Source organism: Kitasatospora sp. NPDC056138, from assembly GCF_042264695.1.
In the GTDB taxonomy this organism is placed as follows: Bacteria; Actinomycetota; Actinomycetes; order Streptomycetales; family Streptomycetaceae; genus Kitasatospora.
In genome coordinates this window covers 1-49,993 of sequence record NZ_JBHJVK010000060.1, presented here as the reverse complement: position 1 = coordinate 49,993, position 49,993 = coordinate 1, and the positions used below count along the sequence as shown (strand labels likewise).

The 49,993-nt window shown below is 70.8% G+C and carries 38 protein-coding genes, 2 tRNA genes, 2 pseudogenes and 1 riboswitch; of the genes and pseudogenes, 10 read left to right on the top strand and 32 right to left on the bottom strand.

Translation table 11 applies throughout. The annotated features are described in order from the left end of the window. Positions 1-102 precede the first annotated feature (102 nt). The 6 genes from clpX to ACFC1R_RS29290 form a co-directional block, all read right to left on the bottom strand. The gene (gene clpX / locus ACFC1R_RS29315) at positions 103-1,392 is read right to left on the bottom strand and encodes an ATP-dependent Clp protease ATP-binding subunit ClpX (protein WP_045306048.1); all 1,290 of its coding nucleotides are present in this window, start codon (positions 1,390-1,392) and stop codon (positions 103-105) included. Positions 1,393-1,686: 294 nt separating this feature from the next. Next, a complete protein-coding gene (locus ACFC1R_RS29310) occupies positions 1,687-2,364 on the bottom strand; it encodes an ATP-dependent Clp protease proteolytic subunit (RefSeq protein ID WP_045306047.1) in 678 nt (225 codons plus the stop codon). Between the two features lie 53 nt (positions 2,365-2,417). After that, complete coding sequence (locus ACFC1R_RS29305; protein ID WP_375943657.1) at positions 2,418-3,035, bottom strand: ATP-dependent Clp protease proteolytic subunit; 618 nt, start codon at positions 3,033-3,035, stop codon at positions 2,418-2,420. Between the two features lie 249 nt (positions 3,036-3,284). After that, complete coding sequence (gene tig / locus ACFC1R_RS29300; RefSeq protein WP_375943652.1) at positions 3,285-4,652, bottom strand: trigger factor; 1,368 nt, start codon at positions 4,650-4,652, stop codon at positions 3,285-3,287. A 226-nt stretch (positions 4,653-4,878) separates the two neighbouring features. Further along, entirely contained in the window at positions 4,879-6,357 is a 1,479-nt protein-coding gene (locus tag ACFC1R_RS29295) for an MDR family MFS transporter (protein ID WP_375943650.1), read from the bottom strand. A gap of 152 nt (positions 6,358-6,509) precedes the next feature. Continuing rightward, positions 6,510-6,583: transfer RNA gene (locus tag ACFC1R_RS29290), tRNA-Pro, on the bottom strand. Between the two features lie 175 nt (positions 6,584-6,758). Here ACFC1R_RS29290 and ACFC1R_RS29285 point away from each other — a divergent pair. Continuing rightward, positions 6,759-6,829 (top strand) — tRNA-Gly (locus tag ACFC1R_RS29285). Between the two features lie 288 nt (positions 6,830-7,117). Here the strand turns inward: ACFC1R_RS29285 and ACFC1R_RS29280 are convergent. Continuing rightward, positions 7,118-7,501, bottom strand: a pseudogene (locus ACFC1R_RS29280) (M23 family metallopeptidase); the annotation flags it as partial. Positions 7,502-7,650: 149 nt separating this feature from the next. Continuing rightward, positions 7,651-7,806, bottom strand: a riboswitch (cyclic di-AMP (ydaO/yuaA leader). Between the two features lie 413 nt (positions 7,807-8,219). On the opposite strand from ACFC1R_RS29280, the gene ACFC1R_RS29275 reads away from it, so the two are divergent. Continuing rightward, positions 8,220-8,999: a DUF6348 family protein gene (locus ACFC1R_RS29275; protein WP_375943648.1), complete on the top strand. Its 780-nt coding sequence runs from the start codon at positions 8,220-8,222 to the stop codon at positions 8,997-8,999. A gap of 19 nt (positions 9,000-9,018) precedes the next feature. Here ACFC1R_RS29275 and ACFC1R_RS29270 read toward each other — a convergent pair whose 3' ends face one another. Both ACFC1R_RS29270 and ACFC1R_RS29265 read right to left on the bottom strand, forming a co-directional pair. Beyond that, positions 9,019-9,213, bottom strand: coding sequence for a hypothetical protein (locus ACFC1R_RS29270; protein ID WP_045306043.1), 195 nt, complete (start codon positions 9,211-9,213; stop codon positions 9,019-9,021). Between the two features lie 434 nt (positions 9,214-9,647). Continuing rightward, positions 9,648-10,883 carry a PP2C family protein-serine/threonine phosphatase gene (locus tag ACFC1R_RS29265; protein ID WP_375943646.1) on the bottom strand — a complete coding sequence of 412 codons (1,236 nt, stop codon included), beginning with the start codon at positions 10,881-10,883 and terminating at the stop codon, positions 9,648-9,650. Positions 10,884-11,189: 306 nt separating this feature from the next. On the opposite strand from ACFC1R_RS29265, the pseudogene ACFC1R_RS29260 reads away from it, so the two are divergent. Then, positions 11,190-11,492 (top strand): annotated as a pseudogene (locus ACFC1R_RS29260) (sterol carrier protein domain-containing protein); the annotation flags it as partial. Positions 11,493-11,523: 31 nt separating this feature from the next. Here the strand turns inward: ACFC1R_RS29260 and ACFC1R_RS29255 are convergent. After that, positions 11,524-12,009 carry a ribose-5-phosphate isomerase gene (locus tag ACFC1R_RS29255; RefSeq protein WP_375943644.1) on the bottom strand — a complete coding sequence of 162 codons (486 nt, stop codon included), beginning with the start codon at positions 12,007-12,009 and terminating at the stop codon, positions 11,524-11,526. A 285-nt stretch (positions 12,010-12,294) separates the two neighbouring features. Further along, positions 12,295-12,894, bottom strand: coding sequence for a biotin transporter BioY (locus ACFC1R_RS29250; protein WP_375943642.1), 600 nt, complete (start codon positions 12,892-12,894; stop codon positions 12,295-12,297). A 296-nt stretch (positions 12,895-13,190) separates the two neighbouring features. Between ACFC1R_RS29250 and ACFC1R_RS29245 the strand changes: the two genes are divergently transcribed. Continuing rightward, positions 13,191-14,594 (top strand): amino acid permease, encoded by a 1,404-nt coding sequence (locus ACFC1R_RS29245; RefSeq protein WP_375943640.1) that lies wholly within the window; start codon positions 13,191-13,193, stop codon positions 14,592-14,594. A 70-nt stretch (positions 14,595-14,664) separates the two neighbouring features. Here the strand turns inward: ACFC1R_RS29245 and ACFC1R_RS29240 are convergent, their stop codons facing one another. After that, positions 14,665-15,300 (bottom strand): DsbA family protein, encoded by a 636-nt coding sequence (locus tag ACFC1R_RS29240; protein ID WP_375943638.1) that lies wholly within the window; start codon positions 15,298-15,300, stop codon positions 14,665-14,667. Between the two features lie 342 nt (positions 15,301-15,642). Here ACFC1R_RS29240 and pepN point away from each other — a divergent pair, with 342 nt between their 5' ends. Next, the gene (gene pepN / locus ACFC1R_RS29235) at positions 15,643-18,204 is read left to right on the top strand and encodes an aminopeptidase N (RefSeq protein WP_375943636.1); all 2,562 of its coding nucleotides are present in this window, start codon (positions 15,643-15,645) and stop codon (positions 18,202-18,204) included. Positions 18,205-18,300: 96 nt separating this feature from the next. Here the strand turns inward: pepN and ACFC1R_RS29230 are convergent, their stop codons facing one another. From ACFC1R_RS29230 to acnA, 4 genes are all read right to left on the bottom strand, one after another. Continuing rightward, on the bottom strand, positions 18,301-19,251 hold the full coding sequence (locus ACFC1R_RS29230) for a carbohydrate ABC transporter permease (RefSeq protein ID WP_375943634.1): 951 nt from the start codon (positions 19,249-19,251) through the stop codon (positions 18,301-18,303). A gap of 13 nt (positions 19,252-19,264) precedes the next feature. Continuing rightward, positions 19,265-20,197: a carbohydrate ABC transporter permease gene (locus ACFC1R_RS29225; RefSeq protein ID WP_375943632.1), complete on the bottom strand. Its 933-nt coding sequence runs from the start codon at positions 20,195-20,197 to the stop codon at positions 19,265-19,267. 82 nt (positions 20,198-20,279) lie between these two features. Next, entirely contained in the window at positions 20,280-21,686 is a 1,407-nt protein-coding gene (ngcE, locus tag ACFC1R_RS29220) for an N-acetylglucosamine/diacetylchitobiose ABC transporter substrate-binding protein (protein WP_375943631.1), read from the bottom strand. A gap of 413 nt (positions 21,687-22,099) precedes the next feature. Continuing rightward, the gene (acnA, locus tag ACFC1R_RS29215; RefSeq protein ID WP_375943629.1) at positions 22,100-24,745 is read right to left on the bottom strand and encodes an aconitate hydratase AcnA; all 2,646 of its coding nucleotides are present in this window, start codon (positions 24,743-24,745) and stop codon (positions 22,100-22,102) included. A gap of 542 nt (positions 24,746-25,287) precedes the next feature. On the opposite strand from acnA, the gene ACFC1R_RS29210 reads away from it, so the two are divergent. Both ACFC1R_RS29210 and ACFC1R_RS29205 read left to right on the top strand, forming a co-directional pair. Next, positions 25,288-25,692: a type II toxin-antitoxin system VapC family toxin gene (locus ACFC1R_RS29210; RefSeq protein WP_375943627.1), complete on the top strand. Its 405-nt coding sequence runs from the start codon at positions 25,288-25,290 to the stop codon at positions 25,690-25,692. A gap of 309 nt (positions 25,693-26,001) precedes the next feature. Next, positions 26,002-26,532, top strand: coding sequence for a superoxide dismutase family protein (locus ACFC1R_RS29205; RefSeq protein ID WP_375943625.1), 531 nt, complete (start codon positions 26,002-26,004; stop codon positions 26,530-26,532). A gap of 15 nt (positions 26,533-26,547) precedes the next feature. Here the strand turns inward: ACFC1R_RS29205 and argF are convergent, their stop codons facing one another. From argF to ACFC1R_RS29190, 3 genes are all read right to left on the bottom strand, one after another. Continuing rightward, a complete protein-coding gene (gene argF, locus ACFC1R_RS29200; RefSeq protein ID WP_375943623.1) occupies positions 26,548-27,549 on the bottom strand; it encodes an ornithine carbamoyltransferase in 1,002 nt (333 codons plus the stop codon). Between the two features lie 184 nt (positions 27,550-27,733). Beyond that, the gene (locus ACFC1R_RS29195; protein ID WP_375943621.1) at positions 27,734-30,361 is read right to left on the bottom strand and encodes a polynucleotide kinase-phosphatase; all 2,628 of its coding nucleotides are present in this window, start codon (positions 30,359-30,361) and stop codon (positions 27,734-27,736) included. Next, complete coding sequence (locus ACFC1R_RS29190; protein WP_375943619.1) at positions 30,358-32,001, bottom strand: 3' terminal RNA ribose 2'-O-methyltransferase Hen1; 1,644 nt, start codon at positions 31,999-32,001, stop codon at positions 30,358-30,360. Before ACFC1R_RS29190 ends, ACFC1R_RS29195 begins: the two co-directional genes overlap by 4 nt. Before the next feature lie 125 nt (positions 32,002-32,126). Between ACFC1R_RS29190 and dapD the strand changes: the two genes are divergently transcribed. Continuing rightward, a complete protein-coding gene (gene dapD / locus ACFC1R_RS29185; protein WP_375943617.1) occupies positions 32,127-33,116 on the top strand; it encodes a 2,3,4,5-tetrahydropyridine-2,6-dicarboxylate N-succinyltransferase in 990 nt (329 codons plus the stop codon). 226 nt (positions 33,117-33,342) lie between these two features. Here the strand turns inward: dapD and ACFC1R_RS29180 are convergent, their stop codons facing one another. From ACFC1R_RS29180 to ACFC1R_RS29140, 9 genes are all read right to left on the bottom strand, one after another. Continuing rightward, entirely contained in the window at positions 33,343-34,470 is a 1,128-nt protein-coding gene (locus tag ACFC1R_RS29180; RefSeq protein ID WP_375943616.1) for a DUF6099 family protein, read from the bottom strand. A 318-nt stretch (positions 34,471-34,788) separates the two neighbouring features. Further along, a complete protein-coding gene (locus ACFC1R_RS29175; RefSeq protein ID WP_375943615.1) occupies positions 34,789-35,169 on the bottom strand; it encodes a nucleotide pyrophosphohydrolase in 381 nt (126 codons plus the stop codon). 10 nt (positions 35,170-35,179) lie between these two features. Further along, complete coding sequence (locus ACFC1R_RS29170; RefSeq protein WP_375943613.1) at positions 35,180-36,622, bottom strand: AAA family ATPase; 1,443 nt, start codon at positions 36,620-36,622, stop codon at positions 35,180-35,182. A gap of 179 nt (positions 36,623-36,801) precedes the next feature. Next, positions 36,802-37,620 carry a putative RNA methyltransferase gene (locus tag ACFC1R_RS29165; RefSeq protein WP_375943612.1) on the bottom strand — a complete coding sequence of 273 codons (819 nt, stop codon included), beginning with the start codon at positions 37,618-37,620 and terminating at the stop codon, positions 36,802-36,804. 182 nt (positions 37,621-37,802) lie between these two features. Continuing rightward, on the bottom strand, positions 37,803-38,234 hold the full coding sequence (locus ACFC1R_RS29160; protein ID WP_375943610.1) for a fic family toxin-antitoxin system, toxin component: 432 nt from the start codon (positions 38,232-38,234) through the stop codon (positions 37,803-37,805). Then, the gene (locus ACFC1R_RS29155) at positions 38,231-38,461 is read right to left on the bottom strand and encodes a toxin-antitoxin system HicB family antitoxin (protein WP_045304440.1); all 231 of its coding nucleotides are present in this window, start codon (positions 38,459-38,461) and stop codon (positions 38,231-38,233) included. The genes ACFC1R_RS29160 and ACFC1R_RS29155 overlap by 4 nt, the downstream gene beginning before the upstream one ends. A gap of 339 nt (positions 38,462-38,800) precedes the next feature. Then, positions 38,801-39,364: a hypothetical protein gene (locus tag ACFC1R_RS29150; protein WP_375943609.1), complete on the bottom strand. Its 564-nt coding sequence runs from the start codon at positions 39,362-39,364 to the stop codon at positions 38,801-38,803. Between the two features lie 214 nt (positions 39,365-39,578). After that, a complete protein-coding gene (locus ACFC1R_RS29145) occupies positions 39,579-40,874 on the bottom strand; it encodes a class I SAM-dependent RNA methyltransferase (RefSeq protein WP_375943655.1) in 1,296 nt (431 codons plus the stop codon). A 362-nt stretch (positions 40,875-41,236) separates the two neighbouring features. Continuing rightward, the gene (locus ACFC1R_RS29140) at positions 41,237-43,291 is read right to left on the bottom strand and encodes an APC family permease (RefSeq protein WP_375943607.1); all 2,055 of its coding nucleotides are present in this window, start codon (positions 43,289-43,291) and stop codon (positions 41,237-41,239) included. A gap of 245 nt (positions 43,292-43,536) precedes the next feature. Here ACFC1R_RS29140 and ACFC1R_RS29135 point away from each other — a divergent pair, with 245 nt between their 5' ends. Both ACFC1R_RS29135 and ACFC1R_RS29130 read left to right on the top strand, forming a co-directional pair. Next, positions 43,537-44,205: a potassium channel family protein gene (locus tag ACFC1R_RS29135; protein ID WP_375943605.1), complete on the top strand. Its 669-nt coding sequence runs from the start codon at positions 43,537-43,539 to the stop codon at positions 44,203-44,205. After that, complete coding sequence (locus tag ACFC1R_RS29130) at positions 44,205-44,876, top strand: potassium channel family protein (RefSeq protein WP_375943603.1); 672 nt, start codon at positions 44,205-44,207, stop codon at positions 44,874-44,876. The genes ACFC1R_RS29135 and ACFC1R_RS29130 overlap by 1 nt, the downstream gene beginning before the upstream one ends. Before the next feature lie 57 nt (positions 44,877-44,933). Here the strand turns inward: ACFC1R_RS29130 and ACFC1R_RS29125 are convergent, their stop codons facing one another. Genes ACFC1R_RS29125 through ACFC1R_RS29110 form a run of 4 tightly spaced genes read right to left on the bottom strand, consistent with a single transcriptional unit; the run spans position 44,934 to position 49,524 of the window. Beyond that, positions 44,934-45,800: a DUF3159 domain-containing protein gene (locus tag ACFC1R_RS29125; RefSeq protein ID WP_375943601.1), complete on the bottom strand. Its 867-nt coding sequence runs from the start codon at positions 45,798-45,800 to the stop codon at positions 44,934-44,936. Positions 45,801-45,802: 2 nt separating this feature from the next. Further along, positions 45,803-46,207, bottom strand: a complete 405-nt coding sequence (locus ACFC1R_RS29120) for an OB-fold nucleic acid binding domain-containing protein (RefSeq protein WP_375943599.1) — start codon at positions 46,205-46,207, stop codon at positions 45,803-45,805. A 51-nt stretch (positions 46,208-46,258) separates the two neighbouring features. Further along, positions 46,259-46,939, bottom strand: coding sequence for a response regulator (locus tag ACFC1R_RS29115; RefSeq protein ID WP_045304445.1), 681 nt, complete (start codon positions 46,937-46,939; stop codon positions 46,259-46,261). Further along, on the bottom strand, positions 46,936-49,524 hold the full coding sequence (locus ACFC1R_RS29110; protein ID WP_375943597.1) for an ATP-binding protein: 2,589 nt from the start codon (positions 49,522-49,524) through the stop codon (positions 46,936-46,938). The genes ACFC1R_RS29115 and ACFC1R_RS29110 overlap by 4 nt, the downstream gene beginning before the upstream one ends. Between the last annotated feature and the right edge of the window lie 469 nt (positions 49,525-49,993).

Sequence of the window (49,993 nt, the reverse complement as noted above, 5' to 3'; positions counted from 1 at the left end):
GGTGCCGGGGAACGGCGCGACACCGGTGAGGTCACTAAGTGACACCCCGACAGCGACGGGGCCCCGCCGACCAACTCGGCGGGGCCCCTTCGCTGTCGGGTCTCAGGCGCTCTTGTCGCGACGCTCGCGCTTGATCATGTCGCGCGGGACCAGGGTCGGGATGGCGTGCTTGGAGACCACGTCCCCGGTGACGACCACGCGGGCGACGTCCTGACGCGAGGGCACCTCGTACATCACGGACATCAGCACCTCCTCCATGATCGCCCGCAGGCCGCGCGCGCCGGTGCCGCGCAGGATCGCCTGGTCGGCGATGGCCTCCAGCGCGTCCCGGGTGAACTCCAGCTCCACACCGTCCAGTTCGAAGAGCTTGCGGTACTGCTTGACCAGCGCGTTCTTCGGCTCGGTGAGGATCTGCAGCAGCGCCTCGCGGTCCAGGTTGTGCACGCTGGTGATCACGGGCAGGCGGCCGATGAACTCCGGGATCATCCCGAACTTCACCAGGTCCTCCGGCATCACCTGACGGAAGTGGTCGCTGGCGTCCTGCTCCCGCTTGGACCGGATGTTGGCACCGAAGCCGATGCCCTTGGCACCCGCGCGGCCCTCGATGATCCGCTCCAGACCGGCGAACGCACCGCCCACGATGAACAGCACGTTGGTGGTGTCGATCTGGATGAACTCCTGGTGCGGGTGCTTGCGTCCGCCCTGCGGGGGCACCGAGGCGGTGGTGCCCTCCAGGATCTTCAGCAGCGCCTGCTGGACGCCCTCACCGGAGACGTCGCGGGTGATCGACGGGTTCTCGCTCTTGCGGGCGACCTTGTCGATCTCGTCGATGTAGATGATCCCCGTCTCGGCCTTCTTGACGTCGTAGTCGGCCGCCTGGATCAGCTTCAGCAGGATGTTCTCGACGTCCTCGCCGACGTAGCCCGCCTCGGTGAGCGCGGTGGCGTCCGCGATCGCGAACGGCACGTTGAGCATCCGGGCCAGGGTCTGCGCGAGCAGCGTCTTGCCGGAGCCGGTCGGGCCGAGCAGCAGGATGTTGGACTTGGCCAGCTCGATCGCGTCCTCGCGGCCGTTCCCGCCGCTGCGGCCGGCCTCGCCCGCCTGGACCCGCTTGTAGTGGTTGTAGACCGCGACGGACAGCGCCTTCTTCGCCAGGTCCTGGCCGACCACGTACTGATCGAGGAACTCGTAGATCTCGCGCGGCTTCGGGAGCTCCTCGAAGCGCACCTCGGAGCTCTCCGCGAGCTCCTCCTCGATGATCTCGTTGCACAGGTCGATGCACTCGTCGCAGATGTACACGCCTGGCCCGGCGATCAGCTTCTTCACCTGCTTCTGCGACTTGCCGCAGAACGAGCACTTGAGCAGGTCGCCACCGTCTCCGATGCGTGCCACGAGGTGCTTCCCCTTCGCCAGGGGCCCCGCGGGGGTCCGGGGCCTGGTGCTGTGGACCGGCTGCGCCGTCGGCGGTCGGTCTCGCTATCCGACGGTACTCTGCTGAGCCGGTGAATCCGCCGACTTCGACTGCTCTGCCCTACGCCCTGGGCGAATTGATACCGAACAGATGCCGTCTCGCGGGCATGAGGCCCGCAACTGATTGTGCCGGGCCCACCGGCCCGGAAGGAACGGAACGGGGCGGGGCGTACATCACGTGAGTCATGGTGTACGCCCCGCCCCGGGCTGCCGAGGTCAGTCGGTCAGCGAGGTCTTGCGGGTCGAGATGATCTGGTCGATCAGCCCGTACTCCAGCGCCTCCTCGGCCGTCAGGATCTTGTCGCGCTCGATGTCGTCCCGGACCTGCGCGATGTCCTTGTTGGAGTGCTTGGCCAGCATCTCCTCCAGCTGCTCGCGCATCCGGAAGATCTCCTTCGCCTGGATCTCCAGGTCGGACACCTGGCCGCGGCCGGTCTCGGTGTACGGCTGGTGGATCAGGATCCGGGCGTTCGGCAGCGCCATCCGCTTGCCGGGCGTACCGGCCGCCAGCAGCACCGCGGCGGCGGAGGCTGCCTGGCCCATGCAGACCGTGGTGATGTCCGGCTTCACGTACTGCATCGTGTCGTAGATCGCCGTCAGCGCGGTGAAGGAGCCGCCCGGCGAGTTGATGTACATCTGGATCTCGCGGTCCGGGTCCATCGACTCCAGGCAGAGCAGCTGGGCCATGATGTCGTTGGCCGAGACGTCGTCTACCTGCGAGCCGAGGAAGATGATGCGCTCCTCGAACAGCTTGGCGTACGGGTCGTACTCGCGGATGCCCTGCGAGGTGCGCTCGACGAAGCGCGGGACGATGTAGCGGCCCTCTGCCCGCGGGGCAGTGGACTCCGAGCGGGCTCCGTAGAACTCGCCGCGGGGCGTCAGGGGGGTGTTCATGGGATTCTTGGCCTCCGAGTGCGTACGGGACGAGGTGGGGGTGCGGGCGGCGCTCAGGCGCCGGTGCCGCCGCCGCCGGGGACGTCCGCGGCGCTGTGCATGATCTTGTCGATCAGGCCGTACTCCATGGCCTCCTCCGGGGTGAACCAGCGGTCGCGGTCGGAGTCCGCGGTGACGCGCTCGAAGGTCTGGCCGCTGTGGTGGGCGATCAGCTCGGACATCCGCTTCTTGGTGCGGAGCAGCTGCTCGGCCTGGATCTTGATGTCGGTGGCCGAACCGCCGAGGCCGGCGGAGGGCTGGTGCATCAGGATGTTGGCGTTCGGCAGCGAGAAACGCTTGCCGGGGGTGCCGGCGGTGAGCAGGAACTGGCCCATCGAGGCCGCCATGCCCATCGCGATCGTCACCACGTCGTTCTTGATGTACTGCATGGTGTCGTAGATCGCCATGCCCGCGGTGATCGAGCCGCCCGGGGAGTTGATGTAAAGGAAGATGTCCTTGTCCGGGTCGGCGGCCAGGAGCAGCAGCTGGGCGGTGATCTTGTTGGCGATCTCGTCGTCGACCTGCTGGCCGAGGAAGATGATGCGCTCGTTGAGCAGCCGGTTGTAGACCTGGTCCCCCAGGCCGCCGAGCACGTCACCAGCGGCGGCGTGCGGCGCCATGAGGCCAGGCATCTGCATCTGCGGGAACGTCACTTAGCCACCTGCTCAGTCGAATTGGACGGCCGCACCGGGCCGTCGCGGTGTCGCACAGCTATGGGATTTCACTGTGTGAATGTCGCTGTCTAAGGACCCTAACGCGCAGGCCGGGCCTCGGAATCCCCCACGCAGAACTGTTCGCTGTGAGCGCAGGGTCAGCAATCGGAAACAGTGAGCCCGGGCACCATTCGGCACCCGGGCTCACCATCAGGAACTACTGAGGACTCAGGCCTCGGTGGCGGCCTCGGCCGACTCCTCGGTCTCGTCCTCGGCGTCGTCGAAGGAGACGACCTCGCCGTTGGTGTCCTTGACGGTGGCGGCCTCGACCACGGCGGCCAACGCCTTGCCGCGGGCGACCTCGCCGACCAGCAGCGGCACCTGGCCACCCTGGACGACCTGCTGGGCGAACTGGTCCGGGGTCAGGCCCGAACCGGCGGCACGGCGGATCAGGTGCTCGGTGAGCTCCTCCTGGTTGACGCCGAGCTCCTCCTTCGCCACGATCTCGTCGAGCACGAACTGGGTCTTGATGCCCTTCTTCGCCTGCTCCTCGGTCTCGGCCTGGAACTCCTCCAGGGTCTTGCCCTGGGTGGCGAGGTAGGTCTCCAGGTTCAGACCCATGGGCTCCAGCTGGTGGTGCTCCAGGTTGTGGCGACGGGTCTCGATCTCGTCCTTGAGGAGCTTCTCCGGGTACTCCATCTCGACCAGCTTCAGCAGCTCGTCCAGGACGCGCTCCTGGGCCTGGGTGGCCTGGTCGAACTCACGCATGCGCTCCAGGCGCTTGCGGGAGTCGTCCTTCAGCTCGTCCAGGGTGTCGAACTCGCTCGCCAGCTGGGCGAACTCGTCGTCCAGCTCGGGGAGCTCCTTCTCCTGGACCGCGGTCACGGTGACGGTGACCTCGGAGCTCTTGCCGGCCTGGGTGCCGCCCTTGAGCTCGGTGGTGAAGGTCTTGGACTCACCGGCGGACAGGCCGACGACGGCCTCGTCGATGCCGTCCAGCAGGCGGCCGGAGCCGATCTCGTAGCTCACGCCGGTGGCGGTGCCGTCCTCGGGGACCTCACCGTCGACCTTGGCCTCCAGGTCGACGATCACGACGTCGCCCTCGGCGGCGGCGCGCTCGACGTCCTTGACCGAGGAGAAGCGCTCGCGCAGCTGCTCCAGGGACTTCTCGACGTCGGCGTCCTCGACCACGATCGGGTCGACGGTGACCTCGATGGCGGCGAAGTCCGGCAGGGTGATCTCCGGGCGGACATCGACCTCGGCGGTGAACTTCAGGTCGCCGCCATCGGCGATCTTCTCGACACCCTCGATGTCGGTGATCTCGGGCTGCCCGAGGACCTCGATCTTGCCCTCGTCGACGGCCTGCGTGTAGAAGCGCGGCAGGGCGTCGTTGACGGCCTCCTCCAGCACGGCGGCACGACCGAAGCGCTGGTCGATAACCTTGGCCGGGATCTTGCCCTTACGGAAGCCCGGGACCGTGACCTGCTGGTTGATCTTCTTGTACGCCGCGTCGAGGCTGGGCTTGAGCTCCTCGAAGGGCACCTCGACGGTGAGTCGAACCCGGGTCGGGTTCAGAGTCTCGACGGCGCTCTTCACGGTTGGGTCTCCTAAGGGCTTGCGGTCAGGTTGTCTCCGCCCGTCCGGCTGATCCGGTGCGGGCGAGACGGGCGATGGGCGGTTGGGGCTGCATCTCCCGTACGTGGTGGACGGTGAGCTTGACTCCTCGCCCTCAGGCGGTCGACCTGGGCGTATGCACAGGCACTACCGGCCAGCGGCCCATCCTACCGGTACCACGAAAGGCGGACGCCAGGCCCGCCCGCGATCAGTGTGCCGCCGCCTGTTCGGCTCCGGTCCGGGGTTCGGCCGCCACGACCGGGCGCATGGTGGCCACAGCGTCCGAATCCCGGACGAACAGTGCCGTCACGGCCGCCACCAGGGCCAGTGCGGCGGCCACCAGGAAGGCGGCGTGGTACGCGGCGAGGTTCGCCGTGGGCGTACCTCCGGACGTGGTGGTGACGGTGCCGATCGCGGTCAACACGGTGCCGAGCACGGCCACCCCGAGCGCCGAACCGAGCTGGCGCTGGGCGTTGTAGAGGGTCGAGGCGCCGCCGGTGGAGCGGGCCGGGACGGTGGCGAAGGCGGCGGTCTGCGAGGGCATGAAGACGTGCGCCATGGCGAACCCGGTGACGAACAGCAGGGCCCGGACCGCCCAGAGGTCGCTGTCCGGGCCGATGGTCGCCATCAGCGCGAGGCAGAGCGCGACCACGGTCGCCCCGACGGCGAGCAGTCTGCGCGGACCCACCCTCGGGTAGAGCCGGCCGGCCACCTGGGAGGCGATCATCACGCCGATCGCCTCGGGGAAGACCATCAGCCCGCTGTGCAGCGCGTCCATCCCGAGCGCGTCCTGCATCAGCAGGGGGAAGAGGTAGAGCATGCCGAGGAAGGCGGCACCGGAGAAGAGCGAGAGCAGGTTGGCGGTCCGGAAGATCCGGTCGCGGAACAGCCGCAGGTCCAGCATCGGCTCGGGGCGCCGGAGTTCGACCACCACCAGGGCCACCAGGGCGACCGCGCCCAGCAGGGCCGAGGCCAGGATGCCGGCACTCCCCCAACCCCGGTCGGCCCCCTCGGAGAGCGCGTACATCACCAGGCCGAGGCCGAGCCCGGCGAGCAGGAACCCGGCCGGGTCGAAGCGGTGGGCGGCGTCCGAGCGGTAGTCGGGCAGGAACAGCAGGCCGAAGAGCAGGGCCAGCACGCCGATCGGGACGTTGACGATGAAGACCCAGTGCCAGGACCGGCTGTCCACCAGCCAGCCGCCGAGCACCGGCCCGAGCGCGGGCGCCACCGCGGTCGGCAGCATCAGCACCCGGGTGGCCCGCATCCGCTCCTCCTGCGGGAAGGCCCGGAACAGCATGGTCATCCCGACCGGGGTGAGCAGGCCGCCGGCCGACCCCTGGAAGATCCGATAGGCCGTCAGCCGGTCGAGGCTGCCCGCGGTTCCGCAGAGCAGCGAGGCGAGCGTGAACAGGGCGAGCGCGGCCAGGAAGACCCGGCGGGTGCCGAACCGGTCGCCCAGCCAGCCGGAGAGCGGGACGAACACGGCGAGGCTCACCAGGTAGCCGACGTTGACCACGCCGACCGAGGCCGGATCCACGTCGAACTGCCGCCCGATCGACGGCAGCGCCACGTTGACGATCGTGGTGTCCATGATCGACATGAAGAGTGCGGCGACGAAGACCGCGCCGACGGCGACCTTCGGATCGAGCCCCCTCCGGCGGGCGGCGGGCTGGTCGGCGGCTGTCATCTGGTTCTCGCTGTCCTCGGGGCGTGGGTGTGCACTGACCGAAACACTTGGTGAACGATCAACATTCCAGGTTGCCCGAACCGCCTCCGGAACGCCAGGAGTCCCGGGAAAGCCAACAGGGCCCCGCCCTCAGACGAGACCCTGCCGCACTGTCGGGGTGACCGGATTCGAACCGACGGCCTTCCGCTCCCAAAGCGGACGCGCTACCAAACTGCGCCACACCCCGTGGTGCCGAGAGGAAGCGTACACGTCGGCCGGTCCGCCCTCGCCGCTATATCGCGAGGCCGTCGGACATGCCCGGAACCGAAAGCAGTGTGCAAGCAACCGACCGAACCAGGTAGGCTGACCCCGTCCTCGTGACCGACAGGTGCTCGGGGGCGTCGTGTGCGCAGTTCCGGCATGCGGGTGTAGCTCAATGGTAGAGCCCCAGTCTTCCAAACTGGTCACGCGAGTTCGATTCTCGTCACCCGCTCAAACCAATCGGGGCCCCTGCCCCCCGGATTGACCGTCGGCCAGGGGCCCGAAGTCGTCTGTGCCGGCGTCAGGTCGGCGCCGGCCCGCGCGGCCGGATCCGCCCGAAGGCCGGGCCGGCGGCAGCGCACGGGCCCACTCCCCAGGGGCCCGGACGGCCCGCTCCTGCCACCGCGACGTCCTGCAGCCGGTCCGCCCCACCCCTCCCCCGCCGCGACGGGGAGCGCTGCGGCGGGACCGCGGTGGCACGCGGCGCACGGCAGCGGGGCGGGATGTGACCGGGGGTGCGTCAGACCCGGACGCCGTGGGCGGCGAGGTAGCTCACCGGGTTGATGTCGGAGCCGTACGCCGGGCCGGTGCGGACCTCGAAGTGCAGGTGCGGGCCGGTGACGTTGCCGGTGGCGCCGGAGCGGCCGATCTGCTGGCCGGTCCCCACGGACTGCCCGGTCTTCACGGTGATCGCCGAGAGGTGGGCGTACTCGGAGTACTTGCCGTCGGTGTGCCTGATCACGACCTGGTTGCCGTACGAGCCGCCCCAGCCGGTGGCGACCACGGTGCCGGTGGTGACCGCCTTGACGGTGGTGCCGGTGGCGACCAGGAAGTCCACCCCGGTGTGGTAGCCGCTGGCCCATGCGGAACCGGCCGCGTGGTACGGGGTGCCGAGGTGCGGGTTGGCCACCGGAGAGGTGTAGGCCGGGGCGGCCTGGGCGGTCACCACGGTGGCGGGCAGCGCGAGAGCGGCACCGGTCACACCGGCGACGACCGCGAGGCGGGCGAATCGGGGCAGGCGGGAACGACGGTTGTCCTGTGCGGACATGGGGGGAGTCCTCTCCGACGCCTGCGAGGTGAGCTGTCGGGTTCGGGCAGGGAGTAGCCCGGCCGCACGGATGCGGCTTCACCCCTAGCCGTCCCGGATCTCCGGGCTCGGCGACTTACCTGTGGGTCCCCCGCTCCTGCCGTGCACTGCGCTGAAGTGCAGCCCCCGGGCAGCGGCAGGACTCGGCGTTCCACCCGGCGGGCCGACCCGGACGGTGGCCGGGCTGGGTGAGTAGAAAAACCGATCCGACGTACACAGAGCAAGCCCGTCTCAGTCCGGACATAAGGAAGACATAAAGACATCGGGGCCCGAGGTCACTCTCCGGCCAGGGCGGACTGCTCTGTGCAGCCCCCGCCGTCACGATCGGCCGGACAGATTGGTACAGATGGTCACGAATCACACCGTCTGCACGCATTCGGGCACGCTCCGGCACCCCCGGAAGAATCCCCGGTGACCTCCGTCACCCCGCCCGCACCCGGCGTAACTGACGGTCCGTTTCCCGCCGGGGCCCGCGGCCGATAATCTCGCCTCGCGTTCGACTTACCGATCATTTATTCGAGCTAGGAGCCCGCCCGTGCGTCCGCAGGACCGAATGGCCGTCATCCAGCGCAGCGTGGTCCGCGAAATGGCGCAGTTCGGCGTGGAGTTCACGGTGGACGGCGAGGTGGTCCGGGGTCCGGGGACCACGGCGGTGGCCGTCCGTGAGCACCCGGGGGACGGCGGGAGCGGTCACGTGGACCTCGGCTTCGTCCTCGACCTCGGCCGCGCGGACGCCCCGGTGGTCTGGGACTGCGCGGCAGGACTCGGCAAGACCGAGGAGGAGAAGCTCGACAACGCCGTGAAGATGTGGGCCACCACCACCGCCTCCACCGTGGTGGAGCTGCTGGAGCACCGGGGTGAGCACGGCGACCACTACCGGCCCGCCGAGCTGGCCGGCTGGCAGGCGATCCAGGGCCCGGCGGCGGTCTTCGGCTTCGGCAACGAGCAGTTGGCCGGCTGGCTGGCCGACCACCAACCGCTGCCGGCCCTCGCCGAGGCGCTCCGCCCCGAGCTCACCGGTCCGCAGCTGAACGGCGTGAAGCTGTTCCTCGGCGGACGGGCCGGGGACGACATCGCCGAGGTCCGGGTGAACGGAGAGGTCTCGGAGGCCGCCTCGGCCGCGCTGCACGCCCTGGACTGGCCGCGCGGCGAGCGGTTCTGCTGGGCGCGCCTGTTCGTCCTGCTGGTCGCCGAGGGCGGAGTGCAACCCGCACCCGTACGCCCCGCGCCGGAACCCGTGCTCCGCACGGTCACCGCCCCCCGGCGGGGACTGCTGGGGCGGGTCAGGCGGGCCCTGCGGTCCGCCCGGCGGTAGGCCGGTCCCCGACGACGGGTCAGCCGGAGAAGGACTGAAGGCTCTTGGCCACCGAGGACAGGAAGTTCCTGATCGGCTCCGCCGCCGTCGACGCACTGAGCATGAATCCGAAAAGCGCCGAGATGACCGCGTGGCTGGTCTTCAACTGCTTGTTGCGGATGAAAATGAAGACGAGGGCACCGAACAGCACCAGTGCGGAGACGGAGAGCACCACCCGGACTCACTTCCTTACTTCGTTGCGGGGCTTCATCGGGAAGCCCTGTGGCGATGCCGGAGCCCGGCCTGTCAGGCGGGGCACGGGCCGCCGAACGGCGCCGACCGAGAGCCGCATGCAGACGCCCCCAACCCCCGAGTACCGATACCGACCAGCCCCGCCCCGACTCAGTGTGGTCGGTCGTGCGGACTGCGTAAAGGCATAGCCGAAAGCCGGGTTCGAAGTTCCTGGCATGTGAGACGAATTTCCGCCGACCGAGACGATAGCCGAGAGGTTCTGACGGGATGTCGGCAGGGGCACGGTGACCGGCCCGGTCAGTGGTGATCGATCGGTCGGGCACCGGCCCGGGCACCGCGTCGACGGGCCGTCAGGATTGGCCGAAGATCGGCTGCCGGACTTGACACACATGTCCGGTGTTCGAATTCACCACCGGTTCACCGCCGCCAGAGCAGCAGCACCGCCCGGTCGTCGTTGACGTCCTTGGCGACCGTCTCGATCAACCGCACCGCCGCGCCCCGGCTGCCGCTCTGCAGCAGCGCCCCGGCGACCAGCCGGTCGGCCTCGCCCATCAGCCGGTCCATGCCCTCGGAGAGGTCGCGCCCCGGCACCTCGACCATGCCGTCGGTGCAGAGCATCAGCAGGTCGCCCCGGTTCAGCCGGCCGCGCGCACCCTCGAACTTGGCGCCGTCGTAGATCCCGAGCAGCGGGCCCTCGGCCGCCTCCTGGACCTCCCAGCGCCCGGCCCCCGACAGCCGCTGCATCCCGGGCAGGTGCCCGGCGGAGAGCAGTTCGTACTCTCCGGTGTCCAGGTCCAGCACCAGGTGGACGGCGGTGGCGAAGCCCTCCTCCCAGTCCTGCCGCAGCAGGTAGCCGTTGGCCGCGGGCAGGAACTCGTGCGCGGGGAGCGAGCCGAGCAGGCCGCCGAACGCCCCGGACAGCAGCAGGGCGCGCGAGCCCGCGTCCATGCCCTTGCCGGAGACGTCAGCCAGGACGCACTCCAGCACCCGTCGGCCGGGCCCGGTCCTGGCGGCCACCACGAAGTCGCCGGAGAAGGACTGGCCACCGGCCGGGCGCAGCGCCATGTCCGCGTACCAGCCGTCGGGCAGCGCCGGGACCTGGCTCTGCACCCTCAGCCGTTCGCGAAGGTCGAAGAGCATGGTGCCGCCGCCGCGCCAGGGCACGCCGACCCGGCTGCGGAACTGGGCCAGCAGCAGCCCGGCCACCCCGACCGCGCCGACCACCAGGGCGGCACCCGGGGTGACGCCGAAGACGTAGCTCTCGGGGTGCTCGCTGGCCACCCGCTCACCGGTGTGGATCACCGACTCGGTGGACAGGCCCAGCGCGGCGGCCGCGTACAGCAGCACCAGGGTGCCGGGGCGCAGCAGCAGGGCGCCGGCGAGGATCGGCAGGACCAGGGCGGTGGGCGGTACCCAGGCCGGGAACCAGACGTTGAGCAGGACGAGCAGCGGGACCATCGCCAGGAACGCGCCGAAGGCGAGCCAGTCGGAGGCGTCACCGCGGAAGTAGTCCACCCCGGTTCGGCGCAGCCTTCGCCGGGCCCGGTACAGCCTGGTGCGCAGCCGGGCCGTCCAGGGGTCCGCAGCCGCCGTCGCGGTGGGCCCCTTCGCAGTCGTCTGGGGCGGTGGTGCGCCCGGCGTGCTGCCAGCCATGGGCTCCGACCTTATCCACCGTCCGGGGCGGCGTCGATGGGTGTGCCGGGTCGGACGGGTTGTGCCGGGCCCCTCCCGGCACGTTTCGGCCGCCGGTCCGGCCGCCCACCCAGCCTGCATCACAAGGCAGTTGGGGACATGACGGGAAATCGGTCGCCCAGCAAAACCGGATGATGACTGTGGGAAGTATGACTCCGGATCTTGCGTCTGATTCCGCTCATTACGCTCAGACCGCCCGGACCGTCCGCACCCTGCCCCCGAGGAGTGGGACGCCTGGCACCGGGCCCTGGAGGTCGCGTTCAGCTGCGCGAGTACGCGGCGCCGGTGGAGGTGGTGCTGGAGGTGGCGGACGAGTTCTGTCCGTGGAACACCGGCCGCTGGAGGCTGCGGGCCGGCGGGCCCGGCAAGGAGGCGACCTGTCGGCCGACCACAGCGGCGGCCGATCTGGCGCTGACGGTCCGCGAGTTGGGCTCGGCGCACCTCGGCGGGGTGACGCCGGCGGCGCTCGGCGCGGCCGGGCGGGTCACCGAACTGCGCGAGGGCGCGCCGGCGGAGGCTTCCGGGGCGTTCGTCTCGGATGTCGCGCCCTGGCTGCCGCACGGGTTCTGACGGCCCGTGCGGCAGCTCGCGTCGGAGGGGGTCAGCCCTGCGGGTGGTGGGCCGGGATCGGGGGGAGCTCGCCGGTGGTCTCGTACTCGCTCAGCATGGCGATCCGGCGGGTGTGGCGCGGCTCGCCGCTGTACGGGGTGTTGAGGAAGACCTCGACGAAGCGGGTCGACTCCTCCACCGTGTGCATCCGGCCGCCGATGCTGATCACGTTGGCGTTGTTGTGCTCGCGGCCGAGCGAGGCGGTCTGCTCGCTCCAGGCGAGCGCGGCGCGAACGCCCTTCACCTTGTTGGCGGCGATCGCCTCACCGTTGCCCGAGCCGCCGATCACGATGCCCAGCGCCTCGGGGTCGGCGGCGGTGCGCTCGGCGGCGCGCAGGCAGAACGGCGGGTAGTCGTCCTCGGCGTCGTAGATGTGCGGCCCGCAGTCGATCGGCTCGTGGCCGTTCTCCTTCAGCCACTGGACGAGGTGGTTCTTGAGGTCGTATCCGGCATGGTCGGAACCCAGGTACACGCGCATGCGTATGAGTGTGGCATGCGGGGGGCCGGGCGACCGTTCAGGGGCGCGCCCGCGCGCAACGGGGCAGCGCCCCGGGGTGCGCGGGCCGCGCGAACGCCCCCGCCCGGGCGGCGCGGGGCGCAACCCGCCACGGACCTCCGGGCGCCGAGACGTGCGAACAGCCGGGGCGCGCGAACAGCCGGGCACCCCGGCGAGGGCCGGTCGCGCGGCTACCCGCGCCCGGCCGGCGTCCCCGGCCCAACCGGGAGCAGGCTCAGTCGGGAACAGCCCCAGCCGGGAGCAGCCTCAGCCGCGGCGGCCGAGGAGCTTCCAGGTCAGGGGCAGCGCGCCCATCGCGAGCAGGACCTTGAGACCGTCCCCGACCAGGTAGGGGTAGAGACCCAGGTCGGCCGCCTTGGCCAGCGGAACGTGCAGCGCGACGGCCAGGTACGGGACGCCGACCGCGTAGATGGCCAGGTTGCCCAGCACCATCGCCACCGCCGTGCGCGGCAGGCTGCGGTCCGCCCCACGCCGGGCGAACGCGCCGGTGAGGGCCGCCGCGAGGACGAAGCCGATGGCGTAACCGAGGCTCGGCATCGCGAAGCCCGAGCTGCCCTCGGCGAACCACGGCATCCCGGCCATGCCCGCCAGCAGGTAGAGACCGAGTGAGGCGACGCCCCGGCGGGTGCCGAGGGCGGTGCCGACCAGGAGTGCGGCGAAGGTCTGGCCGGTGACCGGCACGGGCGAGCCGGGGACGGAGACGGAGAACTGGGCCGCGAGGCCGGTCAGTGCGGCACCCCCGGCGACCAGGGCCAGCTCGCGCACCTGGCCGCCGAGCCGGGTGGTCGCTCGCGGAAGGTGGTCGGCGAGGACCGTGGCGGGTGCGGGCGTGGCGGCAGTGGCCATGGGGCAGGTCTCCAGTTCTGGCACGACGTGGTCGTTCGTGGACGCTCGTGAACAGTTGTGAACCTATGCGCTGCGGCGCCTGCGAAGGGCATCGACCTCGACAAAGCGTCCACCCCCCACCTTGTCGGTTTCCGTTCTGTCCGACTTCCACAGTGTCATTTGAGTAGAAATTCAGTTACTTTCGGTCACTCTGATGTCCGGAATCCGGTCCTTGCGTACGAATTCTTGGCATGACCATCGGGCGTACCGAATAGTGGACTGACTGCTCCGCCATCCGTACAGTCTGGATCTCGTCTATGCCGACCCCCACCACCCAGCCGTTGCTGGAGTCTGCCGAGCAGGCTCCCGGCTCCGAGGGCCAGCAGCTCTCCCACGGCCTCAAGCAGCGCCACCTGTCGATGATCGCGCTCGGCGGAGTGATCGGCGCCGGCCTGTTCGTCGGCTCCGGTGCCGGCATCGCCGCCGCCGGTCCGTCCATCGTGCTGGCCTTCGCCGCCTCCGGGCTGCTGGTCATGCTGGTCATGCGCATGCTCGGTGAGATGTCCGCGGCCCGCCCGGCCAGCGGCTCCTTCTCCGTGCACGCCGAGCGGGAGATCGGCCCCTGGGCCGGCCTGACCGTCGGCTGGATGTTCTGGACCATGCTCTGCGTCGGCGTGGCCGCCGAGGCGATCGGCGCCTCGCACGTGATGAGCAGCTGGTTCCCGGGCGTACCGCTCTGGGTCTGGGTGGCCGTCTTCATGAGCTTCTTCTGCGCCACCAACCTGGCGGCCGTGAAGAACTTCGGCGAGTTCGAGTTCTGGTTCGCGGCGATCAAGATCACTGCAATCTCCGCGTTCCTGGTGATCTGCGTGCTGGCCGTCCTCGGTCTGCTGCCCGGCACCTCCTCCCCCGGCGGCGCCAACCTCACCGGCCACGGCGGCTTCTTCCCGCACGGTTCCACCGGTCTGATCACCGGCCTGCTGACCTCGGTCTTCGCCTACGGCGGTCTGGAGACCGTGACCATCGCGGCAGCCGAGTCCGAGGACCCCCGGCGCAGCGTGGCCTCCGCGGTGCGCACCGCGATGTGGCGGATCGCCCTGTTCTACGTCGGCTCGATGGCCGTGATCGTCACCCTGGTGCCGTGGAACGACGCCGCGGTGACCAAGGACGGCCCGTACGTCGCGGTGCTGAACAGCCTCGGCATCCCCGGCGCCGGCCAGCTGATGAACGTGGTGGTGCTGATCGCCCTGCTGTCGGCGATGAACGCCAACATCTACGGCTCCTCCCGGATGGCGTTCTCGCTGGTCCAGCGCGGCCAGGGCCCCAAGGCGCTGGCCCGGGTGACCGGCGGGGTGCCGCGGCCGGCCGTGCTGGCCTCCTCCGCCTTCGGCTTCCTCGCGGTGCTGCTGAGCTACTGGTGGCCGACCACCGTCTTCGCCTGGCTGCTCAACATGGTCGGCGCCGCCGTCCTGGTGGTCTGGGCCTTCATCGCGGTGGCCCAGCTGCGGATGCGCCGCCGGCTGGAGCGTGAGGCGCCCGAGCAGCTCACCGTCCGGATGTGGCTCTTCCCGTACCTGACCTGGGTGGCACTGGCCGCGATCATCGCGGTGCTGGCCCTGATGACGGCGGACGCCGACAACCGGATCCAGCTGTACTTCACCGCCGGCCTGGCCGTGGTGCTCTCGGTGCTCGGCTGGCTGAAGCAGCGCCGCACCGCCTGACGCCCGACGACACGGCGAGGGGCCCGGTACTCCGGTACCGGGCCCCTCGCCGTGTCCGCTGACGCTCCGGTCACTCGAAGGAGGGAGCGGCCGTGCGGGTGCGCTTGATCTCGTAGAAGCCCGGGGTGGAGGCGACCAGGATGGTGCCGTCCCAGAGCCGGGCGGCGGCCTCGCCGCGCGGGATCGGGGTGACCACCGGGCCGAAGAAGGCGACCCGCTCGCCGTCGGCGCCGTCCACCGCGATCACCGGGGTGCCGACGTCCTCGCCGACCAGCGAGATGCCCTCCTGGTGCGAGGCGCGCAGCTCGGCGTCGAACGCGTCGCTGTCGGCCGCGTCGGCCAGCTCGACCGGCAGACCCGCCGCCACCAGCGCGGCCTCGATGGTCGAGCGCTCGTTGGGCAGGCCCTGGTTGTGGAAGCGGGTGCCGAGCTCGGTGTAGAGCGGGCCGAGCACCTTGTCACCGTGCGCCTGGGCGGCGGCGATCAGTACCCGGACCGGACGCCAGGCGTTGGCCAGGTTCTGCTTGTACTTCTCCGGCAGGTCCTCGCGGTTCTCGTTGAGGACGGCCAGGCTCATCACGTGCCAACGGGTGTCCACCGGGCGCAGCTTCTCGACTTCCAGCATCCAGCGGGAGGTCATCCAGGCCCAGGGGCAGATCGGGTCGAACCAGAAGTCGGCGATCTTGCGGGAGTCTGCGGTGGTCACTGGCCTACGTCCTTACACAGTCGACAGCGAAGTGCTCTTGCTCGTGTCAGGTCGCAACACCGCCACCCCTGAGCTGATTCCGTGTGACCTGTGCAATGGCACGGCGTGGACTGCGTGAAAGGATGCCCAGCAAGTACGACCGTCCGGCACACGGGGGCGGGTGCAGGAGCGGGTCGAGGGCCGAGTCCGGGCGGTGGCGACGAGGGAGTGGCAGCGGAGCTGCGGCGACTGAGGAGAAGCCGTCCGAGCGACCGCCGTCGGCACGCGACTCCGCCCCCGTGCGCCGGCCGGGCCAAGACCTCCCAGCACCCAGCGTGCGAGCCGGACAAAGGAGTACCGCCCGTGCCGGGCAAGAACCTGAGCCGCGAGGAAGCCCAGCAGCGGGCCGCCATCCTCAGCGTGGACAGCTACCGGGTCCACCTCGACGTGACCTCCGCCGTGGACCCGGCGGCCGCCACCTTCAGCTCCACCACGACGATCGCCTTCCGCAGCTCCGCCCCGGGCGCCTCCACCTTCGTGGACCTGCTGGCCCCCGCCGTACGGTCGGTGACCCTGAACGGCCACGCCCTGGACCCGGCCGCGGTCTTCGACGGCGTCCGGATCACCCTCGCCGGGCTGGCCGAGCAGAACCTCCTGGTGGTCGAGGCGGACTGCGCGTACAGCCGGACCGGCGAGGGCATGCACCGCTTCGTGGACCCGGTGGACGGCGAGACGTACCTCTACACCCACTACGAACCGGCCGACGCCCGCCGGGTGTTCGCCACCTTCGAACAACCGGACCTGAAGGCGCCGTTCGGCTTCACGGTGACCGCGCCGGCCGCCTGGGACGTCTACAACAACGCGGTGCACGAGGACGTCACCGCCGAGGGCGACACCCGCGTCTGGCAGTTCGCGGCCACCAGGCCGATCTCCACCTACCTCACCGCCGTGGTGGCCGGCCCGTACCACGTCGAGCGCGACCACTACCGCCGCGAACTCGCCGACGGCAGCACGCTGGAGATCCCGCTCGCCGCGACCTGCCGCAGGTCGCTGGCGCCGTACTTCGACGCGGACGAGATCTTCACCGTCACCAAGCAGGGCCTGGACTACTTCCACCAGGAGTTCGACTTCCCGTACCCCTTCGGGAAGTACGACCAGTGCTTCGTGCCCGAGTACAACATCGGCGCGATGGAGAACCCCGGCTGCGTCACCTTCCGCGAGGACTTCGTCTTCCGCTCGAAGGTCACCGAGGCCTCGTACGAGGGCCGGGCCAACGTCATCCTGCACGAGATGGCGCACATGTGGTTCGGCGACCTGGTCACCATGAAGTGGTGGGACGACCTCTGGCTGAAGGAGTCCTTCGCCGACTTCATGGGCTCCTTCTCGCAGATCGAGGCCACCAAGTACCAGTCCGCCTGGATCACCTTCGCCAACCGGCGCAAGGCATGGGCGTACCGGCAGGACCAGTTCCCCACCACGCACCCGATCACCGCGGACATCCGCGACCTCGAAGACGCCAAGCTGAACTTCGACGGGATCACCTACGCCAAGGGCGCCTCGGTGCTCAAGCAGCTGGTCGCCTACGTCGGCCGGGACGCCTTCTTCGAGGGCGTCCGCCAGTACTTCAAGCGGCACGCCTACGGCAACACCGTGCTCGGCGACCTGCTCGGCGCGCTGGAGCAGACCAGCGGACGCGACCTGACGGCCTGGTCGGAGTCCTGGCTGCAGACCGCGGGCGTCAACTCGCTCACCCCGCAGATCACCACCGACGCCGAGGGCCGGATCACCGAGTTCGCCGTGGTCCAGGACGGCGCGACGGCCCGCCCGCACCGGATCGCGATCGGCTGCTACGACCGCGACACCGTCGGCGGGCTGGTCCGTACCCACCGGGTCGAGCTGGACGTCCACGGCACCCGCACCGTCGTCCCCGAGCTCGCCGGACTGCCCAGGCCCGCGCTGGTGCTGCTGAACGACGACGACCTGACGTACTGCAAGGTCCGCTTCGACGGCCACTCGCTGGAGACCCTCCGCTCCGGCCTCGGCGAGATCGCCGACGGCCTCGCCCGGGCGCTGGCCTGGTCGGCCGTCTGGAACCTCACCCGGGACGGGCTGATGCCGGCCCGCGACTACCTGGCGCTGGTGCTGCGCTTCGCCGGTCAGGAGTCGGACATCGGCGTGCTGCAGTCGCTGCACCAGCAGGTCAAGGCCGCGCTGGACGTGTACGCCGACCCGGCCTGGCGCTCCGAGGGCGCGCGACTGCTGGCCGACTGCGCACTGCGCGAGCTGCGCGCCGCCGCGCCGGGCAGCGACCACCAGCTGGCCTGGGCCCGCTTCCTCGCGCAGACCGCCCGCGAGCAGGAGCAGTTCCAGCTGCTGCGCGGCCTGCTCGCCGGGACCGCCAGGATCGACGGCCTCGACGTGGACCAGGACCTGCGCTGGCTGTTCTGGCTGGCCCTGGCCTCCTCCGGCGAGGCGGGCACCGAGGAGCTCGACGCCGAGCTGGCCGCCGACAACACCGCCAGCGGCAGGCAGAACCTGACCGAGTGCCTGGCCGCACTGCCGACCGCCGAGGCCAAGGCCGCCGCCTGGTCGGCCGTGATCGACTCCGACGAGCTGCCCAACGCCCTGGTGGAGGCCCAGATCACGGGCTTCAACCAGCCGGGGCAGCGCGAGCTGACGGCCGGCTACGCCGAGCGCTACTTCGCGCTGCTGGAGGACATCTGGTCCGAGCGCAGCATCGAGATCGCGATGCGGATCGTCGGTGGGTTCTTCCCCCGCTACCAGATCAGCGAGCAGACGCTGGCCGCCGCCGAGGCCTGGCTGGCCGAGCACTCTTCGGCCGCCCCCGCCCTGCGCCGCCTGGTGCTGGAGTGCCACGACGACCTGGCCCGTGCCCTGCGCGCCCAGTCCTGCGACCGGAGCTGACCGGCCGACAGCCGGGCGGCACCCCTGTGGTGCCGCCCGGCTGTGGTGTCCCGGCCGCGCTGTCCCCGCTCCGGCGGCCCGGTCGAGCCGGGGCGCCTACTTGAGCGTGGCCGAGGTGAGTCCCGACTGCACCTGGCGCTGGAAGGACAGGTACACCACCAGCACTGGCAGCATCGCGATCGTCATACCGGCGAACAGCGCCGGTGCGTCGCTCTTGTAGCCCGACTGCAGGGCCAGGTTGACCAGGCCCTGGGCGAGCATCGAGTGGTCCGCCTCGCCCGCCGAGGTGGGCTGCATCAGGGTGACCGGCAGGATGTACTGGTTCCACTGGCCGAGCACGTTGAAGATGCCGACGCTGATCAGCCCCGGCTTGGCCAGGGGCACCATGACCTGGAAGAACGCCCGGGTGTGCGAACAGCCGTCCAGCATCGCGGCCTCGTGGACGGCGGTCGGCAGGGTCCGGAAGAAGGAGTGCAGGAAGAACACGGTGAACGGCAGCGAGTACGCGACGTACACCAGGATCAGGCCCAGGTAGCTGTTCAGCCCGAGCAGCGGGGAGATCTCGCCGAGGTTCCTGACCATGAAGAACAGCGGGACCAGCGCCAGGTAGACCGGGAACATCGCGCCGGCCACGAAGAAGAAGTAGATCAGCCGGTTGCCCTTGAACTCGTACCGGGCGAGCACGTAGGCGGCCATCGCGCCGAGCAGCATGGTCAGGGTGAGCGAACCGGCCAGCACGATCAGGGTGTTGGCGAAGAAGCCGCCGATGTGGCCCTTGGTCCAGGCGGTGCCGAAGGCCTTGAGGCTCCAGTGGCTCGGCCAGCTCCAGGCGCTGCCGTTGATCTGGGCGTCGGTCTTGAAGGAGCCGAGCACGACCCAGAGCAGCGGGAAGACGATCAGTACGGCCCAGAGGGCGAGGAAGCCGTGCGAGAAGACGTTCAGCACTCCCCCGCTGTCGGCGAAGCGCTCCGTCCGGCTGACGGGCCTGCTGCCCCTGGCCCGTTCGGGGGCCGTGGCGGGGGCGGTCTTTTCGATGCTGGTACTCATGCCGGGGCCCCGCTCAGTACTCGATCCGCTCGCGCCGGGTGACCCGCAGCGAGACGACGGACAGGATGAGGGTGAAGAAGAAGATCACGACACCCATCGCGCAGGCGTAGCCGGCCTCGCCGAAGGCGAGGAAGTTGCGCATCAGATACGTGGACATCAGCTCGCTGTGGTGGTCCGGGCCACCGCCGTAGGTGCGTCCCGGGGTCATGCTGGCGACCAGTGCGAAGGCGTCCATCGCCACGATCGCGAGGTAGACCCAGGCGGTCTGCACGGTCTCCCAGAGCAGCGGCAGGGTGATCCTGAAGAAGGTCTGCCCCCGCTTGGCCCCGTCCAGCAGGGCGGCCTCGTAGATGTCCTTGGGGATCGACTGCATCGCTGCGGAGAACAGCACCAGGTAGAAGCCGACGCCGCTCCAGACCAGCACCCCGAGGATGCACCAGAGCACCAGGTCGGGGTCGGAGAGCCAGGCCACCGGGTTCTGCGCGTCCGCCAGGCCGAGCTTGATCAGGATGCCGTTGGCCAGTCCGCTGCCGTCCGTGCGGTAGACCGCCTGCCAGAGCACGGCGAGGATGGCGATCGAGAGCACCTGGGGGAAGAAGAACACCACCTTGTAGAACCCGGCCCCGCGCACTCCCTGCACACCACCCGTACCGCCCCTGCCGCCGACGTTGAGCATGAAGGCGAAGAAGAGCGCGATCAGGATCGTCACGATCGGCAGCACGGCGAGCAGGAAGACGTTGTGCCACAGTGCGCCGAGGAAGACGTCGTCGCCGAGGAGCTTGCCGTAGTTGTCGAGTCCGACGAAGTTCATCTGCTGGCTCTGACCCGACCAGTCGGTCAGGGAGTACCCGAAGGTCTGCAGGTAGGGCCAGAGCACCAGGCCCACGTACAGCACGATCGGTAGAAAGAGGAACCCCACGATGAAGGGGTACTTGCCGTGACGCATCGCCACATCTCCTGTCCGTCAGACACGGGCACGCCGGGGGCCGCCGGTGCCGGGCCGCCGGCGCACTCGTCCGCTCCGCCGGTCAGGCGGTCTTGTTCTTGGTCGCCGACTCCTTGGCACGCTTGATCCACTCGTCCGGACCGATGCGCTTGGCCATCAGCTCGCCCGAGGCGTTCTGCAGGTCCTCGTCGAACTTGCTGGCGGTGTTCGGGTACTGGTAGTTGAACGTGTTGGCGCCGGCGGCCTTCAGTGCCACCACGGTGGACTGCGTGCCGGGGCGCAGCTTGACCTCCGGGCCGACCCCGTCCTTGAGGCAGGTCAGGCTGTTGGCGACCTCGGCGAACTTTCCGGAGGCCTCCTTGGTCAGCATCATCCGCAGGAACTCCAGGCCGCCGGAGACGTTCTTGGCCTGGCGCGGCACGATGAACGGCTCACCCGCGCCCGCGCGGATCGCCTCGAACGGCAGCCGGTCACCGGGCAGCGACGGCATCGGCAGGAAGGTCATTCCGAAGTCGGCCGGAGTGGAGGGCAGTTGCTCGTTCTCCAGCCAGGACCCGGAGGGGATGAAGGCCGCCTTGTACTGGTTCCAGGCGGTCTGCGCCTCGATGTGGGTCATGCCGTTGGTGCCAGGGAGCAGGAAGTCCTTGTCGACGACCTGGTAGAAGGAGTCGATGGCGGTCTTGACCGCCGGGTCGTCCCAGGCGGTCGGGTCGAGGGTGTCGATCCGCTTCATCAGGTCGAGACCGCCCTGCTTGGCGATCATGTCCAGCATGGCGACGTTGATGTAGTACGGGTACTTGCCCTGGTGGGCCAGCGGCGCGATGCCGGCGGCCTTGATCTGGCCGCAGAGCGTGATGAAGTCGGCCCAGGTCTTCGGCGCCGTCCAGCCGTGGTCCTTGAAGAGCTTGGCGGAGTACCAGAGGCCGAAGACGGTGTAGACGTAGGAGAGGTTGTAGACCTTGCCCTTGATGGTGCCCGAGTCGATGGTGCCGGGCATCAGCACGTCCCGGACCTTCTTGGACGGGTCGTCGAGGTACGGGGCGTCGAGCAGCGGCTGGAGGTCGGTCAGCTGGTTGGAGTCGACCAGCACGTCCAGCTTGATCTGCTTGTTGCCGGAGTCGTCGATGACGTCCGGCGGGCTGCCCGCGTTGAAGCGGGGCTGGAGCTTGCCGGTGACGTCCTTGTCGGCCTGCTGGTTGATCTTCGCGTCGGGATAGGTCTTGGCGTAGATGGCCGCGAACGCCTTGAGGTACTCGCTGCCGAAGCCGCCGTCGAAGATGAAGGCCTCGAGGCCCGCCTTGCCGTCCACGCCGAACGGGTTCTTGGCGTCGGCCAGGTCGTAACCGCCGCTCTTCGCGCCCTTGGTGTCGCTGCCGCCGGTGCCGCCGGCACAGGCGGCGAGCAGCGGGCTTCCGGCGGCCGCGAGCACGGCGATACCGGCGGCGCGCTTGAAGATGTCACGGCGGTTGTACTCGGTTGCAGAGCCCATGAGTGCCCTAACCCCTCGTCTCCAGAAGATGCGGTCAGGTTATGACGGATCGTCAATTCCCGCTGTCGGGGCGCGCCCAGCGGCGAAAGTGCCGGTCAGGGGCGGTTGCTTCGATGCGCAAAGGTATAGTCCACTGTTCATCTGGCGGCAATAGTCCGACCGCCCGATGTGACCCCTGACGACCAAAGCGTTGTCGGCGGTGCAGCATGTGCAATTCGCAGGGAACCTGCACATGTGCAACGACGCCCCGCCGACACCGGAGAAGGTAGCGCGTTCGTGCGCGTTTGAACATAGAAACGCGCAGCTTCGAGCAGCACTGCATCAAACTGTGATCGGGGGACGTCTCCGGAAAGCACAAGAGGCCGGTACCCACTCCGAGGAGTGAGTACCGGCCTCTGCCGGATCTACTGGGTTCAGCCGATCAGGCTGCGCAGCACGTACTGCAGGATGCCGCCGTTGCGGTAGTAGTCCGCCTCACCGGGGGTGTCGATGCGGACGACCGCGTCGAACTCCTTGTCACCGGCCTTGACCTTCACGGTCTTCGGGGTGCGGCCCTCGTTCAGCTCGGTCACGCCGGTGATGGAGAAGGTCTCCTCGCCGGTCAGGCCGAGGGAGTCGGCGTCCTGCCCCTCGGGGAACTGCAGCGGCAGCACGCCCATGCCGATCAGGTTCGAGCGGTGGATGCGCTCGTACGACTCGGCGATGACGGCCTTGACGCCCAGCAGCGCGGTGCCCTTGGCGGCCCAGTCACGGGACGAACCGGAGCCGTACTCCTTGCCGGCCAGGACGACCAGCGGGATGCCCGCGGTCTGGTAGTTCTGCGAGGCGTCGTAGATGAACGACACCGGCGCGTCGGCCTGGGTGAAGTCGCGGGTGTAGCCGCCCTCGGTGCCCGGCGCGATCTGGTTGCGCAGACGGATGTTGGCGAAGGTGCCGCGGATCATCACCTCGTGGTTGCCACGGCGGGAACCGTACGAGTTGAAGTCGCGCTTCTCCACACCGTTGGCGGTCAGGTACTGCGCCGCCGGGGTGCCCGGCTTGATGTTGCCGGCCGGGGAGATGTGGTCGGTGGTGACCGAGTCGCCCAGCTTGGCCAGGACGCGGGCGCCGGCGATGTCGGTCACCGGGCTCGGGGTCTTGGCCATGCCCTCGAAGTACGGGGGCTTGCGGACGTAGGTGGACTCGGCGTCCCACTCGAAGGTGTTGCCGGTGGGCACCGGCAGCGACTGCCAGCGGTGGTCGCCCGCGAAGACGTCCTGGTAGCCCTTGTCGAACATGTCCTGGTCGATAGAGGCGGCCACCACGTCGGCGACCTCCTTCTCCGACGGCCAGATGTCGGCGAGGAAGACGTCGTTACCGTCGGCGTCCTTGCCCAGGGCGTCACGGGTGATGTCGACGTTCATGTTGCCGGCGAGGGCGTAGGCGACCACCAGCGGCGGGGAGGCCAGGTAGTTCATCTTGACGTCCGGGTTGATCCGGCCCTCGAAGTTGCGGTTGCCGGAGAGCACCGAGACGACGGCCAGGTCGGACGCGTTGACGGCGGCCGAGACCTCCTCGGGCAGCGGGCCCGAGTTGCCGATGCAGGTGACGCAGCCGTAGCCGACCAGGTTGAAGCCCAGCTTCTCCATGTAGGGGAGAACGCCGGCCTTCTCGTAGTAGTCCATGACGACCTTGGACCCGGGGGCCAGGGTGGTCTTGACCCACGGCTTGACCGTGAGGCCCTTCTCCACGGCCTTCTTCGCCAGCAGGGCGGCGCCCAGCATGACGGAGGGGTTGGAGGTGTTGGTGCAGGAGGTGATCGAGGCGATCACGACCGCGCCGTTGTCGATCTCGTAGGTCGAGCCGTCGGGGGCGGTCACCGCGGTCGGCTTGGAGGCCTCGGCCGAGTAGGTCGGCAGCGCCTCGGCGAACTTGGTCGCGGCCTCGGCCAGGATCACGCGGTCCTGCGGGCGCTTCGGGCCGGAGATCGACGGGACGACGGTGGAGACGTCCAGCTCCAGGTACTCGGAGTAGACCGGCTCGACCGACGGGTCGTGCCAGAGGCCCTGCTCCTTGGCGTACGCCTCGACCAGGGCGAGCTGCTGCTCGTCACGGCCGGTGAGCTTGAGGTAGTTGATCGTCTCGGCGTCGATCGGGAAGATCGCACAGGTCGAGCCGAACTCCGGCGACATGTTGCCGATGGTGGCGCGGTTCGCCAGCGGGATGGCGGTGACGCCCTCGCCGTAGAACTCGACGAACTTGCCGACCACACCGTGCTTACGCAGCATCTCGGTGATGGTGAGCACCAGGTCGGTGGCGGTGGTGCCGGCCGGCAGCTGGCCGTTGAGCTTGAAGCCGACCACGCGCGGGATCAGCATGGAGACCGGCTGGCCGAGCATCGCGGCCTCGGCCTCGATGCCGCCGACGCCCCAGCCCAGCACGCCGAGGCCGTTGACCATGGTGGTGTGCGAGTCGGTGCCGACGCAGGTGTCGGGGTAGGCCTGGCCGCCCCGAACCATGACGGTGCGCGCCAGGTGCTCGATGTTGACCTGGTGCACGATGCCGGTGCCCGGCGGGACGACCTTGAACTCGTCGAACGCGGTCTGGCCCCAGCGCAGGAACTGGTAACGCTCCTTGTTGCGGCCGTACTCGATCTCGACGTTCTGGACGAAGGCGTCCGGGGTGCCGAACTTGTCGGCGATGACGGAGTGGTCGATGACCAGCTCGGCCGGGGCCAGCGGGTTGATCTTGGCCGGGTCGCCGCCCAGCTCCTTGACGGCCTCACGCATGGTCGCGAGGTCGACCACGCACGGCACGCCGGTGAAGTCCTGCATGATCACGCGGGCCGGGGTGAACTGGATCTCCTGGCTCGGCTGGGCGTTCGCGTCCCAGTTGCCGAGCGCACGGATGTGGTCGGCGGTGATGTTCGCGCCGTCCTCGGTGCGGAGCAGGTTCTCCAGCAGCACCTTGAGGCTGTACGGCAGCCGCTCGGAACCCTCGACGGCGGAGAGCTTGAAGATCTCGTACGACTCGTCGCCCACCTGCAGCGAGCTGCGGGCGTCGAAGCTGTTCGCGGACACGACTGACTCCTTCTAGGTGCTTCGTGTGTGCGTGGGGCCGGGCCCCTCCTGCCCATCCGGCAATGAGGTAAGGTAAGCCTTAGCTAACTCACCGTCGCGAGCATGGGCGGCCTGCGCCTCTCGGCAAGTATCTTGACGTCAAGATAGACCATAGTGCTGAGTTATCTCGATGTCGAGATAAACCATAGTGCATGGGCGCGCGAGTCCGACGTTCAGGCATGCCCTTCACCGCGATCTGACGACACCACCGCGGCATGTCTCCAAAACTTCCCTCACCACCCCCGTGACGCAAGTCCTGGACACGTGCGTCAGCGCACCGGCGGCGGCGGGCGGTCCCGGGGCGGTCGGACCCGCCGGGTGCGGGCCGGGACGGCCGCTCCGCCGACGGTACGGGGGCGCGGGTACGGGTGCTGCCGACGGGGCCGGGTGCCGCCGACGGGGCCGGTCGCGGGTCCGGCTACGGTGAGCCGAGCCGGTCCGTCACCGCCGACCGCCACCGTCCGCACCGCCACCACCGCCACCACCGCCCAGGGAGCCCGCCCGTGATTGTCGTCGATGCCTCCGCACTGGTGCTGGCCCTGGCCGACGAGGGCGTGCGAGGCGAGGCGGCGCGGGCCGAACTTGCGGCGGACGGCGAATGGGCCGCCCCCGAGCACGTGGTGATCGAGGTCATGCAGTCCCTGCGAGGGCTGTACCTCGCCCGCGAACTCGACGCACAACGGGTGAGTGAACTGGCCGCCGAGCTGCCCGGACTGGCGATCCGCAAGGTGGAGGTCGCTCCCCTGCTCGGGCGGATCTGGGAGCTGAAGGACAACCTGACGCCGGACGACGCCGCCTATGTGGCAGTGGCGGAGCAGCTGGGGGTCCCGCTGGTGACGGCCGACCTGCGGCTGATGCGGGCCAGCGGGCCGCGCTGCGAGATCCGCGGCATCGCCCCGGCACGCTGACCCCGGGCGGTCGCGCCGAACTTGAACGGTCGCGCCGACCCTGAGCGGTCGCACTGGCCTGGGCGGGCGCGCGGGCCGCAGGCGTCCGACCGGCCGCGCGCTGTCGGGTGTGTGCGGGCCGTGGGGATCCGGCACGTCTCCCGGTTCCCGGCGCCACTGGGGCATGCCGGTGAGGGGCTGCCCAGCGAGCCGCTCGTACGGGTGACCCTGCGGCACGGCGGCGGGTCGAGGTGCGGCCCGGACCGCGACCGTGGTCGGTGTCCGTTGCCACGGCCCCGGCCGTGCCCCACCCGGAGGTCCGACCGCACCATGCCCGCCCTGCTCGCCGCTTCCCTGATCCCGCTCGCCCTGCCGCGCTCGGTCCTGCCGCCCGCGACGGTGGTGGACGCCGACTTCGACCCGGCCACCGCGTTCGTACCGCCGACGGCGATCAGCCACGCGCCGGACCTCGTCCCGTACGGCGCGCACGTCCATGTGACGGTGGTACGCGCACCGGACAGGACCACGGTGCGGGTGGAACTGTCGGGGGTCGCGGCATCGCACGAGTTCCCGGCCCATGTCCACACCGGCAGGTGCGGGGCCGACCCGGCACTCTCCGGCCCGCACTACCAGCACCTGGTGGATCCGGTGCAGCCGTCCACCGACCTGGCCTACGCCAACGACCGCAACGAGCTGCGGATGACGGTCCGCACCGACCGGTCGGGCAACGGCTCGGCGAGCGCCACCGTCGGCTGGGCTCCCCGGGCGGGCGAGGCGAAGTCGATCGTCCTCCATGCGGGCACCCCGGCCGGCCCGCACGCCGCGAGCGACCGGGCGGCCTGCGTGAACGTCGGCTTCTGACGGACCGGGGGTACGTCAGGACCCCAGGGTGGCGACCAGGACGGCCTTGATGGTGTGCAGCCGGTTCTCCGCCTGGTCGAAGACGATGGAGTACTGGGACTCGAACACCTCGTCGGTCACCTCCAGCTCGGACATCCCGGTGGCCTCGTGCATCTGCCGCCCGACCTCCGTACCCAGGTCATGGAAGGCCGGGAGGCAGTGCAGGAACTTCACCGCCGGGTTGCCGGTCGCCCGGATCGTCTCCATCGAGACCTGGTAGGGCTTCAGCAGCGCGATCCGCTCGGCCCAGACCTCCTTGGACTCACCCATCGAGACCCACACGTCGGTGTAGAGGAAGTCGGCACCGGCCACCCCGGCCGCGACGTCCTCCGTCAGGGTGATCCGGGCTCCGGTGGACTCGGCGAGCCCCCGGGCGGCCTTCTGCACCTCCTCGGCGGGCCAGAGCTGCCGGGGGGCGACGATCCGGATGTCCATCCCCAGCAGGGCACCGGTGACCAGCAGTGAGTTGCCCATGTTGGAGCGGGCGTCGCCGAGGTAGACCAGGGCGACCTCCTCCAGCGGCTTGGCCGTGTGCTCCTGGACGGTCAGCACGTCCGCCAGCATCTGCGTGGGGTGCCACTCGTCGGTGAGCCCGTTCCACACCGGGACACCCGCGTACTCGGCCAGCTCCTCGACGATCTCCTGGCCGTGGCCCCGGTACTCGATGCCGTCGAACATCCGGCCGAGCACCCGGGCGGTGTCCCTGATCGACTCCTTGTGGCCGATCTGCGAGCCCGACGGGTCGAGGTAGGTGGTGCTGGCGCCCTGGTCGTGGGCCGCAACCTCGAAGGCGCAGCGGGTACGGGTCGAGGTCTTCTCGAAGATCAGCGCGATGTTCTTGCCGCGCAGCCGCTGCTGCTCCGTCCCCGCGTACTTGGCGGCCTTGAGCTGCGCGGAGAGGTCGAGCAGGAAGCGGAACTCCTTCGGGGAGAAGTCGAGCTCCTTGAGGAAGTGCCGGTTCCGGAGGTTGAAGGCCATGCCGGGCTCCTGAAGTGACGGGGACACTGAGACGGGAAGTGTATACGACGTCACGAATTTCTATGCAGTATCCAGGAGGCGGGAGGCCGGAAGGCCAGCCCTGCCCGACCGCCTCACCCGGCCGCCTCCACACGGCCGGGCAGGAGGTACCGGGCAGGGCGACCGTGCAGGGCTGCCCGAAGCGTCACAGCCGCGGGTCGACCGGCTCCGACTCCAGGGCCAGGACGGCGAACACCGGCTCGTGCACCCGCCACAGCGGCTCGCCCGCCGCCAGCCGGTCCAGCGCTTCCAGGCCGAGCGCGTACTCGCGCAGGGCGAGCGAGCGCTTGTGGCCGAGCGAGCGCTGCCGCAGCCGGTCCAGGTACTGGGTGTAGTCCGGACCGTAGATGATCCGCAGGTACTCCCGGCCGCGGACCTTGATGCCCGGCTGGACCAGCCCGCCCGGACGGCCCTCGCCCGTCTCGCGACGGACGCAGGACGCGAGCGGCTTGACCACCATGCCCTCGCCACCAGCCGCCGTCAGCCCCTCCCACCAGGCAACGCCCGCGGCGATCGACTCCTCGTCCGAGGTGTCGACCACCAGGCGGCCGGTGCCCTGCAGGATCGGCGCCTGCGGGTCGTCCGCCGCGACCAGGCGGTCGATCCGGGCGAGGTGCTCGTCGTGCGGACGCACGGCGAGGTTGGCCCCCTCGGCGGCCAGCACCTGGAAGGGCGCGAGCCGGATCCCGGACAGGCCCTCGGTCGGCCAGCAGTAACGGCGGTAGGCGGCGGTGAAGGCTTCCGCGTCCACCGCGCGCTGCCGCTGCCGGTCGGCCAGTTCGCCGAGCGCCAGCCCACGGCCGGCCCCCTGCTCCAGCGCTGCCAGGACCGGCGGCAGCACCGCACCCGCCGCCGCGCCGACGGCCGCGTACTGACGGCGCAGCAGCTCGGCGGCCTTGAGCGACCAGGGCATCAGCTCGGCGTCGAGCAGCAGCCAGTCACTTGCCAGCTCCTCGAACAGCCCGGCCCGCTCGGCTGCCGCGCGGACCCGCTCCAGCACCGCACCGGTCAGCTCCTCGTCGCTCAGGAAGGCCCGCCCGGTCCTGGTCCAGATCGCACCCCGCCCCTCGACACCGAACCGCTTCTCCAGCGCGGCAGCGTCCCGGGCGACTAGGACCACCGCACGGGATCCCATGTGCTTCTCCTCGCAGACCACCTGCCGCACCCCGTCGTGGCGGTAGGCGAAGAACGCCTCCTCCGGGTGCTCCAGGAAGCCCTCGCGGCGCGAGGTGGCGCTGGGCGCCATGGTCGGCGGCAGGTAGGCGAGCAGCCTGGGGTCGAGCGCGAAACGGCTCATCACCTCCAGCGCCGCCGCAGCGTTCTCCTCCCGCACCGCGACCCGGCCGTGGTGTGCGGTCTCCACCACCCGACGGCCGGCCACATCGGCCAGGTCGAGCGGTCGGCCCTCGCGGGCGCCGGGAGCGTCACTGTGCATCGGACGGACCGGGGCGTACCACTCCTGCTCGGCCGGGACACTGACCAGCTCGCGCTCCGGGTAGCGGAGCGCGGTGAGGCTGCCGCCGAAGACACAGCCGGTGTCCAGGCAGATGGTGTTGTTGAGGAAGCTCGCGGCCGGAACCGGGGTGTGACCGTAGACCACGAGGGCTCTGCCGCGGTACTCCTCGGCCCACGGGTAGCGGACCGGCAGCCCGTACTCGTCGGTCTCGCCGGTGGTGTCGCCGTAGAGGGCGTGCGAGCGGACCCGGCCCGAGGTGCGGCCGTGGTACTTCTCCGGGAGCCCGGCGTGGCAGACCACCAGGTTGCCGCCGTCCAGCAGGTAGTGGCTGACCAGACCGCTCATGAAGGCCCGCACCTGGGCGCGGAACTCCTCGGTCTCGCCCGCCAGTTGGTCCATCGACTCCTGCAGGCCGTGCGAGACGGTGACCTTGCGGCCGTCCATCCAGCGGCCCAGCTTGTTCTCGTGGTTGCCGGGGACGCAGACGGCGTGGCCGGCACCCACCATGCCCATCACCAGACGCAGCACGCCCGGAGTGTCCGGGCCGCGGTCGACCAGGTCGCCGACGAAGACCGCCGTACGGCCCTCGGGGTGCACGGCGTCGACCGGGCGGCCCTGCCCGTCCCGGGTGAGGGCGTAGCCGAGCCGCACGAGCAGGGTCTCCAGCTCGGAGCGGCAACCGTGGATGTCACCGACGATGTCGAACGGGCCGGTCAGGTGGCGCAGGTCGTTGTGGCGCTTCTCGATGACGATCCCGGCGGCCTCCACCTCCGCCTCGCCCCGCAGGACGTGGACCTTCCGGAAGCCCTCGCGCTCCAGCCCCCTGATCGAGCGGCGCAGCTCGCGCTGCTGACGGGTGATCACGTGCGGGGGCAACTGCCGGTCCGGACGGGTGCGGTTGCGCTCGGCGCAGACCCCCGGCGGGACGTCCAGGACGATCGCGATCGGCAGCACGTCGTGCTCCCGGGCCGTCTGCACCAGCTGCCGGCGGGCCTCCTGCTGGACGTTGGTGGCGTCCACGACGGTGAGCCGTCCGGCTGCCAGACGCTTGCCCACGATGTAGTGCAGCACGTCGAAGGCGTCGCCGGAGGCCGACTGGTCGTTCTCGTCGTCGGCGACCAGGCCCCGGCAGAAGTCGGAGGACACCACCTGGGTCGGCAGGAAGTGCTTACGGGCGAAACTGGACTTGCCGGAGCCCGTGGTCCCGATCAGCACCACCAGCGAGACGTCGGTGACGGGCAGGCCGCGGATCGGAGTGGATGCAGCGGTGGGTGCCGTGGTGGGCGCTGCACCGGGTGTTGCGGTCGTGTCGGTCATCGGGTCACGCTCCCTTCAGCGGTGGTCGTGGTCGTGGCGGTGGCCCGGGGCGTGGCGGATGTTCCGGTGCCGGGTTCGGCGGTCCCGAGGCGGAACAGGGCGAGCTGGGTCGGCGCGCCGACCTGCTCGTCGTGCGGGCCGACCGGACGGACGGTGACGGTGTATCCGTACGCGCGGGCCACCCGCTCCGCCCAGGCCAGGAACTGCGCCCTGTCCCACTCGAAGCGGTGATCGGCGTGCCGGACGTGCCCGGCCGGGAGGGTCTCCCAGCGGACGTTGTACTCGGCGTTGGGCGTGGTCACGACGACGGCGCCGGGGCGGGCCGAGCCGAACACCGCGTACTCGAGGGCGGGCAGCCTGGGCAGGTCCAGGTGCTCGATGACCTCGGAGAGCACGGCCGCGTCATAGCCCTTGAGACGTGCGTCGGTGTAGGTGAGCGCGCCCTGGACCAAGCGGACCCGGGACGACTGGCGCTCCGGCATCCGCTCGATCCGCAATTTGCGGGCGGCCGCCGAGAGCGCCCGTACGGACACGTCCACACCGAGCACCTCGGTCACCCGGGCGTCCTTGAGCAGTGCTCCGACCAACTCGCCCTGCCCGCAACCGAGATCGAGCACCCTGGCTGCACCGGCCTCGTTCAGCGCGGCCAGGATCGCCTCCCGGCGCTGGACCGCAAGCGACGTGGGCCTCTGCCCGGCGGCCTCGGCCACCCCCTGCCCGGGCCCGGCCGACTCCGCACCCTCCGTGCCCAGCCTCCCGTCGGCGTCCTCCTCGTCGGTGTTCTCGTCGGTGTTCTCGTCACCCACCGCATTGTCGAGCTCCTCGGCCTCCCGGTCATCGGCCTCGGCGAGCCGGGCCAGCTCCAGGCGCTCCAGCGCGGTCCTGGCCAGCGACCAGCGCCGCGCCAGGTACCGCCGGATGATCAGGTTGAGCTCCGGGTGCTCGGCGAGCCAGCCCTCACCGGCGTCGAGCAGCTTGTCGACCTCGTCCGGCGCGACCCAGTAGTGCTTCGAACCGTCCAGCACCGGCAGCAGTACATAGAGCTGCTGGAGGGCGTCGGCCAGTCGCACGGTGGCGGTCAGCTCGACCCGGACGTACCGGGACTCGCCCCACTCGGGGAACGCCTCGTCCAGCGGGATCGCCTCGGCCGCCACCTGCCAGCCGAGCGGCTCGAAGAGCCGACCGACCAGCGCCGCGCCACCCGCGCCACCCGCCTCGCCCATACCGCCCGCACCGCTCGCCGGTACGGCGGGCAGCGAGATCCGCAGGGGCAGCGGCTGGTCCGCAAGGCCCGGCCGCAGCTCGCAGACGCCCTTCATGGCCGACCGGAAGACCGTCCTCAGGGCCACCGCGAGCAGCGAGGAGGCCGCGTAGGGGCGGTCGTTGACGTACTGGGCGAGTGCGAAGTCCGGGGAGCCCCCGCGCCCCTTGCCCCGGCCCTTCCGCACCAGCGCGATCGGGTCGACCTCCAGCAGCAGCACCGCGGTGCACGCCCCCACCGTCGCCTCGGGGTAGAAGACATGCGCCTCACCGTGGGAGGTCGAGAACCGCTGCACCTTGTCAGGGTGCTTGTGCAGCAGGAATCCCAGGTCAGTGGCAGGCCGCGCGGCCGTTCCTGTGGTGGAGATCGAGATGAACACCCGTCTGAGTATTGCCGAGCCCGCGCCGTCGGAGCACCGGGTTTTACCCGTGCCCCGTTGCGAAGCCGCGTCCGGACGGTGAGCGAGTTCGGCACCGACGGCCGGGATTCGTTAACGTGCACGATGTGACTGCTGAAACCTCCAACCTCGCAAGCGGCGCCGTCGCCGTCGGTCTGGCCACCGTCGCCACCGACGGGACCGTCCTCGACACCTGGTACCCCGCCCCCGAACTCGTCGCCGAGGCGGGCCCGGCCGGCACCGTCCGGCTGACCGCCGAGGAGGCCGAGGCGGCTCTCGGCGCAGGCTCCACGGAGGCGCTGCGCAGTGACGCCCGCCGGGGCGTCGAGGTGGTCGCGGTGCGCACCACCATCGCCTCGCTGGACGAGAAGCCGCTGGACGCACACGACGCGTACCTGCGCCTGCACCTGCTGAGCCACCGCCTGGTCAAGCCGCACGGTCAGAACCTGGACGGCATCTTCGGCCTGCTCGCCAACGTCGCCTGGACCAGCATCGGCCCGGTGCCGGTCGAGAGCGTCGAGCGGGCCCGGCTCGCCGTCCGCGTCCAGGGCGGGCAGCTGGCCGTGTACGGCATCGACAAGTTCCCGCGGATGACCGACTACGTCGCACCGTCGGGTGTCCGGATCGCGCACGCCGACCGGGTCCGCCTCGGCGCGCACCTGGCCGTCGGCACCACCGTGATGCACGAGGGCTTCGTCAACTTCAACGCCGGCACCCTGGGCACCTCGATGGTCGAGGGCCGGATCAGCGCGGGTGTCGTGGTCGGCGACCACAGCGACATCGGCGGCGGCGCCTCGATCATGGGCACCCTCTCCGGTGGCGGCAAGCAGGTCGTCTCGGTCGGCGAGCGCTGCCTGCTCGGTGCCAACGCGGGCATCGGCATCTCGCTGGGCAACGACTGCGTGGTCGAGGCCGGTCTGTACGTGACCGCCGGCACCCGGGTCACCACCCCCGACGGCAAGATCGCCAAGGCGGTCGAGCTCTCCGGCCAGGACAACCTGCTGTTCCGCCGCAACTCGCAGAGTGGCGCGGTCGAGGTGATCGCCCGGTCCGGCTCGTGGGGTGGCCTCAACACGGACCTGCACGCGCACAACTGACCTCCTGCGTCCTGCCGGGGCCCTCGGCGTCGTCCTCGCGACGGCACCGGGGGCCCCGGTGTTTCCCACGCACCCGGTCGGCCCGCCCGGCCGAGTCCGACGCCGCACCGCAGTCCGCTCCCACCCCTGCGGTCGGCAGGACGCGGGTCTCGGACCGCGAGGAGTGGTCGGGGGTGACCGCGTGCCGCGGCTGCTCGTTGAACCGACGGCGTCGACACCCGCCGCCTCATACCGCACCACCGAGCCGAAGAGGTCCCCTCATGTCCGAACCGAGGTCCGAGGCACCCACCGCACCACGGACAGCAGCCGCCGCAGGCGTGCCCGCCACTACTGATCCCGCCGCTCCCGCGACCACCACGCCCGGCAGTCTGCTCGAACAGATGCAGGCACTGCTCGCGTCCGTCAACGACTCACTGGCCGGTCTCGGCGCAGACCTCCGCTCCTCCGGCGCACAGCCGAACCGGTCCACCGACGGCGGGGACGCCGGCGCCGGCTGATCCGCTGCGGAACGGGCCGCCACCGACAGCTCGGCCGACTCGTCCACCGGAGGCCGGTAGCCGGGCGACGCGCCCGGTGGGGCCAGCGGAATGACCAGGGTCGGCAGACCCCGCTCCGGGCACCGGTCCGTGACCGGCCCGGTCCCCGCATCGTCCGGCTCCACGGTCGAGTCCGGTGTGCCGGCCCGCCCGGCGCGGTGCCTCTCCCCGCTCGGCCGCTCCCCTGCCAGGCGTTCGCCGTGCTGCCGGTGGCTGCGCCGCCGATCGTCTCCGTCTCGCCGTTCCCGGTGGTGGTCCCACTCCTCGTCCTCGTACCAGCCGTGTCCATCGTCCGGCGAGTCGCTGCCCCCGTCCGTGCTCTCGTCCCCCGACTGCTTGCGTACCGTCCTGAGCAGTTCCGCTACCAAGTCCTTGCACTCGGCCCCGGCGTCCACCCCGTCGATGCACCGCCAGTAGAGGCTCTCGCCGTCGGCACCACAGGCCAGCACCACGAGCGTTTCGGCGACCTCGTGCAGGAGTCGGCCGAGCTCCTCGAGGACGGGCTCCAGTTCACCGAGTTCGTCCAGCCGGGCCGCTCGGCCGGCGCCGCCGCAGTCGCCCCGGCTCCACTCCTGATCGGCGCCGCCGTCGGCCGACGTGCCACCGGACGACTGGTCCAGACAACCGACGGTGTGGGCCCCGGCATCGCAGAGCAACTGGCCCAGCGCAGCGGTCTCGCCGGATTCGCGCTCGGCGATCCTCGCTCCGACCGCCTCGGTGAGCAGCCCCGCCTGCCAGGCCTCGGCGAGCGCGTCCGGCACGCTCCTGGCCTCCGCCAACGCGTGTCGGGACGTCTTGATCAATCGCAGCGCGTCCATAACCCGCCGCTCCCCTCGCTTGCGTCGAACCGTCGTCGTCGACGGTGTGTCACGGCGCAAGCGTGCTGCTCGAGTCGGGTCCGCGCAGCACCCTCGGCGAATCCTGTGGACAACCCCGCCCTGTGGAAAACTCATGTCACCCACACGGGTGAACTGTGGGCAGTCCGGCAGGTCCAGATCGGCGGACTCGGACCAGCGAAACCAGGTCTGCGGACCCGGATCGACCGACCGGGCCACCGGGCCCACGGCCCACAACCCACAGCTCAGGGTTCAGGGTTCAGGGGCCCACGTCGGCGGAGCCAGGCGGCGGCCCGGCGATCACCCGGCCTGATCACCCCCTCCCCGTCGGCCCCGGTCGGCCGCCGGGAAGCGGAGCTCGTTCCGCTCGATCTTTGCCGCCAGCGCCGTCAACGGATCCACCCCGAGCACCGTGCAGAACTGCAACAGGTACGCCAGCACATCGGCCACCTCGTCCCGGACCCGGTGCGCCCGGTCCGGCTCGGCCATCACCGAAGCCGCCTGCTCGGGTGTCAACCACTGGAAGATCTCCAGCAGTTCACCCGCCTCCACGCTCAGCGCGGCCGCAAGGTTCTTCGGGGTGTGGAACGGCTGCCAGTCGCGGGCCGCCGCGAAGTCCGTGAGCCGCTGCTGCAGCTCCCCCAGGGTCGGGCCCGCCGGGCCGTTCGTCTGCTCACTCACACCCCCAGGTCTACCCCATCGCCGATGCCTCGGCGCCACCACCCGGCACATCCCCCTCCGTCCCCGCGCCGGCCGCACCCTCGGCGCCCGCAGCTGCCGCGGTGCCGCTCGCCCCTGCCCGGTCCCCCCGCGCCGACTGCACCGGTACCCGGGGCGGATCAGGCCGCAGCACACTGTGGCCGGTGGCCGGATCCCTTCGGCACTCGACCAGTTCGGCACCGCCCACCTCCCGCACCGGAGCCGGATCGTTCAACGCGGCGAGCAGCCGGACGTCCCCCTTCTCACACACCTCGCGAGCCACTCGCAGCAGCGCGGCGACCTGCTCGCCGGCCAGCCCGGCTCCCAGATCCTCGGCCAGTACGGCCAGTTGGCGATGGGCCGGCGGCACCTCGGCGGCAAACTCGACGTCCAGCACGCCGGCTCCGGTCAGCAGCACGGCGGCGAACGCGAGCAGCCGCAGCATGCCGTCCGAGGCCTGGTCCGCGCTGGTCCGCCCGAGCACCCCCTCGTCGAAGACCGCGAGCAGCCGCTCCTGCGCCTCGGGGCCGCGGCGGGCCACGTCCAGGCCGAGCAGCGGGTGCGGGGCGGCCGCCTGGACGGCTTTGAGCAGCCGGCCGTAGCGCCGGGTGCAGTCGTTCCTGACCCTGGCCAGAACAGCCGAGATGTTGGCGGCCGAGCCGAGCAGGCGGGCGTCCGGATCGGGCTGCGCCCAGTCGCGCATCAGAGCGGGCACGGGGTGCAGCGGGAAGATCTCGCGCAGCGCGGTCAGGAGCTGCTCCGCCGCCGCCAGCACCTTGCACTCCCCCGCCGAGGAACCGGCCACGCGCAGCGGGATCTGGGTGACGATCAGGCTGTCGCTCGGGAAGGGCGCCCGGATGTCACCCTGCCGGGTGTCGTTGTGCCAGGTGACGTTGACCTTGCCGTGCGCCACGTCCTGTTCCCCGGTCTCGACCAGCGTCCGTCCCGCGCAGGTGAGCCACTCCCTGGCGACCCGGACCCGCCCGTCGGTGCGCACCACGAGTTCGAGCCGGATCGGACCGGCGCAGGAGCGGACCGTGCACCCGAGGATGATCGCGTTGCGGCCGTGCGGCACGCAGCCCAGCAGACCGCCCCTGACCGGCTGGGCCAGCGGCCCGGCGGTACCGCCGAGGCCGTCCAGCGACGGGCCGATCGGCTCGCCGAGTGCCAGCCGGGAGAGTACGGCCAGCGCGTCGAGCGCATTCGACTTGCCGACCCCCGAGGGCCCGTACAGCACGGTGAACGGGGAGAGCGCGAGTGTCGCCCGGCGGTACGACTTGAACGAGGTGAGCCTGAGCTCCTCGACGGCGGGGCGGGCGGAAGGCCTTCCCGCAGGGCCTCCGGCCCCTTGGACGACGCCTCCGGCCGACAGGGCGGCACTTCCCGCCGGTGCGGCGGCGGACTGGGCTGCGGACTGGGCGGCTTCGCTGGTCACCCGGCGCACCCTAACTGCCGCGGGGAGAGGCGAAACGTCCCTGCATGCACGGTTCATCCCAATGGATTGTCAGGTGCGCCCCCGGCGATTGACGCCCGGCGCCACCCGCCACAAGCAGCCGCTGCCCGCCAGCCACCACGCACTGGACGACGGACGGCGGGCCGAACGGGCCGCCCGCCCTACCGGTACGTCGCCACCTGCACCGAGCCGGTGACCTCCACCGGCTCCGGCAGCTCGGCCAGCGCGGCGGCGAGCACGCCGGGAGCGGTGTGCCAGGCGTTGGGGCCCATCGCCACGACGGCAGCCGCGTCGGCCCGCGACAGGCTGAGCCGGAACTCGACCTCGACCCGGTCGGTCCTGGTCAGCCAGGGGCTCAGCTTCTCGTCGATCCGGCGTTCCTTCTCCTCGTCCACCGAGAGCAGGCCGAGGGCCGCGACCAGCTCACGCAAGTGCCTGGAGGTCGGCGAGACGAGCAGCAGTCGGCCGCCGGGGCGCAGCACCCGCCGGATCTCCGGACCGTTCCTGGGCGCGAAGACGTTCAGCACCAGATCCGCGCTGTCGCTCTGCAGCGGAAGCGGTCGCCAGGCGTCGCAGACCACCGCGCCGATCCGGGCGTGCGCCTTGGCGGCCCGGCGCAGCGCGTACTTGGAGATGTCCAGTGCGGCCCCCACGCCGCCGGCCTGCTCCAGGACGTGGGCGAGGTAGTAGCCGGTGCCCGCACCCAGGTCCGCCACCAGGCCGTCGGTCCGGCCCGCCGCTGCGGCGAGGGCCTCCGCGATCGGCCGGTAGTGGCCGGCGGCCAGGAACTCGCTGCGCGCGGCGACCATGGCGGAGGTGTCACCGGTGCCGGTGTGCGCGTCACCGGCCAGCAGGCTGACGTAGCCCTGCTTGGCCTGGTCGAAGGTGTGGCCTGCGGGGCAATGCAGGGTACGGCCGTCGAGGGCCAGCTGCTGTGCGCAGTGCGGGCAGGCCAGATAGCGCTCGATGTCCTGCAGCAACGTCCGTGGTTCCTCGCCGTGTGGGGTGAAACCCCCAGCCTAGGTCCTGTCCGACGGTTCCCCGGTCACGGGCCCGCTCGGGTACCGGCCCCAGCCGCACGCCGGCCCCGCAGGAACTCCCCGGGGCTGCCCGGGGAACCGCCCCGGGCCTGCTCTGGGCCTGCCGCGGGCCTGCCGTGGGCTCAGTCGGAGTCGCCCTCGTCCCCGTCGTCGTCCCCCCGGACCTCTTCCTCCTCCGCCTCGTCGACCACCCAGGCGGCCAGCCGGTCGGACACGCCGCTGACGCCGAGCTTGCCCTCCCTGATGGCCCGGGCCAGGCTGCGGACCTCCCGCGCGGTGGTGGCGACGCTGCAGCCGCTGGCCACCAGGTACGCGTAGGCGACGGCGGTGGCGAAGAGCTCGTTGCTCCGCTCCAGTGCCGGAACCCGGATCAGCTGGTGCATCAGGGCCGCCGCGCGGTCCTGCGGTTCGGGGTAGACGGCGATGTCGAAGATTTCGGCCTGGTGCCGGGCGACTGCCGCGAGCAGCGATCCGTAGTCGGTGACCGGCGGATCGCCGGGGGTGTACTGCTCAGCAGTCATGAGCAGCCACGAGAGGTCCACCTCAAGGTTCAACGACGCACGTCCTGCAGGCCGTCGCCGAACTCGGCGAGGAAGGTCGACTCGTACTCCTTCATGAACTGCGCGGCGGCGTCGACGAACAGCCGTCCGGTCTCGCCCATGTCCTGCCTGACAAGCCGTTCGATGTACTGGTTCATGCTGATCCCCTGCTGCTCGGCGCGCTCGCGCGCCATCTCGGCGGTGGCCGCATCCACCCGGACGTTCAGCTGCTTCTTCGCCATGAACTAACGCTAGCGTCGAGGTGCTAGCACAACAAGGGCGCATTCCGGCCTCCCCCACGCCCTCCCTGGTCCCAGTGCTCCCAGAAGGCCGGAAAACGCCTGCGAGCGCTGGGGAACATACCCGCCGACCCGCCGTGTCACCCCTTCGCGCACAACACCGCTACGGGGCCGAACGAGATCACCCGGAGACCCGGCCACCGTGAACCACGGCCGTAGGAGGCCGTACCCCGGCCGCAGGCAGGCCGTACCCAGGACGCGGACAGGCCGTGAGCAGGCCACGAGCCGCTCCCTACAGGATGCGCACGCCCGTACCGGCCGTCCGACCGCCGCGCCCGCAGCTCAGTGCGGATCCCCCTCGATCCGGCCACCGACGGCCCGCGCGGTCGCGGGAAGCTCCCTCCAGCGCCGGGTCAGCAGGGCCAGCGCGAGCGCGAGGTAGACGTAGCCGAGCAGCAGCCGGGCGTTCTCTCCGGGCAGCACGAACTGGACCGCGAACAGTCCGAAGAGCAGCCCCGCCTTCCACGGCAGGAAGCGCAGGTCCAGCAGCAGGACAACGGCCAGCAGGGTCTGGGCGGCCGTCAGCATCACCTCGTCCACCTGCCGTTCCACCAGCGGCAGCACCGCGATGAACGCCAGCAGCGCCAGCGCCAGTGGACCCGCGATGTCCTCCCGGGCGGTCTCGGCCGCCCACATCAGCAGCAGCGCGGCCGCCAGCACCCCCAGGCCGAAGACCACCATCCCCACCACCGCCGCCGGGTGCACCCCCGCCAGTCGCAGCACCACCGCCGGCGTCGCCCCGGCGCACGCACCCGCGAGCCGTAGCGCCGTCGCCCGCCCGCTCGGCGGCACCGCCGCCGGACGGCCCGTCTCCTCGTTCGCCGTGACGTCGGACACCGGGCGCATCGGTCTCCTCACAGCGGGTCCGCCTCGGGGTACGAGCAGGCTACGGCCGGTCCCGCACGCCGACCGGCCGCGACGCAGCCGCAATCCGGCGAACCTCTCTCGCCCGGCCCGGCAGACGGGAGGGGCGCGGGGAAGGGCGCGGGAAGCCTGCACGAAAGGTGCGCGGCTTCTCGCGCCGTTCCCCGCGCCCCGAGGCGCGGTACGGCCGACCCGCTTACTCCCCGACCGGCTCCAGGATGGCCACGCACTCGAAGTGGTGGGTCATCGGGAAGAGGTCGAAGGCCCGCAGCGAGACCGGACGGTAGCCGCCCTCGCGGAAGAAGGCCAGGTCACGGGCGAGCGCTGCCGGGTCGCAAGCGACGTACGCGATCCGGCGGGCCTCCAGGCCGACCAGGTGCGCGACGGTCTCGCGCCCCGCCCCCGCGCGCGGCGGGTCGAGCACGATCAGGTCGGTGGAGGTGATCCCGGTCCGCGGGAGCAGCGACTCGACCTTGTCGCACTCGATCCGGACGTTCTCCACCTCGGCCAGGTTGTGCCGGGCGTCGACGACGGCCTGCTTGCTGGACTCGATGCCGAGCACCGCGCCGTCCTCGCCGACCCGGTCGGCCAGCGCCCCGGCGAACAGGCCGACACCGCAGTACAGGTCGAGGGCCATCTCGCCCCACTGCGGGTCCAGGCCGTCCAGGACGGCGTCCACCAGGGTGGTCGGCGCCTCGGGGTGGATCTGCCAGAACCCGCCGTTGCTGACCCGCCAGGTGCGCCCGGCGGCCCGCTCACGGACGAAGGTCCGGCCGTGCACCCGGTGGAAGAGCCCCTGCTCGTCGATCCGGGAGATGGAGACCGGCTGGTTCAGCTCGACCAGCGGCAGCTGCGCACCGGCACGCGGCGTCAGGACCACCTGGCGGTCCGAGGAGCCGCTGGCGGCGATCGCCTCGACCGTCTCGACACCCGGCCAGTCGCGGGCCTCGATGCCCAGCTCGGTCACCCCGGGGGCGGCGATCAGGCAGCGGTCGATCGGCTCGATGTCGTGCGACCGGTGGCGGCGCAGGCCGGCCTTGCCGGTCTCCGGGTCCACCGCGTACTGGACCCGGCTGCGCCAGGCGGGCACCTCGCCGGCCGGGAGCTTGCCGCCCACCGGCTCGACGCTGCCGTCCCAACCGGCCTCGGCGGGGGTCAGCCCGGCGAGCTTGGCCAGTTGCTCGGTGAGCACCTGGCCCTTGAGCTTGCGCTGCCCGCCCGGGGTGACGTGCTGCCAGTCGCAGCCGCCGCACCTGCCGGGGCCCGAGAACGGGCACGGCGCGGGGATGCGCTCCTTGGCGGCCTCCAGGACCTCCACCGCGTCGGCGCGCAGGAAACGGGAGGTGGTGGTGCCCTCGGTGATCTCGGCGATCACCCGCTCACCCGGCAGCGTGTGCCGGACGAAGAGCACCCGGCCCTCGTGCCGGGCCACGCAGTGGCCGCCACCGTGCGCGACCGGGCCCACCTCGACCTCGTACCGCTCGCCGACCAGCGGGTCGCCGGTCGGGGCCTTGGGCGTGCGCTCGGCACGGGCCGGCTTGGCGGTGCGCAGCGCCTTCGGCGGGCGGACGGCCTGCTTGCGCGGACGCTCGCCCTTCGAGCCCTGCGCGGACTTCGAAGCCGACGCGGACTTCCCGGCAGCGGTCTTCGCAGCCGGTGCGGGCCGGTCCTGGGCCGGCTGGGGCTTCGGCTCGGCGGGGACGATCGGGGCGGTCTGGGCCGTGTAGCCCTCGCGGTCGGTGGCGGCCGAGCGCGTCGGCTTGGACCCCCAGCGCGGGCGGGCGACCTGTCCCGGCTTGGAGGACTTCCCGGCCTTGCCGGACTTCCCCGAGGAGCGGGACGGGTTGTTGCGGGTCACGAAGTCGAGTCCTTGCTGGCGTTGGTGAGGTCGGTGCTGGAATTACCCGACTCTACGCGCTCGTGCCTGGGCTCGCCTCGACGGACGGCTCCCGGCGCCGACCAGGCGCGCTGCGGCTTGCGCCGCTCGGAGGACTCCAGCTGCCAGGGTACGGAGGTCACCATGACACCGGGCTTGAACAGCAGACGCCCCTTGAGGCGCAGCGCGCTCTGGTTGTGCAGCAGGTGCTCGTACCAGTGGCCGACGACGTACTCGGGGATGTAGACCGAGACGACGTCCCGCGGGCTGCTGCGGCGCAGGTTCTTGACGTAGTCCAGGACCGGACCGGTGATCTCGCGGTACGGGGAGTCGAGCACCTTGAGCGGCACCTCGATGCCGCGCTCGTCCCAGTCCGTGCGCAGCGCCTCGGTGTCCGCCGGGTCCACGTTGACCGTGATGGCCTCCAGCGTGTGCGAGCGGGCCAGCCGGGCGTAGGCCAGGGCGCGCAGCGCGGGCTTGTGCAGCTTGGAGACCAGCACGATGCCGTGCACCCGGGTGGGCAGCACGATGTCGTCCGCCTCCTCGGCGGCCTGCAGCTCCTGGGAGACCCGGTCGTAGTGGCGGCGGATCGCCTTCATCATCACGAAGAGCACCACCATGGTGGCGATCGCGATCCAGGCGTGGCCGATCTTGGTCACCAGGACCACGATCAGCACCGCCGCGGTCATCACCAGACCGAAGGTGTTGATCGCCCGGCTGCGCTGCATGTGGCGCCGCTTGGCCGGGTCGGTCTCGGTGCGCAGCAGGCGGGTCCAGTGCCGGATCATGCCGGACTGGCTCATGTTGAAGGACACGAAGACACCGACGATGTACAGCTGGATCAGCCGGTTCGGGTCCGCGCCGAAGGCCACTATGAAGATCACCGCGGCGGTGGCCAGCAGGATGATGCCGTTGGAGAAGGCCAGCCGGTCGCCGCGGGTGTGCAGCTGGCGGGGCAGGTAGCGGTCCTGCGCGAGGATCGAGCCGAGCACCGGGAAGCCGTTGAAGGCGGTGTTGGCCGCGAGCACCAGGATCAGACCGGTGACGCCGGCGATGAAGTAGAAGCCCGGGGTGAAGTTCGAGAACACGGCCTCGCTGATCTGCGCCAGCGCCGTCTTCTGGTGGTAGTCCGCCGGGACGCCCACCAGCTGGGTCTCCGGGTACTCGGCCATCTGGGTACCGGTCAGGTGGGCGAGGTAGATGATGCCCATGAACATCGTCACGGCGATGGTGGCCATCATCAGCAGGGTGGTGGCCGCGTTCTTGCTCTTCGGCTTGCGGAAGGCCGGCACGCCGTTGGAGATCGCCTCGACGCCGGTCAGCGCGGCACAGCCGGAGGAGAACGCCTTGAGCAGCAGGAAGACCAGTGCGAACCCGGCCAGGGAACCGTTGCCCGCAGTCGCCTCCAGGTGGAAGCCCGCACTCTCGGCGGGCATCTGCGCCCCGAAGCCAAAGTGCCGGACCAGGCCGTAGACCACCATGCCGAGCACGCCGACCATGAAGGCGTACGTCGGGACCGCGAAGGCGGATCCCGACTCGCGGACGCCGCGCAGGTTCATGCCCATCAGGACGATCACCAGGGTGACCGAGAGGGCCATCTCGTGCCCGCGCAGCGCGGGCACCGCGGAGACGACGTTGGCCACGCCGGAGGTGGTGGAGACGGCGACCGTCAGGATGTAGTCGACCATCAGGGCGCTGGCCACCACCAGGCCGGAGTTCGGCCCGTGGTTGACCGTGGCCACCTCGTAGTCGCCGCCGCCGCTCGGGTAGGCGTGCACGTTCTGCCGGTACGAGGCAACCACCGCGAGCATCACGATGGCGACCACGACGCCGATCTGCCACGAGAAGTGGATCGCGGACGCCCCGGCCAGCGAGAGGGTGAGGAGGATCTCCTCGGGGGCATAAGCGACAGAGGAGAGCGCGTCCGAGGCGAAGACCGGCAGGGCGATCCGCTTGGGGAGGAGGGTCTCCCCCAGCTTGTCGCTTCGTAGCGCGCGTCCGATCAGGATGCGTTTCGGGAGATCAGCAGGCATAGGCACGTTAAGGAATCGTAAGGGCAGTTACTGCGAGAACGTCCCCCGCGGTACCACCTACGTCGAGACTGCGTTCGGTGGACCGGCTAGCGTGTCGGATGATGAGCTTGGAAGCAGCGGACCGGCTGCCCCGCCGCGCCGAACCGAAGGTGCGGCCTGACGATCACCCCCGGACATCGGGGCGGAAGGATGATGAGCGGTGTTTGCGCAGGTCATGACCCCAACGGACTGGGTGAGGTAGTCCCGTGCACATCGTCATCATGGGCTGCGGACGCGTGGGTTCCGCCCTCGCGAGAGCGCTGGAGAAACAGGGTCACTCGGTGGCCGTCGTCGATCAGGACCCGACCGCGTTCCGGCGTCTGGGCGCCGGGTTCAACGGGCGGCGGGTGACCGGGGTGGGCTTCGACCAGGACACCCTCAAGGAGGCCGGCATCGAGGAGGCGGGCGCCTTCGCCGCCGTCTCCAGCGGTGACAACTCCAACATCATCGCGGCCCGCGTGGCCCGGGAGAACTTCGGCGTCGAGCACGTCGCGGCCCGGATCTACGACCCGCGCCGCGCCGAGGTCTACCAGCGCCTGGGCATCCCGACCGTCGCGACCGTGCGCTGGACCGCCGACCAGATGCTGCGCCGGCTGCTGCCGAGCGGCGCCGAGCCGCTCTGGCAGGACCCGAGCGGCAGCATCCAGCTGGCCGAGGTGGCCTTCGCGCCGTCCTGGATCGGCCACCGGTTCACCGCCCTGGAGGAGGCCGCCGGTGTCCGGGTCGCCTTCATCACCCGTCTCGGCGAGGGCGTGCTGCCCACGCCGCAGATGGTGGTCCAGGAGGGTGACCTGGTGCACGTGACGCTGCACCGGGCGGATCTGGCGGCCGTCGAGGCCGCGTTCGCGCGGGGTCCGCAGGAGGGTGAGCACTGATGCGAGTCGCCATTGCCGGAGCCGGCGCCGTCGGCCGCTCGATCGCGGGCGAGCTGCTGGAGAACGGCCACGAGGTCCTGCTGATAGACAAGAACCCCGGCTCCATCTCGGTGGAGCGGGTGCCCATGGCGGAGTGGCTGCTGGCGGACGCCTGCGAGATCACCTCGCTGGACGAGGCGGCGCTGCAGCGCTGCCACGTGGTGATCGCCGCGACCGGTGACGACAAGGTCAACCTGGTCGTCTCGCTGCTCGCCAAGACCGAGTACGGCGTGCCGCGGGTGGTCGCCCGGGTGAACAACCCGAAGAACGAGTGGCTGTTCAACGAGTCCTGGGGCGTCGACGTCGCCGTCTCCACGCCGCGCCTGATGTCGGCGCTGGTCGAGGAGGCCGTCAGCGTCGGTGACCTGGTGCGCCTGATGCGCTTCAGCCAGGGCAACGCCAACCTGGTCGAGCTCACCCTGGCCGCCGACACCGCGCTGGTCGGCACCCGGGTCGGCGACGTCACCTGGCCGGTCGACACCGCGCTGGTGACCATCATCCGCGAGGGCCGGGTGCTGGTACCGGGCAAGGACGACACCCTGGAGGCCGGTGACGAACTGCTGTTCGTCGCCGCCCAGGAGCGCGAGGAGGAGCTGGAGGAACTGCTCTCCGCCGGAGCCGGCGCGAAGTAGTCCCGCACATGCGTCGAGGGCCGTGCCCGGCTGCCGGGTACGGCCCTCGACGTGTGGTCACTCCTCCTCGACCTGCGCCTTGATCGGCGCCGGGGCCTTGAGCAGGATCTGCCAGGTCACGTACATCGCCAGCAGCATCGGCGGGATCCCCAGGGCGACCTTGAGCCAGCCGAGCAGGTTGACGTTGCCGGTGAAGTACAGCGGGAAGAGGATCACCGGCTTGATGCCCATGATCACCACCCACGCCCAGGTGGCCTTGGTGTACGCCGCCAGCCGGCCCGGGTTCTGGTTCCGCCAGGTGAACATCTCACCGGTGATCGGACCGAGCATCACCCCGATCAGCGGCCAGCGGACCAGCGCGGAGACGGCCAGCGCGACGCAGTACCCGACGTTGTAGAGCAGGCCGGGCAGGTAGAAGTCCTCGGCCTTGCCGGTCTTCATCGAGATCCAGGCGCCGATCGCGACACCGAAGACGCCGCTGAAGGCGTGCTGGATGGTCTCCCGCTTGAACAGCCGGATCACCACGAACAGCGCGCTGAGGCCGAGCGCCGCCCAGGCCGCCGAGGCGACCTGGTGGGTGAGGTTGAAGGTGACGATGAAGACCAGACCCGGCAGGGTCATGTCGATCATGCCCCGGACGCCGCCGAAGGCCTGGATCACCGTGTCGGCGGCCTCCTTGGAGGCTGCCGCCTCGCGAGCCGCTGCCGCCTCCGGCGTCTCCTGCACGGTCGGCTGCTGCGGCTCGTGGTGCTGCTCCTGGTCCGCCGCGGCCCCGGCAGCGGACTCCCGGGCCGTCTCGTAGGCGGCGAACTCCCGCGCGCCCGACTCCACCACCGACTCGGTCAGAGCGTGCTCGACGTACCCTTCGAGCTCCGTGGGCACGGTGGTGCGGGCGGCGGGCTCGCCGCCTGGCAGGTTGGTCACGCTCACTCGCTCCCGTGTCCGGCCGGACGCAGTTCGTAGCGGGGGTTGAAGAGGACTCGGCGTCCCCGGGCATGGCTGATCCGACCGGTGGCGATCAGCCTCCGGCCCGGTTCTATCCCGGCGATCGACCGCCGGCCCAGCCAGACCACGTCCAGCGCGTCGCTGCCGTCGAAGAGCTCGGCCTCCAGGGCGGGTACACCGGCCCTGGGGCGGAGGGTAACGGTGCGCAGGGTGCCCGCCACGGTGACCACGTCGCGGTCCCCGCAACTGGCGATCGGGGTACAGCCCGACTCCGCCGTGTCCTGGCGCAGCTCCTGGGCCTGCAACTCCTCCGAGGAGGAGGTCAGACGGCTGAGCATGCGCCGGAAGCGGCCCTGCGGCTGCGCGCTGCTGTTGTCACCACTCATGCCCGAAGGGTACCGGTTTCAAGTGTTCGAACGGCAAGGCCCGAGGGAGCGTCAGGCCTCGAAGCGGTAGCCCATGCCCGGCTCGGTGATGAAGTGGCGCGGGTGCGAGGGGTCCGTCTCCAGCTTGCGGCGCAACTGGGCGAGGTAGACCCGGAGGTAGTTGGTCTCGGTCCGGTAGGCGGGCCCCCACACCTCCTGGAGCAGCTGGGTCTGGCTGACCAGCCGGCCCGCGTTGCGCACCAGCACCTCCAGCAGGTGCCACTCGGTCGGGGTCAACCGGATGTCCTGGCCCTCCCGGTTGACCTTCTTGGCCGCCAGGTCGACGGTGAAGCTCTCGGTGACCACCATCGAGTCGTCCTCGCCCGCGACCGGCTCCGCGCGGCGCACGGCGGCTCGCATCCGGGCCAGCAGCTCGTCCATGCCGAACGGCTTGGTGACGTAGTCGTCCGCCCCGGCGTCCAGGGCCTCGACCTTCTCGTCCGAGGCGTGGCGAGCGGACAGCACGATGATCGGGACACGGGTCCAGCCGCGCAGCCCCTTGATCACCTCGACCCCGTCCATGTCGGGCAGGCCGAGGTCCAGGACGACCACGTCGGGGTGCCGGGCGGCGGCCAGCTCCAGGGCGCTCGCCCCGTCGTGGGCCGCGTCGACTTCGTACTTGCGGGCCTTGAGGTTGATCACCAGGGCGCGGACGATCTGCGGTTCGTCGTCCACGACAAGAACCCGGGTCATTCGGGCTCCGCCTTTCGGTTCGGTGGCAGCGGTGGCTGTTCAGGGAAGTTGACGTCGGACAGGTCGACGGCGGGCAGGGTGACCACCATGGTCAGGCCGCCGCCGGGGGTGTCCTCCGCGGCGACGGTCCCGCCCATCGCCTCGACGAAGCCGCGGGCGACGGCCAGGCCGAGGCCGACGCCCGCGCCGCGCGGAGCGTCACCGTAGCGCTGGAACGGCGCGAAGATCCGCTCCTTGGCGGCCTCCGGCACGCCGGGACCACGGTCCACCACCCGCAGCTCGACCCGGCCGGGCGCGCCCGGCGGATGCAGAGCATCGGCCTTGACCAGCACCTTCACACCGTCGGGACTGTACTTGACGGCGTTCTCGATCAGGTTGGCCAGCGAGCGCTCCAGCAGCCCGGCATCGGCGTGGATCATCGGCAGGGTCTCGGGCACGTCCAGCTTGACGGCCTCCAGCGGGACCCCGCCGAGCGCGAACGGGACCACCTCGTCCAGGTCGATCTCGTGGATCAGCGGGGTGACCGTCCCGGTCTGCAGGCGGCTCATGTCGAGCAGATTGTTGATCAGGTGGTCGAGGCGGTCCGCACCCGCCTCGATCCCGGCCAGCAGCTCGGCCTCGTCGGCCTCGTCCCATTCCACGTCCTCGGTGCGCAGGGAGCTGACGGCGGCCTTGATGCCCGCGAGCGGGGTGCGCAGGTCGTGCGAGACGGCGGCGAGCAGGGCGGTGCGGATGCGGTTGCCCTCGGCCTCACGCCGGGCCGCGGCGGCCTCGCCGGCCAGTCGGCGGCGTTCCAGCAGGACGGCGGCCTGAGCGGCGAACGCACCGAGCAGACGGCGGTCCTCGGCCGGCAGCACCCGCCCACACAGCACCAGGGCGAGTTCGGTGCCGACCGGCACGTCCACGTCTCCGTCCTCCGGACGCTCCGGAGGACGCAGCCCGGCGCTGGCGGCGACGCGCCACGGGGCGTGCTCGCCCGCCCGCTCCAGCAGGGCGGCCGAGTCCTGCTGGAAGGTCTCCCTGACCTGGTCGAGCAGAACGGTGAGCAGACTGTCCCCGCTGGGTGCGCCCCGCAGCACCGTGCCGGCGAGAGCGCTGAGCGTCTGGGCCTCGGCCTGGCTGCGGGCCGCCTGGTGGGTGCGACGGGCGGCCAGATCGACGACCGAGGCCACGGCTATACCGACGGCGGTGAAGATGCCCACCGCCAAGATGTTCTCCGGCTCGGAGATGTTGAAGGTGTGCACCGGGGGCGTGAAGTAGTAGTTCAGCGCCGTGGAGCCGACCAGCGCCGAGGCGATCGCCGGGAAGAGTCCGCCGATCAGCGCCGCGCCGACCGTCAGCGACAGGAAGAGCAGCATGTCGGTGGAGAGGCCGAGCCCGTGCACCTGGGTGAGGAACACCGCCAGGAGCGGCGGCCCGGCCACACCGATCAGCCAGCCGGCCACCGTCCGGGTACGGCCGAGGTCGGTGACCCTGCGGATCGGGATCCGGCCCCGGCCCTTGGCCGCGTGCTCGTGCGTGACGATGTGCACGTCGATGTCGCCGGAGTCCCGGGTCACCGTCGCGCTCACGCCCGGACCGTAGATGTACTGCCAGGCGCGGCGGCGGCTGGAGCCCAGCACGATCTGGGTCGCGTTGACGCCCCGGGCGAAGTCCAGCAGCGCGGCCGCCGGATCGTCGCCGAGCACGGTGTGGAAGCTGCCGCCCAGGCTCTCCACCAGGGCCCGCTGCTCGATCAGCGCCTGCGGGGAACCGCTGCCCGCCAGGCCGTCCGACCGGGAGATGTGCACGGCGAGCACCTCGCCGCCCGACCCCCGAGCGGCGATCCGGGCGGCACGGCGGATCAGGGTGGCGCCCTCGGGCCCGCCGGTGAGCCCGACCACGATCCGCTCGCGGGCCTGCCAGGTGCTCTCGATGCCCTGTTCCTCGCGGTACCGCTGCAGGTACTCGTCCACCCGGTCCGCCGTCCAGAGCAGAGCGAGCTCGCGCAGGGCGGTCAGGTTGCCGAGGCGGAAGTAGTTGGCACACGCCGCGTCGATCTTCTCCGGCGCGTACACGTTGCCGTGTGCCAGCCGCCGACGCAGCGCCTGCGGTGACATGTCGACCAGCTCGATCTGGTCGGCGCGACGGACCACCGCGTCCGGCACGGTCTCCCGCTGCCGGACACCGGTGATCCCCTCGACCACGTCGCCGAGCGACTCCAGGTGCTGGATGTTGACCGTCGACACCACGTCGATGCCGGCTGAGAGGAGTTCCTCGACGTCCTGCCAGCGCTTGGTGTTGCGGCAGCCGGGGATGTTGGTGTGCGCCAGCTCGTCCACCAGCGCGACGGCCGGTTTGCGCGCCAGGATCGCGTCCACGTCCATCTCGGTGAAGACGGCGCCCCGGTGGATCAGCTCCCGGCGCGGCACGGACTCCAGCCCGTCGATCAGCTCGGCGGTCAGCCGCCGGTTGTGGTGCTCGACGAACCCGACCACCACATCGGTGCCCCGGTCGAGGCGCCGGTGGGCCTCCGCGAGCATGGCATACGTCTTCCCGACCCCGGGCGCTGCCCCGAGGTAGATCCGCAGCCTGCCGCGTGCCATACGTCCCATTTTTCGTGCCGCCCGGGAGCTGCGCCCCCGGACACCTGTTCGCCGGTTTCGAGACTACGGCTTTTGGGTCAGTTTTCCGCTGATCAGACCAGTGAATCGGTAGATTTAGCAGGTTTTTGACGGTGACGGGCCCTGTGCGAGGTGCCGGTACGGAGTAGTGCGGCGACCGCCGAGCCGGCCGGAACGGCACTCCCTGCGGTCTCCGGCTCGACGCGATCCCTGGTCCGGGGCGCCGCCGCGACCGGGGCGCGAAAGCGCGGGCGGGACTCACCCGGGGCTCGGCAGGGGCCGGCCGGACGTCAGCGGTTCACCTCCAGCCGCTCCCGGCCACTCCCCCAGAGCGGTCCGAAACAGGTCCCGGAACAGGTCCGGAAAGGGTCCGGAAATGCGGAAAGCCCCTCCCCGGTCTCCCGGGAAGGGGCTTTCTCCAAAATTTGTTCGGCGGCGTCCTACTCTCCCA

What these genes read in the sequence shown, in the direction of transcription:
- ACFC1R_RS29195 (WP_375943621.1), bottom strand. Translation starts at nt 30,361, where the DNA reads ATGACCGACACGACCGCAACACCCGGTGCAGCGCCCACCACGGCACCC.
- ACFC1R_RS29245 (WP_375943640.1), top strand. Translation starts at nt 13,191, where the DNA reads ATGCCGACCCCCACCACCCAGCCGTTGCTGGAGTCTGCCGAGCAGGCT.
- ACFC1R_RS29230 (WP_375943634.1), bottom strand. Translation starts at nt 19,251, where the DNA reads ATGAGTACCAGCATCGAAAAGACCGCCCCCGCCACGGCCCCCGAACGG.
- ACFC1R_RS29140 (WP_375943607.1), bottom strand. Translation starts at nt 43,291, where the DNA reads ATGCCTGCTGATCTCCCGAAACGCATCCTGATCGGACGCGCGCTACGA.
- ACFC1R_RS29150 (WP_375943609.1), bottom strand. Translation starts at nt 39,364, where the DNA reads ATGCGCCCGGTGTCCGACGTCACGGCGAACGAGGAGACGGGCCGTCCG.
- ACFC1R_RS29295 (WP_375943650.1), bottom strand. Translation starts at nt 6,357, where the DNA reads ATGACAGCCGCCGACCAGCCCGCCGCCCGCCGGAGGGGGCTCGATCCG.
- ACFC1R_RS29110 (WP_375943597.1), bottom strand. Translation starts at nt 49,524, where the DNA reads ATGGCACGCGGCAGGCTGCGGATCTACCTCGGGGCAGCGCCCGGGGTC.
- ACFC1R_RS29155 (WP_045304440.1), bottom strand. Translation starts at nt 38,461, where the DNA reads ATGGCGAAGAAGCAGCTGAACGTCCGGGTGGATGCGGCCACCGCCGAG.
- ACFC1R_RS29305 (WP_375943657.1), bottom strand. Translation starts at nt 3,035, where the DNA reads ATGCCTGGCCTCATGGCGCCGCACGCCGCCGCTGGTGACGTGCTCGGC.
- ACFC1R_RS29250 (WP_375943642.1), bottom strand. Translation starts at nt 12,894, where the DNA reads ATGGCCACTGCCGCCACGCCCGCACCCGCCACGGTCCTCGCCGACCAC.
- ACFC1R_RS29225 (WP_375943632.1), bottom strand. Translation starts at nt 20,197, where the DNA reads ATGCGTCACGGCAAGTACCCCTTCATCGTGGGGTTCCTCTTTCTACCG.
- ngcE (WP_375943631.1), bottom strand. Translation starts at nt 21,686, where the DNA reads ATGGGCTCTGCAACCGAGTACAACCGCCGTGACATCTTCAAGCGCGCC.
- ACFC1R_RS29180 (WP_375943616.1), bottom strand. Translation starts at nt 34,470, where the DNA reads ATGGACGCGCTGCGATTGATCAAGACGTCCCGACACGCGTTGGCGGAG.
- ACFC1R_RS29255 (WP_375943644.1), bottom strand. Translation starts at nt 12,009, where the DNA reads ATGCGCGTGTACCTGGGTTCCGACCATGCCGGATACGACCTCAAGAAC.
- ACFC1R_RS29130 (WP_375943603.1), top strand. Translation starts at nt 44,205, where the DNA reads ATGCGAGTCGCCATTGCCGGAGCCGGCGCCGTCGGCCGCTCGATCGCG.
- ACFC1R_RS29310 (WP_045306047.1), bottom strand. Translation starts at nt 2,364, where the DNA reads ATGAACACCCCCCTGACGCCCCGCGGCGAGTTCTACGGAGCCCGCTCG.
- ACFC1R_RS29265 (WP_375943646.1), bottom strand. Translation starts at nt 10,883, where the DNA reads ATGGCTGGCAGCACGCCGGGCGCACCACCGCCCCAGACGACTGCGAAG.
- ACFC1R_RS29115 (WP_045304445.1), bottom strand. Translation starts at nt 46,939, where the DNA reads ATGACCCGGGTTCTTGTCGTGGACGACGAACCGCAGATCGTCCGCGCC.
- argF (WP_375943623.1), bottom strand. Translation starts at nt 27,549, where the DNA reads ATGGCCTTCAACCTCCGGAACCGGCACTTCCTCAAGGAGCTCGACTTC.
- ACFC1R_RS29205 (WP_375943625.1), top strand. Translation starts at nt 26,002, where the DNA reads ATGCCCGCCCTGCTCGCCGCTTCCCTGATCCCGCTCGCCCTGCCGCGC.
- ACFC1R_RS29120 (WP_375943599.1), bottom strand. Translation starts at nt 46,207, where the DNA reads ATGAGTGGTGACAACAGCAGCGCGCAGCCGCAGGGCCGCTTCCGGCGC.